Source organism: Peptoniphilus sp. BV3C26 (genome assembly GCF_000478985.1).
In the GTDB taxonomy this organism is placed as follows: Bacteria; Bacillota; Clostridia; order Tissierellales; family Peptoniphilaceae; genus Peptoniphilus_B; species Peptoniphilus_B koenoeneniae.
On the sequence record NZ_AWXB01000063.1, the window covers coordinates 1 to 57,671 of the forward strand.

Sequence of the window (57,671 nt, forward strand, 5' to 3'; positions counted from 1 at the left end):
TGGCATAATATTTATGTTTTTTTATATTTTTCTAAAAAAAGTCCTTCTTCATTAAGTTTTTCTTTAAGCCTCAAAAATTCAGCACTTAATTCCCCTAAGCCCTTTAATTTTATAGAGTTTACCATTAATCTTATGCCGGAATCTCTTTCAAAAATTGACACTGCACCTTTTACAATTACTTTATCTCCATCTTTAAAATCATAAGAAACTTGCTGAGCTTCAATAATTGGTATTAAAGCATCAATTTTTGAAACTTCATCTTTTAAAGAAAAGTAAATATTTCCATTTTTGTGTTTTACAAAATTTGATATTTCTCCTTCAACTTCAAGGCTATTTAAAAAAATAATCCATTGAAAGACTTTTTTTTATGTAGTTTATAACCTGTGAAACTTTTAATGCAGACATAACTCTCCTAAAAAATTAAATACCCAGAACTATTCTGAGTATTTAAATTTCTTTTGTAGATTTTCTATAAATAGTTCCTAAAATTCCGTTAATGAACTTCGGAGCATCAACTGTAGAATATTTCTTTGCAATTTCTATTGCTTCGTTAATAATTATTTTGTTTGGAATTTGACCTTTTAACATTTCATAAACAGCAATTCTTAAAATTTGTTTATCAACCATCGCTATTCTCTCAAAGGTCCAGCCCTTTAAATTATCTGAAATGATTTTATCAATTTCTTCTAACCTTGATATCATTTCTTCAGCTGATTCTTTTATAAATTCAGCCTCATCGACTTTCCAATCATTATTTTCAAGGCTTAAATCAATTACATTTTGACTGAAATCAGAATTCAAGTCCATTTGATATAAAAGTTGCATCAAGCCTTGTCTTGCTTTTCTTCTTCCCATTATTTATCCTTAATATGGATTCCACTAATATGAACATTAACTTCTACAACTTCAAGATCTGTCATAGTTTCAACTTTTTCCTTAACTTCTTCTTGTACCTTTTTTGCAATTTCAACTATATTGCTACCAAATTCAACATTTATATACATATCAATTATAGCTTCCTTTTCTCCAACGCTAACTTTTATACCTCTGCCGGCATTTTTAACCTTAAGAATATCAGAAACTGAATTTTTTAAATTTGATTGCAATTCAACTACGCCTTCAACTCCTTGAGCGGCGAAACTTGCAATTGATTCTATAACATCATCGGAAATATTAATATTTCCGTCTGTAACTTGAGCAACTAAAAATTTATTAGACATAATCATTACCCTCCTTTTGTAATTATACCAAATATTAAAAAGTTCTACAATTATATGCAATATAATAAAAAAAGCCCATAAAGGGCTTTTTAAATCTTAAACTTTTTATTAGTCATTTGAAGTTTCATCTGCTGATGGCAAATCTTCTTCGTCATCAAAGTCATCAAAATCATCATAGTCTTCATAGTCATCATCAAATTCATATTCATCATTATCATAAACATAGTCTTCAAGTTCTGATAAATCTTCTTCAACCATATCTACATAATTTTCAAGATCTTTATTTGAATCTTTGACTTCATCAACTATGTCCGAAAGAACATCAATAATTTCTAATAACAACTTTCCTTCTTTTGAATTTTCATCAATTTCAAATCCATCTGCCAAACCTTGTAGATAAGATACTCTTTTTAATAAATAATCCATGATAACCTCCTATACTCTTGACATATATTCACCGGTTCTGGTATCAATTCTGATAACATCACCCATGTTAACAAATAAAGGCACATTTAGTGTATAACCTGTTTCAACTTTTGCAGGTTTTGAACCTCCAGAAGATGTATCTCCTTTAACTCCTGGTTCGGTAAATGTAACCTTTAATTCAACAAAATTTTCAGGTGTTACTCTAAATGGAGATCCTTTGTAAAAATTAATAGTTGCGGAATCATTTTCTCTCATAAAATCAAGAGCATCACCAACCATAGAGCCGTCAAGAGGTATTTGCTCATAAGTTTCATTATCCATAAAATAATATAATGTTCCGTCGTTGTATAAGTATTGCATTGTTTTTGTTTCTATAACAGCCTTTTCAAATTTTTCACTTGGATTGAATGTTGTATCTTTTATTGCACCTGATAAAACTGATTTTATTTTAGCTCTAACAAAAGCTGCACCCTTGCCTGGTTTTACGTGTTGAAAATCTATAACTTCATAAACATCGCCATCATATTCAAAAGTTAAACCCTTTCTTAAATCGCCAGCTGATATCATAATTTACCTCCTAAAATTAACTATAATAATTATAACAATACAAATTAAACTTAACAAGTATTTAAAAATCCAAGTCACTTTTAGTTATTGTTTTTATATTTAAATCAATATAATTAGGTAAATTTTCCCTGTGAATTTTTATTCTGTTAAATTCATATTTTAAATTTACATTTTTCTTGTCGTAAATATCAATTAAATCTCCCCTAACTTCAACATCTGCTTGAATATCTGAACTTTTATCTTCTATAAATACTCCTACTGCCTTAATTCCATCCCCTGTAATCTTGCCGTTGTTAATAATATATCCTGTCATTTCAGCTTTATTTACAGTTTCAAGATCGGCATTTATTTTTAATGTGATAATTTCGTATGAGTACCAAACAAAATAAGGGCTTGCCTGATTTTCAAAATCTTTTTTAAAATATAATTCATTTTTTAATCCGTTACTTATTAAAACACTATCTTCAGTAATTTCAAAATTTCTAAGTTCTTTAGTTTTTATTTTAGAAATTTCTGATTCAAAAAACTCCATTTGAGACCTGTCTATATCTTTTGAGCTTACTCCATTTTCATTAAGATAAATTTTATTTACAATACTCCCTTTGGCACTGGCAGAGTCCCAAATTCCTTTATATTTTGAATTTACTTTTAATAAAAAATCTTCAACTTTGTAAGCCTTAATGTACTTAAGTTCAATTTCATATTCAGCATCAAAAAACTCTTTTAAATTTATATCATCAATGATTATTTTCTTATCTTTAGTTGCCATAATACTTTCCATTTTTTTATTGAGCTCTTCCTTATGCTCGGCAAAAAGTATATTTATTACGCTTTCAGATACATACTCAGCCTGTAATTTATCTTCTAAATTAGCAGAAATTTCAATGGAATTTGAGGTTAAATTTAAAACAAACAGTCCTATAATACTTATTATTGCAATGGTAAAAAGAGTTATAATGAGTAGAAATCCTTTTTTATTCATATGAGGACCTTCTTGCTAAAATGGAAATTATTGATTTATTATTTTTAAAATTTATTTCAATTTCAAATTCATTTTCCTTTTCCCTAAGTTTTATAGACTTTATATTTTTTGCAAGTAAATTTAAACCTACATCTTTCTGTCTATCTCTTGTCTTTATAATATTAAATTCTTCCATTTTATTTTTATTGTCGGAAGAAGCAAACCTATAAAGATTCCCATCTATTACACCAAAAGTTATATATCTATATTTTTTATAATTGTTTTTGCCTATAAGTTTTTCATTTACAATTGCAAGTCCTATATCCGCATTTGATTTTACAAAGTAATCAGAGCTTTGAAATTCATCGCAAATATAATTTTGCAAAAATGATAAGTTTTCAGCCCTATCTATGTTTTTAACTAAACTCTTCTCAGATTTTAAAGCGGAATAGAAAGTCGTCATTAGGACACTTATTATTATGCCACCTAAAGCCATTGCAAATAATAATTCAATTAAAGTGAATCCCTTTTGATATGTAGCATTTAATTTCATTGTTTTTATTGTCCTTAACAACTAATTCATAAAAATTTCCTTTATCAATAATCTTCGAATTTAAATTATCTCTTTTTCTTTCAAAATTTAATATTTTTCCGCTATATAGCTGACCTATATTTTCTTCCATAAAATTTTTTAAATTTAAACTTTCTTCTATTCTGTCATTTGCTTTTTTTGAATGACTTTGACTTATATAAAAAATAGGTAAAATACTTGCAGCTACTATAGATAAAATTGCAATAGATGCAATTACTTCCACCATTAAGAATCCTTTTTTCATTTTTCAACCTTCAAATTTATATTTCCCGTAACTGGAGCAACACTTATAATATATTTATTTTTACCATACAAAATCAAAGTTCCTTGTCCTCTATAAGACGAAGCTCCTCTTTTAGTCCAAGTAAATTTATTAAATTGAGGTTCTTTTTCTAAAGATAAAAATTTTAGATCTACATCTTTAAAGTTTTTTTCTTTAGAAAATATTTTATAATTTTTGTTTTCTATTTTAAAATTAACATAATCTCCGATTTTAATTGCCATATTTCTCGCATACTTTAAATCATCAACTAATTTTTCGGCTTCTTTTCTTTCGTTTAAGTTTGTAATACCGGTGATTTTTGGAATAGCAATTCCCAATATTATGCAAATAATAGAAATAACAATTATAAGCTCAATTAAAGTAAAACCTTTATTTCTCATATCCATATCTCTCTATGGAAAAAGAATTTGGATCTTTTTCTTCAATAGAAATTTCATAATAAAAGCCCTCTATTTCATCTTCATTTTCAAAAAGTAAACTATTTAGCTCAAAATTTTTATATTTTTCACTTATTTCATATCTTTGACCCTCTTTTATTAACCCGAATTTTCCCATCTGATTTCCTGTATAAAATTCAATAAAAAATCTTCCTCTTTGATCTTTCAAATCATTAAAAATTACATCAACATATCTGTTATCAAACATAAAATTTGGATTGTAAGAAACTATATTCATGTTATTTATGAAATCTAAATTTGTACCGTATTGAGTTACTTCAATCGGGTCTTTTTCTTTTAAAGGTTCTTCTGAAACTAAAGGAGGTTTTTTATTCTCAACAATTTCATTTGTTTTATTTTCCTCTTTTTTTACCTTATTCTTTTCTAAATCTATATTTTTATCTGATTTATTATAATTTTTTACCTTTTCTTTATTTAAATTTAAACTTGAAGCTTTTACCTTAATTTGGTTTACAGGTTTTGATTGAATTTTTGAATCTTTAAAATATATTTCTTTTAAATTTATATTTTTAGTATTTTCATCTGACAAATTTTCAGATTTTTTGTATGTATTATTAAATTTTTCATTTGTTATTATTAAAAAATTTCCTTCAAGACCAACTTTAATTGTTTTAAGGTTCACTACTCTCAGTCTATTTCCCAAATCTTCAAATAATGCAATTAATTGTTTTTCATTTCCTTTATAATTTGCAACTATTTTATTTAAGTCCCCCATATTATTTATTGATGAAATTGAAATTAAATTTCCATCAATTATATTATTTATTGGCTTATCCGATTTATAAGTTATTTTTTCTTCTTTTTCAACCTTTATCGGTTCTTCTAAAGTTTCTTTATTAATTTCAATTTGACTTTTAAAAGCTGAGATTTCATTTTCTAAAGGTTGGTATAAATTTCTAAAAATTAAAATTTCAAGTATTAAAAACCCCAAAATTAAAATTAAAAATTTTTCGCGCTTTGTAAGTTTACGTTTACATATTAATAGTTCAAATTTTTCCATAAACTTCCTCTATTTCACTTTTAAATATTTTATACAAAACTTTGTGTCCTTCCGTGTTTGGATGAATCCCATCAAAAGTTAAATTTTCTTTTAAAATAAATTTTCTATAAAAATTAATTATATTTACATTTGAATCAAATTTTGTATCTAAAATTATTTTTTCAAATTCTCTCAATTTATTAACGGTTGATTTATATGTAAAATTGTCGTAATAAGACCAAGACTCATAATTAATAACAGAAAAAGGAATTCCCAAAAAGATATTTTCAACACCTTTAATATTTTCAATTATTTTTAAATAATTTTCATATACATGGCTTAAGGATTTACCGTTTGAAAAATCATTGATGCCTGCCATGAAAAAAATATCATTTTTTAAATTTATATTTATCATGTTTTTTAACAAGCCATCTGTTTCAAGACCGTTTATTCCATAATTATTTATTTTGCAGGGCAAGGAATAATCTAAAAAAGATTTTTTTACTCCAAATCCATTTACTATTGAATCTCCATAACAATTTAAAGTTTTCATAAGAAAAGTATACTACACTTTTTATAAATTTTTATAAACAATAAAAAATTGGGATCTCTCCCAATTATTTTGTAAGTCCTTCCACATCATCTACGTTTAAAGTAAACATTATTCCTGTGTTGGCTTTTGACATATCCCCTAATATTTTTCTTACACATTTTTTTGCGATATCAATCTTCTCATCATCTAAAACTAAGAAGATTGTTTTATTATAGTTAATAGGACTTGGCATAAAAATTTTAAGATAAGTAAAATATCCTTCTTCAATATATTTATTTGTTAGATTTCCTAAGCCTTTGCTTTCTAAAATTGTGCCTCCTTTAATGTCATTTTCAGCAAACTCTTCAACTAGTTCTCTTAAATGTTCTTCGTTATTAATAACTATAAATAATATTTTCATTTCATTCACTTGTTAATAAATATAGATGCAAATAAAAATCTTTTAAATCATCCATTGAATTAAAAAATACATCTCTGAATATAACTTTGTAATTGATATTATCTTTACTTCCTTCTATGGTTAAATAATCAATGTTGATATTTGAATTTTCTTCTTTTAAAACAATTAATTTATCTTTTATTTCTTTTAAATTTATTTCAAGCAAAGGATAAAAATCTTTGCCTTTTTTATATAAAATTTTGCATTTATTATCTTCAAACTTATAGGTATATTTATCATTCTTATTTTCACTTTGATCTTGTCCTGTATCAATTTCAGTAAAAGTTTTATAGTTTGATACATCTATCTCAGATAACGATGTTGCACTTATATAAGCATTATCCATATCACTAACAGCTTTTTCATCTTCTGATGATAGATTAAGATCCCCAATATCAAATCCAAAAATTTGCTTAAAAGATTTTGTTCCATCTCCCAAATATTTTAACTGACTTTTTTGATATCTATAATTTAAATAATTTGTAATATCTAAAATTTGTTTTTTATCATCTTCTGAAAGATTTTTGTTTGGGGTTATGATTTCACCTTTTAACATTTTATTTTTATCAAGAATTTTATAAAGTCTCGCCTCTTGACTTAAAAGTGAAATGTTGTAAGCGGACTGAGGCCCTATTGTAGATATTAAAATAACAATAACTAAAATAATAGGAATGGTTATATTTGAACTATCTTTATAAAAAATATAGTATAGCATTGACAAAAGTGAAAAAATCCCGCCTGCAATAACATAATATCTGTTTGGTGTTAAACCATATTCTGATACTCTTATGCACATTGAATAAAACATAAATAATATCAATGGTAAAATTATTATAGGCATTATTTTTTTAAAGGATTTAGATATATCTGTTTCAATAATCTTATTTATAAACAATACTCCTACGCATACAAGGGAATACCATACAACAAGATTGGAAATAATATTTTGAGGAACCTCTCTTGTGAATATAATTTTTATAAAATAAATATAAAGTATTATTGCATATATACTGCATAAAGGTATTACTATAAAATCTATAAGTTTTTCAAATACACTTCCAAATTTATAATCATTTAAAGGATTTTGAATTTTAGGCAATTGAGATAAAAATATTAGAAAATTAAAGGGTATAAAAATTACTATAAAAATATAAAAATAAAATTTCGAACTTATCTTTGCGTTCAATAATAAATTTATAGTTAATATAATTGCACTTAAACCTATAAAAAGAATTATTGAATAAGAAAATGATATTATTATGTTTTTATAAATATTAACTGCATATGCAATATAATCGTTGTGGTAAAATATTTTCGATATGAAAAAAACGCAAATAAATAAAGCAAATAGCACTCCGAAGTATACATGAGCTGAATCATATTTAAACCCGTCTTTAAATAAATTTATTACAACTGACATGGCATAAACAATTGGAAGTGATATTATATAGCAAGAAATTATAAATAATTTATTTTTTTTCTTATCTGATTCATCCTTTGCAGAATATTGGATTCCTTCAGAAAATAATTTTATATTTAGGTATAAAAAAACTGAAAATATAGATATTAAGCCATAACGAATGAACTTTTCATTTAATTTTTCAGGATAAATTCCACATATAAAGAAAATTGCAGCTAATATTGATATAAATATAGGTAAAGGAAATCTTTCAAAAGATGACTTTGAATTTATTAATATTTGCTTTAGTCGATTCATTGGTTTCATCTATTTAGCCCCCTAAAGAAATTATATACTTGAGTATAATGTTCTTCCACAATTAAGTAAATTTTTAACTTAATTTTAACCTCTTTGTAAATTTTCATCCCTAATCCACTAAAATTTCGATTATTAATTATCCTTTGCCCAATCTTTTGATTTTATAGCAGCTCGGTGCCATCTATCCACTAATTCATTTCTTTTTATTTCATCCATTTGAGGTTTAAAAATTTTATAACTATTTGTTTTTTTCTTAAGATCTTCCATATTTTTATAAATTTTTACACTCAAACCGGCAAGAAAAGCAGCTCCCTTTGCTGTCGTTTCAACTATAGAAGGTCTTTCTACATCCACTCCTATTATGTCTGATTGAAATTGCATTAAAAAATTATTATTGCTTGCTCCTCCATCAACCTTTAATTTTTTAAGTTTAAATTTACAGTCTTCTTCCATTGCATTTAAAACGTCATAAGATAAAAATGCAATGGATTCAAGAGTAGCCCTGATTATATGGTATTTATTTGTTCCCCTGGTTATACCAACAATTGTTCCTCTTGCATATTGATCCCAATATGGAGCTCCAAGTCCTGTAAAAGCAGGTACAACAAAACAATCCAAAGTATCCTTTACTTTTGATGCCATGTATTCAGAATCTTGAGAGCTTTCTATTAAGTGCATCTCATCTCTCAACCACTGAATTGCAGATCCTGCAACAAATATTGATCCCTCTAATGCATAATAAACTTTTTCTTCTATAGCCCAGGCTATTGTAGTAACAAGACCGTTCTTAGAGAAAATAGGCTTTTGCCCTGTATTCATAAGTAGAAAAGCCCCTGTCCCATATGTATTTTTTGCTTCCGCTTCTTCAAAGCATAACTGTCCAAACAATGCTGATTGCTGATCTCCGATAGCAGCTGCTATAGGAATATTTCCTCCTAAAAACTTATCATCACTTAATCCATAAACCTGACAAGAAGATTTTACTTGGGGTAAAAGAGATTTAGGTATGTTCAGTAAAGTTAAGATTTCATCATCCCAGGTGAGGGTGTTTATGTTAAAAAGCATAGTTCTTGAAGCATTGGAATAATCAGTAACATGAAGTTTGTTGCCACTTAATTTATAAATAAGCCAGGTATCAATTGTTCCGAAATAAAGTTGACCCTTTTCTGCCTTCTCTCTAGCACCTTCAACATTATCCAATATCCACTTTATCTTTGTAGCTGAAAAGTATGCATCAATAACTAATCCTGTTTTCTTTCTAAAAAATTCTTCATATCCTCTATCTTTAAGGCTGTCACAAAATTCGGAGGTTCTTCTACACTGCCAAACAATGGCATTATAAATTGGTTCTCCTGTTTTTTTATCCCATATTACAGTCGTTTCTCTTTGATTTGTAATTCCTATAGCCTTTATATCACTTGGTGATATTCCGACTTTTGACATAGCTTCAACAGCTGTTCCTATTTGAGTAGACCATATTTCATTTGGATCATGCTCAACATATCCAGGTTTTGGAAAATATTGAGCAAAATTTTTTTGTGCTGAAGAAATAATATTTCCAAATTCATCAAATATTATTGTACGACTGCTTGTTGTTCCGGCATCAAATGCCATAATATATTTTTTCATTTTTCTTCATCAAACCTTATATTCATTAAATATAGACCATGGGGCGGAGCTGTAAGTCCTGCATACTTTCTTTCTTTTGCATAAAGAGCTTCTCTCATTAAATTTACATCTCTATCTGAACTTGCTATTTGAACTGCAGTGCCTACAATTATCCTAATCATATTTTTTAAAAAACTTTTTCCATAAAAATCAATATAAATAAAATTATTTTCTTTTTTCACATCAATTCTATATAAAGTCCTTATAGTGTCTTTTACAATTGCATCTCTACCCATAAAAGATTTAAAGTCATGTTCTCCTATTAAACACTCAAGGCTTTTTTTCAGCTTATCTTCATCAATTTTAAAAGGATAGTGCCAAGATCTATTATAAAAAAGTGCGTTCTTATATTTGCCGTTAAAAATTACATACCTATAATGTTTTTCAATTGAATTATACCTGCAATGAAAATCATCCTTTACAAGTTTTGCTTCTATTACCGATATTTCATTTGGCAGATGAAAATTTATAACTCGCGGCAAATTTCCAAGGTCAATTGTAGTGTTTGAATAAAAATTGACATATTGACCTAAGGCATGCACTCCTCTATCTGTTCTACCTGAGTAAAATAATTTAACCTTATGTTTAACTGTATCTTCAACAGCCTTTGTTAAAACACCTTCTACTGTTTTAAGCTTAGGTTGTTTTTGAAATCCATAAAATTTTGTTCCATCATAGGTTACTTTAAGTCTTATGTTCATTTTAAAATTTCCACAATTTAATAATACTTGTAAATATTATTAGGGCAAAAAATAATGTTGAAGTAGAAAAAACAAAATAATCTTTTCTAACTATTTTTAATTCATTTAATCTTGTTCTATTTTCTCCTCCCCTATAACATCTTGCTTCCATTGCAATTGCCAGTTCATCGGCTCTTCTGAAAGAAGAAATAAAAAGTGGTACTAAAAGAGGAACTAAATTTTTTGCTCTTTTTATAATATTTCCCGATTCAAAATCTGCTCCTCTTGCCTTTTGTGCCTTCATAATCTTATCTGTTTCTTCTATAAGAGTTGGGATAAATCTTAATGCTATTGTCATCATCATTGAAATTTCATGAGCTGGAAGTCCTATTTTAGCAAGGGGATTCATAAGTGACTCAAGACCATCTGTAAGCTCAATAGGAGAAGTTGTTAACGTTAAAAGAGATGTGCCCCAAACTAAAAGTACAATTCTTACAGAAGTCATTGAAGCAAGTTTCAAAGATTCTTTAGTAATGGATAAAGGTCCAAGTCTAAATATTTCTTCTCCTCCAACAAATAATAAATTAATTACAAATGTAACTAAAATTATCCATCTAAGAGGTTTTAAACCTTTAAAAACAGTGGAAAACTTTAAACTTGATGATAAAGTCGCCAAAATTAAAAAAATCCCAACAAAAATATATGGAGTAAATGAATCAATAAAAAATAACTGTAATATAAAAAACATTACACTAATAATTTTTAATTTAGGATTATATTTGTGAAGGACTGATTGCCCAGGATAGTATTGTCCTAAATTTATATCTTTAAGCATTCTTTCCTCCAATAATCCGTTCTATTTCTTTATAAGCTTCATCAACAGTTATGCAATTAAGCTTTACATCTATACCTTTTTCTTTTAACTTTCTCATTATTTTTGTAGATTCTGGAACTCCTAATCCAACTTTTTTTAATTCATCATAGTGCATAAAGATTTCTTCAGGTTTTCCGTCTAAAAACAGCTTTCCTTTATTCATGACAATAATTCTTGTGGCAAATTTCGCAATATCATCCATTGAGTGGCTAACTATTACAATTGTTATTTCAGTGTTTTTATATAAGCTATAAATTTCATCTAAAATTTCATCTCTACCTTTTGGATCGAGACCTGCAGTTGGCTCATCAAGAACAAGAACTTCCGGCTTCATTGCAAGTATGCCTGCTATGGCAACTCTTCTTTTTTGTCCACCAGATAAGTCAAAGGGCGATTTATCTTTTAAATCCAAAGAAAGCCCTACAGCATCCATTGAAAAATTAACTCTCCTTTCAATCTCTTCCTGACTCAAGCCCATATTTTTAGGACCATAGGAAATGTCCTTAAAAATAGTTTCTTCAAAAAGTTGATATTCCGGATATTGAAAAACCAAGCCAACTTTTTCTCTTATTTTAGACATGTCCAACTTGTCTTTAAAAAGTTCCCTTCCGTCAACAATTACCCTGCCTTCACTTGCTTTTAAAAGTCCGTTCAAATGCTGAACTAAGGTTGACTTCCCACTTCCAGTGTGTCCTATAAGGCCAATAAACTCTCCCTTATTAATTTTTATATTTATGCTATCCAAGGCTTTTTTTTCAAAAGGTGTTCCTTTGGAGTATATGTGATTAAGATTCTCTATTTTGATAATTTCCATATTTCCTCAACAAGTTCTTGGTCATTTAAAACAATTTTTATATCATGGCCTGATTTTTTTAAATTATATGAAATTTCAGTAGCAACAGGCACATCAAGGCCAATATTTTTAATCTTTTCAACATTTGAAAATACATCAAGAGGTTTACCCTGTAAAATAATATATCCTTCTTCCATAACTATTAATTCTTCTGCAAGAGCTGCCTCTTCCATGTTGTGAGTAATTAATATTACACCCTTTCCCTCATTTTTTAATTTTAACAAGGTATCTATTACTTCTTTTCTTCCTGACGGATCAAGCATTGCAGTAGGCTCATCTAAAATTACATAATCAGGCTCCATTGCAAGAATACCAGCAATGGCAACTCTTTGTTTTTGTCCTCCCGAAAGTAAATGGGGAGCACTTTTTTTATATTTTTCCATACCTACGCTTAAAAGAGCCCTATCAACTCTTTCTCTAAGCTCTTTCTGCGGAATTCCCAAATTTTCAGGTCCAAAAGCTACATCTTCTTCCACAATTGTAGCTACTATTTGATTATCAGGGTTTTGAAAAACAAGACCAGCCTTACTTCTTATATCCCATATTTTTGAGTCATCTTTAGTGTCCATGCCATCAACATAAATGCTTCCTTCATTAGGTATTAAAAGTCCATTTATAAGTTTTGCCAAAGTTGATTTTCCGCTTCCGTTATGGCCTAGTATAGCTATGAATTCTCCTTTTTTAAATTTTAAGTTTATACCATTTAAGGCATATTTTTCATCATCTTGGTATTTAAATTTTACGTCTTTAATTTCTATCATTTTACAATTTTGTCCAATAATTCAAGCATGCCCTCTGCAGGATCCAATATATTTAATTTAGAGATTTTATAAAGCTCATCTTTAATATATGGGAAATGCGTACATCCAAGGACCAATGCTTCAATGTTTCCCCCATCAATTTTTATATTTTCAAAGAACTTAAGTAAATTTTTAATGTCTAATTTTTCAATTATTTCTTTGGGCTCTTCATGGTTTTCAATTGATATAACAAGAGGCAAAATTCCTAAAGTAACAAGGTTAAGCTTTAAATTTTGTGACTTCATAACTTTTTCAATGCCATGTACAGCTTGTGAATTTGCTCCAATTACTCCGAGAGATTTGAAATTTTTTGCATACTCTTCGTAAACTTTTAATGGTGTTATAATTTTGAAATTTTTATTTTTTTCAATTTTTTTATAGTCAATTGCAGTGCTTAAAGAATTGCAGTAAATAAAAAGTGCCTTTGCATCTTTTTCTTTTCCTATATCAATAATTTCTTCAACTTTTTTTTCTAAAGTTGATTGACCTAAAAATTGAAGCCTATCTTGTTCTTCCGGGTTCTTTGCAACAGGAAAACTTAAAGCTTCATATCCATGGTCTTCAATAATTTTACAACCTAATCCAGTGTCTACCGGTGTGCCCGCAGTAACTGCTATTTTCATATTTCCTCCATAACTATAATTTCGAAACGTCCTTATTTCCTTTTATATAAAATCTGTAGAGGTAGTCTTTAGCCTCTTCAGCATAATCTATTCCAATTCTTTTTGATTTTACAATTTCAAAATCGGAAATACCTTTCTCAATATAGAGCTTATCTCCTGTCAAGTCAATACCGTTGAACTTCTTGTCAATTCCCATAGCTTTTGTTAATTTCCCCGGCCCATTTGATAAATTTTTTATTTGATATTTACTTAAGTTTTCAAAAGTTAAGCCATATCTGTTTTTATAAACAAGATTCGATGGATTTAAAATAGATACTGCCCTAATTAATACTGCGCTGGGAAGCTCAGGCGCCTCTGTGACGACGTTTAACAAGTAATGAATACCATAAGTCATATAAACATAAGCATGACCTTCCTGGCCCCACATAGTTTCATTTCTTTCAGTTCTTCTTCCTGAGAAAGTTTGACAAGCCTTGTCGTCAATTCCTGTATAAGCTTCCGTTTCGACAATTAAACCTTTAATAAGATTTTTTTCATCAATTTTATGAATTAGAATCTTGCCCAACAAATTTTTAGCTACACTTATTGGATCTTTAGAATAAAAATCCCTATTAAGCTTTTTATTCTCATTTGATATTTTTCCAAGCATTATATCTGTCAATCTCCTTTGTGATTTTTTTAATGATAAATTTCATAACATATATGTCATCTAAAAATCCTATTCCAATTAAAAAATCAGGTATTAAATCAAAAGGATTAACTAAATACAAAAGGCCGGATATTATTAAAATAATATTTTTTCTATTGTAGGCCCTATAATTTCCATTAATAAAATCTTGAGCCATACTAATCATTGTTTTTAAATTTTGCAAAGTAAATTCTGAAAGACCTAATTTGTCAAATTTTTTTAAGGCTAATTTATAAAGTTTATTTAATCTACTTGAATCTTTTAAAATTTTTTCAGAACTATTATTAAGACCTTTTAAAAGCCTTTCCGCTAATTTCATTCTTCTGTCATCCAAGATTCATCATTTGGATCTTGTTTCCACCTTTTTAATTTTTTAAGATGACTTTCTTTAATATAGTTTATTTCAAGGGCTATATCTATTAATTCGTCATAATCAGTAAGGGATGCAAAAGATAAATTATTTTTATCAAAATTTTCCTTGCAAGCTTTTAAATTGTAAGAAAAAATTGCAATTACTCCAATTACATCAAAACCTGCTTGTCTAAGAGCTATAGCAGCGTTAATGGATGAGCCACCTGTAGAAAATAAATCTTCAATTACAAGAACTTTTTTTCCTTTAAAGATTTCCCCTTCAATTTTATTTCCCTTTCCATGATCTTTGTTTCCACTTCTTACAAAACCCATGGGAAGTTTCATTTTATCTGCAATAAGAGCTGCATGAGGAATGCCTGCAGTTGCAGTTCCCATAATGTATTCAACATCTGGATATTTTTCTTTAATTAATTTAACAAGATTTTTTTCAACAATATCTCTTTCTTCAGGGTATGACAGTAAAAGTCTGTTGTCACAATAGATTGGGCTTTTAATTCCCGATGCCCATGTATATGGATTTTCCGGATTTAAACTTACAGCTTTAATATCTAATAAAATTTTTGATATCTCTTTCATTTATTCACCTACAAATTCCTTTTTTATTATTTTATAAACCTTAAGAGGATCTTCACTTTTTGTTATAGGTCTTCCTACAACAATATAATCGCTACCAAGTTCTCTTGCATATTTAGGAGTAACAACTCTTTTTTGATCTCCATTTGAAGAATCATCAAGCCTTATTCCAGGAGTAACAGTTAAAAAATCTTTTCCAACTTTTTCTTTTATTTTCGGAACTTCAAGAGCTGAACATACAATTCCGTCAAGTCCGTTTTCTTTTCCCATTTTTGCATAAGAAATTACCGTGTCCTCAAGAGAAAAATCTTTATCCACTAAAATTTCCCTGTGTAAAGTTTCTTCGTCTGTTGAAGTTAAAACAGTAACACCGATTAAAATTGAATTTTCAAAAACCTCTCTTGCAGCTTTTATCATGGCTGATCCGCCGCAAATATGAAGATTTGTCATATCAGCTCCAAGATTTTTAAGAGAATTTGCAGCACCCTTTACTGTGTTAGGTATGTCGTGAAGTTTTAAATCAAGAAAAATTTTATGACCTCTCTTTTTTATTTCATTTATAATTTGAGGTCCCTCAGAATAAAATAATTCAAGTCCTACTTTTACATACAATTTTTCATCAAACTTATCTAAAAAATTCAAACACTCTTCTTTATTTTTAAAATCCAGTGCAATTATTACATCTTTTGCCATAAGTCCCTCCTTAACAAATTATTTTATCATAAAAAAAGCCTTATCCATATAGGATAGGCTTTAAATAATATTCGCATCTTAATTTTTATTTTAATTTTATAGAAAGTTTTTCTTGACCCTTATTCATCTTCAATACAACTTTTAAAATTTTTACTTCTTTTTCGGATTTATCTAAAGGTTTGTCAGCAACAAATTTTACGTTGGATTTATCCAAAATAAATGCAGGTTCGCTGTCATCGTTATAATACAAGAATATTTTGGAATTTTCCCCCTCAAATTCAGCCTCTATTTTTTTAAAATTTAAACCCCCGTCTAAATCAAAAATCCTAACCTTTCTTTTAGTTGAATCTTGTAAATTAAAAGTTGCATTAACTTTTTCTTGAACTGTATAGTAATAAGGTGATTCTGAAGTATCACTTATATTTTCTTCTAAATTTTCTGTAACATAACCTTTATTGTAGTCAAAATCTTCTATCAGGTCAGGCTTGTTTGTTTCAAGCTCTCCATCCATATTTCTAAATGCAACAATTCCAGCTCCTATTATAAAAGTTATAGCCAAGATAAATGTGACTATTGCAGCCAATAAAATTTTATTATTCTTTTTAATATTATTTTCATTTGGCTTTTCAAAATTAAGCTCAGAACCGCATTTTGAGCAAAAAGTATTTTCTATAGAATTATAATAGCCACAGCTTTCACATTTTCTTTTTACGTTATTTCTTGCAAAAAGTAAATAGGCTATAAAGCCTAAAAGATAAGGAACAAAAATTGTGGCTAAAGTCCACAATAAAGCATCTTTATTTTTTCTTTCTTTAGCATCTTTATAAACCCAGACTCCTATTAAAATCCCTGTTGCAAGGGAAAGTATCATGGATATGAAACTAAAGATTATAAGAGTTAATTTCATAATTTTTACCTCCAAGTCCCACAATAAAAGCTAATAATACGGATAAAATTATTAATATAAAATTCATAAAAGCTATTCCGTTAATTATTAAAAAAGTAAAAATAAAATTATTTTTTAAAGACCATAAAATATTATGGGGAAATAACTTTATTAAGACTGCAAGACCTAATATGGTTAAAACAAAGGCACTTATAAATATAAGTCTTGCTACAATTTTTACATATCTATTTTCTTTTTCAAGTTTTAATAAATTCATATTTAATAATTCTGGAACTTCTTCTTCAAAATTTAAACTGTCTTTTATTAAATTATCAATTTTCAAAAAATTCACCCTCCAATTTTTCCTTTATGTATTTTTTTACACTAAACAATCTCGATTTAACTGTCCCTTCTGGTATGTTCATAATTTTTGCAATTTCACTAACGCTGAGCTCTCCATAATAAAAATATATAACCACAAGTTTAAATTTATCATCAAGTTTGTCTATTTCATTTCTTATAAAAGAATACATATCTTTGTTAATTAAATTATCTTCAATATTTTCATCAAAAGGAATCTCCTGCCCCTCTTCTAAAGACGTTTCAGGGGCTATTCTTTCTCTTCTTGCATATTTTTTCTTTTTATCTTGCCATATTCTGTTCGCTAAAGAAAATATAAAAGCTTTTACGTTTTCTTTTTCATCTAATTTATTTTGCAATCTTATAATATGCAAAAAGGTTTCTTGATAAAGATCCTCCGCTTGATATTTATTGAAAGTGATTTTTAAACAAAAGTTATAAAGGGCTTTTCCATAATCTTTTATTAACTTTTCAATCATATTTCTTGAAAGTTATTTAATTTTTACTGCCGTGCCACTTATATTAAGTAAAAGCATATTTCCTTGTCCCATTACTTCAAACTCAAATCTTATGCCAATTACTGCATCTGCTCCCATGGAAGAAGCTCTTGTTTTTAATTCTTCTAAAGCTTCATCTCTTGCACTTATTATTTCGCTTTCATACCCTTCAGCACGTCCACCGAAAATATTTCTAACTCCTGCACCGAAATCTTTTATTGCATTTATTCCGTTTACTACTTCTCCATAAACAAGTCCTAAATACTCTGTAATTTCTTTTCCTTCAATTTTTTCTGTTGTTGTTAATATCATTTTATTTGTCCTCCTAACTATTTATCTGCACAAGTTTTAAAAAAGTTCAAAAAAATCTGTTAGAAAATTTTCTAACAGATTTAAAATTTAAAATTAAAATTTAAATTCTTTTGAATTATAAGTTATGAAAGTTAAAACTAACATTAAAATAAAAATTATTAAATTAATTCCCATACCTATAAAATCAAAATTTGCACTTATAAGTCTTATTGGTTTAAATACTTCGTATGAAAATTTATTTACTACTTCAAAGAAAGTTTCGCCAAGTACTTTTCCTGCAATTACAATTAAAACTACAACTATTACAAATAATATTCCTGCTCCCTCAGCATGGGATGAACTTCTTGAAAAAGATGAAATGAAATATCCTATAGACATAAATACAAGAGCTGTAGCTAAAATACCTAAAAATATAATTACAAGATTTACTAAATTTTCTCCATTATCTATTTGTGAATATTTAAGAGCAATTACTTTTATAAAAGCAAAAGTTATGCCAAATAGACCGCATAAAAATATAAATAATGTTGTAATGTTGGAAAATAGTTTTTGTGAAACTATTTCACTTCTATTAATAGGATTTGAATAAATATATTGTATTGAACCTGTTTCTTCTTCCTTCGCAAGAGCTTGTGCTCCTATTTGGAAAGCAAAAATTGAAATCAAAACTGCAATGTATTGAAAAATAAAAGCAATATATTGACCGGGATCAGTTAAATCAATAGATTCTTCCAAACCTAAAACCATTTTTAAGTTTGGGCTGAGTTCATTTACAAATGTTTCTACAAGACTCTTCATTCTATCTTCAAGCATTAAAGGATAAAACGCTAACAAAAGACCAGTTAAAATTGCAATTACCAATAACCAGGCTATCATCTTTCCAAAAGTGGATTTAAATTCTTTAGAAAACACCATTTCACTCTTCCTCCTTTTGCTTATAGCTAAAGTTTATAGTTTGACTATTTGAATCTGTAAAATTTGAATTTTCTGAATCTTTATCAATTACTAAAGTTTCATCGTTGAAAGTTTCTGAAAAATCTCTATCCTCCCTATTTTCATAAGAGGATTCAAAAACATTATTATCTTCAGTTGTTTCTTCAACATTATCTTCTGTTGTTTCTTCAACGTCAATAGGGTTGTCAACTTCTTCTATATATGTTTGTTCATACATAGTTTGGTTTTTAAAATCAATTATTTCAGGAACTTCATCTCTTTCTCTTTCATTTTCAAATTTTGGAAGAGGTCCTTCTTTTAAAGCATTAATTTTATCTTCCAAAGTTGAATCTAAGATGCTGTAATTAATAATATCCAAATCAAATAAAATCTTACTTATTTTCCTCAAATCTCCATTGTAATAAAGCTCTTTATGATTTAATTCATCTTTAATTACCCTTGCTCCAACTTTAGTAAATTCGTTTAAATCGCCAATATTTTCTTTAATAATAATTTTTTTATCATTACTTAGTTTATCATTTGTATACTCAATATCTTTAACCGCTCCTTCTGAAATAATTGCAACTCTGTCGCAATAGCTTTGAGCTAAAGATAAGTTATCGGATAATAGAAATACTGTTAAATTTTCTTCTCTTTTTAAATCTTTTAAATAAGTAAAAAGTTTTGTCAAATCATCTTGGTTTAATTCATTTGTTGCATTATCAAAGACTACAAGTCTTGGTTTAAATAAAAGAGCGTTGATAATAGTAAAAATTCTCTTTTCTCTTTCAGTCATCTCTCCTATTCTAAGTCTTTCATTAAAGCCAAAATAATCAAGCAATTTTTCAAGTTCGTCTTTGTTCTTTAAATTGTGAGCAGATAATGTCTTATTAAATATTGAAGATGCTTTTACATTTTCTCTAAGCATAACTTCATTTGGTACAAAGCCTACAGATTCTTTTATTATTTTAGAATCTTTCACCGTATCCATATCAAAAATATAGACCTTACCTTTATTCGGTTTTAAAAAGTTAAATAGAATTCTAAAAAGAGTTGTTTTTCCTCTTTTTTCAGGAGCAAGCAGTGCAAAAAATTCTCCTTCAGGAACTTCAAGATTAAAGTCAGAAAAAAACTTTGCCTTTTCCGATTCTCTTAGAAAGTTCTTTTATTAATATAGCACTCAAAGTGTTACCTCCTTTTCATAGTTTCTAATATATTATACAATATGTTTAGTTTAAAACCAATAAGAATAGGCTTAATCTATGTTATAATAATTTAGGAAATGAGGCGATTAAATGAAACTTGGAATTGTAGGTTTACCTAATGTAGGAAAATCCACTTTATTTAATGCACTTACTGAAGCGGGAGCTGAAGCTGCAAATTATCCTTTTGCAACTATAGAACCCAATATAGGCGTTGTAAGTGTACCTGATGAGAGACTTGAAGTTCTTGCTGAAATGAGCAAATCTGAAAAAATTGTTCCAACAGCAATAGAATTTTTTGATATAGCCGGCCTTGTAAAAGGTGCAAGCAAAGGCGAAGGACTTGGCAATCAATTTTTAGCAAATATTAGAGAAGTTGATGCCATTGTAGAAGTTGTAAGATGTTTTGAAGATGACAATATTATTCATGTTGACGGTAGTGTAGATCCTATTAGAGATATTGAAAATATTAACTTGGAATTGATTTTATCAGACCTTGAAGTAATTGAAAAAAGATATTCAAAAACTCAAAAACAATTAAAGGGTGATAAAACACTTACAAAAGAATTTGAGCTTTTAGGAAAAATTAAAAGCACTCTTGAAAAAGGAGAATCTATCAGAAATTTAGATTTAAACGAAGAAGAGGAAAAATTTTTAAAAACATATCAACTTTTATCTTCAAAGCCTATTATCTATGTTGCAAATGTTTCAGATGATGATATAGAAAATGACGGGAAAAATAATAAATTAGTCGAAAGTGTAAGAAATTATGCAGAAAAAGAAGGCAATGAAGTTGTTGTAATTTCTGCTGAAACAGAAGCTGAAATTGCTACTTTGGATCCCGAAGAAAAGAAAATGTTTTTGGAAGAAATGGGATTAAAAAGCTCCGGTCTTGACAAATTAATTAAATCTTCTTATTCCCTTTTAGGATTGATTTCATTTTTGACAACAGGCCCTATGGAAACAAGAGCTTGGACAATTATAAAAGGTTCAAAAGCTCCTCAAGCTGCAGGAAAAATTCATACAGATTTTGAAAAGGGCTTTATAAGAGCGGAAACTGTATCTTATGAAGATTTAGTATCCAGTGGATCTATGGTAAAGGCAAAAGAATTAGGTCTTGTTCGATCCGAAGGAAAAGATTATGTTATGAAAGATGGGGACGTTGTTTTATTTAGATTTAACATTTAAAAATAAAAACATTAGCATAAATATTTGACATGTTTTTTTATTATTAAAAAAAATGTGAATTGAAACAACTATTTCAATCCACATTTAATCATAAATATATGGGGTGGGTAGTGGGATTCGAACCCACGACCTCAAGAGCCACAATCTTGCGCCCTAACCAACTAGGCCATACCCACCAAGTCTAAGCAACTTCTATAATGTTAACATTTAGTAAATTCTTTGTCAACATTTATATTTATAGTTTAAATATCCTTTTAAGTTTTCTATTGCTTTTGCCCTATGAGAAATTTTATTTTTTATTTCGTCTCCAAGTTCAGCAAATGTTTTGTCATATCCTTCAGGGACAAATACGGAATCGTAGCCGAATCCTCCCTCTCCTCTTCTCTCTTTTATAATAACTCCATCAATTTTTCCGCTAAATAATTTTTCACTTCCATCTTCTTCAATTAAAGCTATGCTTGTTCTGAAGTGAGCTTTTCTATTTTCTGAATCTCCTAAATTTTTAAGCAATTTATCTATATTTTTTTCATCATCGTGAGTTGAAGCATATCTTGCTGAGTGAACTCCTGGATCACCATTAAGCTCATCTACGAAAAGACCTGTGTCATCAGAAACAACATTTCTACAACCTAAGGCTTCTTTTATTGCACGAGCTTTAATAAGGGCATTTTCCTCAATACTTTCTCCATTTTCTTCAACCTCAAAATCTTTTAAGCCTTCTTGAGATTTTGTTCTTAAAGTTATTGGAAGGTCTTCCATAATTTTCTCTATTTCTAAAACTTTGTGCATGTTGTCCGTTGCTAAAACATATATATTCTCATCAGGAACTTTTTGATCTATTATTTTAAAAATTTTATCTATACCATCTTTTGCTAAGAGGATCATTTCATTCATCTCATCAATATTCATAGGATTTCTTTCAGATGTCCCCTGAATTTCAATTATGTCATGTTTTGAATTCATTACAACATTCATATCAACATCTGCAATAGAATCTTCAGAATATTCAAGATCCAACAAAATATTTCCTTGAACTTTACCTACTGAAATTGCAGAAATTTTTTCTTTTAAGGGATTTTCTTCTATTATTTTATCTAATAGCATCTTTTTAACGGCAAGTTTTAAGGCTACATAGCCTCCTGTAATACTTGCTGTTCTGGTTCCTCCGTCAGCAGATATTACATCACAATCTATCCAAATTGTTCTTTCTCCAATTTTATCTAAATCTATAGCTGCTCTTAAACTTCTACCGACAAGTCTTTGAATTTCTTGGTTTCTTCCGTCTATTTTGCCTTTAGTAATGTCTCTTTGTTTTCTTATTTTCGTTGAGCCTGGTATCATTGAATATTCAGCACTCAGCCAACCTTTGCCTGTGTTTTTCAAAAAAAATGGAACTTTATCCTCTACCATAGCTGTTACAATTATTTTTGTATTTCCCATTTCAATAAGACATGATCCTTCCGGTTCTTTTAAATAATTTGTAGTTATTTTTAAATCTCTAATTGAATTATTTTCTCTTTTTCTCATTTCTGTGTCCTATTCCACATAATTATTTACATAATCTTGTATTCCGTTAAATAGACCCTGTGCCAATAAATCAAGATATTCATCATTCATTATCGAATCCATATCTGAAGAATTTGATAAAAATCCAAGTTCTGCAAGAGCGGATACATTTTTAGTTTTATTTAGAACAATTAAGTCCGGTCTATTTTTTATTCCCCTACTTGAAGAGCCTGTAATATCAATAAGACTATTTAAAAGACATTTTGCAAAATGTTTTTGTTCAGCAGTCTTTATTATTACATTTTTTTCAGATGCATACAAAACTTCTATACCTTTTGCTGATTTATTCTCATCTGAACTATTAAAATGTATTGAAAGGAAAAGTTCTGAATTGTTTTCATTTGATAATTGAGCCCTATCCAATAATTTTATATATTCATCAGAATTTCTGGTCATAAGTACTTCATAGTCTGTTGCTTGCAGTTTTTCATAAAGTTTTTCCGCAACTTTTAAAGTCAATTCTTTTTCATTTATAGAACTTATTACAGATGAATTAGCTCCTGGGTCTTTTCCTCCATGTCCTGGATCAATTACAATTGTAAGTGGTCCTTCTTTTTTTATGGTCTTTGTTATTTTTCTCTTTCCTGGATCAATATTATATTCATCTTCACTTAATCCTGCAGCCTTATAAGCAGAGATTCTGTTGGATTTTTTAGCATTGTTCATTTCTTTTTTTTCTGAATTTGAAATATATTGATTGTTAACTAAAGATAGGTCTTTTTTTCTTTTTTTAGATTTTTTTTCTGAATTATTTTCTTTTGTTCCACTATTATCATCTGTAATTAAATCTGAATCTTTAGCTTTTTCTGTTGTTATAACTGCTAAGTTTTCTTCACTATTCCAATCAACTTTATAGCCAAGAGCCTCTGATACAAATCTTAAAGGAACCATGGTTTTAGTTTCTTCTTTTGGCTCATTATACTTTGCAAGTTTTGGAATTGAACTTTCATTTAAAATAATTTTTTTACCTGAAATATATGAAACTTTAGAATCTATTTTAAGTTTAATTTCCTTTTTCTCAAATTTTATAAGCGCACTCTTTTCAAGGTTGTCCCATTTAACTTCAGCGCCCAAACCTTCAACAAGCTCTCTAATTGGAACAAAAGTCCTCCCGCTACTTATATAGGGAGAAAAATCGCTTTTTAAAATTTTTCCATCAACTTTTACATTAGTATTTCTAACATCTATACTTTTCCCATTTATATTTACTTGACTTATTTGTTCTTCTGCAAATACAGAGCCACTCAAAAGCAAAGCTGAAAGCAAAAATCCTGTTAATATTATTTTTTTCATACAGACCTCCGTGTTTAAGTTTATTATAAGTCTTATCAACAGTCAATTTATTTAATGACTTTATATAACTCATCGGGTTTGGGCTCATCTATTTTTTCTTTTTTATCAGAAATTAAATACATCCCTTTTTCAACTATTTTGCCTATGTCGCTTATATTCAAGTTTAAAACCTTTCCACTTTCTATTATGCTTTTTGCATTTTTTTCTTCAGCTATAAAGAGCATAGAGCCGCTTGAAATTAATCTCAAAGGATCAATTTTATAATAATTGCAAATTTTTTTAGTAACTTCAGTAATAGGAACTTTATTTTTTTCAATTTCTATTCCATAGCCTGAACTGTTTGCCATCTCCCATGCAGCTCCAAGAAGACCTCCTTCAGTTATGTCATGAAGATTTTTTACTCCAACTTTTTTTGCAATTTCAGACTCTGTTTTTACGGAAATTAAATTCTTAAAAGATTTGGCAAGCTTCATTTCATCAGAAGTTAAAATATTTTTAATATTGCTAAAATCATCATGAGCTATAATTGAAGTCCCTTCAATTCCCACATACTTGGAAACTAAAATTCTATCTCCCGGTTTTATTTCATCTCTTTTAGGAATATTATTTTTAGAAACTTTTGCAATTACACTGGTTATAATTACTACTTTAGATACTGCATCAGTTATTTCAGTATGTCCTCCTACAATATCAACATTTAACTTATCTGCAGCTTTGGAAGCATCCTTTACAATATTTTCTATTTCAGCTTTACTTATATTTTTAGGAAATAAACAACACATCAAAAGTCCTACTGGCTCTGCGCATTCGCAATAAGCATCATTACAAGAAATATTAACTGCTAAATTCCCAATATTTTGTGATGCTCCCGTTATAGGATCTGTGGAAACGACAATTAAATCCTCTTTAAAATCCATAATTGAACAATCCATGCCTACCTTTGATGAGCTTACTACTTCTTTTCTTTTTATATTTAAATTTTTAAAAATTAATTTTTCTAAATCACTATTAGAAATTTTCCCTATTTCCATTATTCCTCCATACTTATTATAAAATAAACGACATCTTTTTTATCTAAGCTTATACTTGGATTAAAATTTTTTAATTTTTCTTTTAAAGAGAGCGCCTTTTCATTATCTCTTGCAAGACCTCTTATTTCAATTTTTTGATTATCCATATAATAGTCTGTTATTAATATATCATCGGATTTTTCGTCCAATAAAATATTTAGTACTTCATTAAATCTCTTAGTTAGATCTTTTTCTTCCACATCTACGACTTGAACCTTAGCTTTCGATTTGTTTTCTGAAATTTTCTCAATTAATTTTGCATTTTCTAATTTTAAATTTTGGAGCTCTCTCTTTGAATTATTATAAAAAAACAAATTTACTAAAGCAAAAATTAAAAATATAGAAGTTAAAATTTGAAGGTTTTTATTTTTTAATTTAACTTTTTTTTCGTTTTTTAGGAACTTGAGATTTGAAAACATCAAAAGGTTCAATTTGAAATTCCCTGAACAAATCTTTATATCTTTGAAAATCAAAAAATAAATCTCCACTTAAATAAATTTTTTCAAATTTATTTTCTTGTAACTTTTTAACTATTTTCATAGTTTGCTCATTTAAATAAAAATTAAACTTAAGTAAAAAATCGTCCTCGATGAAGCTGTCCTGTGGATCTTCTATAGAATTAAGAATATTTTTTACATTTTCATAGATTAAATTATTGTCTTCATACAAACTATTAAGCTTATCAGTACTATAAAAATTAAATTCTTTTAAAATCTTATCTTTTATTGCCAAAACTATTAGAGACTGTGTAATTATAACATAGGCTCCATCTTCATAAAATTTAAAAAGAGAGCTTAAATTTAAAATCTGATTTAATTTTAAATTTAATTTTTCGAAAACTTCTTCATACTTTAAACGATTTTTTTCAGGTATTGTTGAATAGGAAAAATAATTATCTTCTTGATCCTCTATGTCTATATAAACTTTATCAGAAGAATTTTCAAATTCTATTTCCAATAAATTTTCTAGATCATCTTTCTTTATGTTCTCAAATTTTTGACAATGAAATTTAAAACCTTGTAAAAAAATTAAATTAAATAAAGTGTCTTTTGCTATGTCATTTAATTCTATTTCTTTTTTCAACAAATAAAAAATATGATTAAAATCTATAATCTCGCAATCTTTTAAAACACCCTCTGGTATTAATAATTCTCGTTTTTTTCCATAAAAATATGTAATTTTTTTGTCTTCAATAAATAAATTTAATACTTGCAAAATATTACTCCAAATAAAACAACCAAAATAAAAGGTCCAAAAGCAATTTCATCTTTTCTACCTTTTTTCTTTAAAAGAATTAAAATTATTCCTACTAAAGCTCCAAGACTAAATGTGTAGGTAAAATATCTAAAAGCTTCAAATATATTTGAACTTACAAGTCCTAAGCTTGCTCCAAGTAAAATATCTCCTGACCCCATAGACTTTGTAATTATAAAAATTAAATAAAAAACTAATAGTAAAAAAATATAGGGCAAAATAAATTCTTTAAAATTTCCTTTATAAAAATTTAAAATTGCTAAAAATATGTACAAAATAAATACATCAAAATCATAAATATCTTTATAAAAAAAATCACTTAAAAATATACTTAAGCAAATGAAAAACAATAGACCTTTAATTGCTAATAAAATTAAATCTTTTGATTGGTTTTTAAATATAAAAATTAAACTAAGTCCTCCTATTAGTTCAATAAAAGGATAGATAAAAGAAATCTTTTCCTTACAATATCTGCATTTTCCCCTCAAAAATATATAGCTTATTAAGGGGATTTCCAAATACATAGGTATAATTTTTTTACAATTGTCGCATTTGCTCCTTGAAAAAATAAAATCTTCCCCAGCGTTTCTTCTTTCATTTAAGCAAAGGACAAAAGATGCAATTGAGGAGCCGAGAAAGAATATAAAAAATAAAATCATTGCGTTTCAACTATGTTATTATTTTTAATTTCAACCATTCCGGGACTTACTATAATATTTTTATTTCCATCAAGCTCTACCTTAAATGTCCCATCATTATAAGTTTTAGGCATTTTGCCACCTTCAATATAATTTAAAATATCAGCATCACTTATAGATGTTGCATTGGGATTATCAGCCAAAAATGAAGCTGCAGCATTTTTTAAAATTACTACATTTGCATTATGGGCTGCCGCCTTTGCTTTTAAATTTGAATTTTGATACTTAGGTATGGCTATTGATGCTAAAACTGCTATTATAGCTATGACAATTATTAATTCAATTAGTGTAAAACCCTTTTTCTTTTTAAATTTCATTTTTACCTCACTAAATTTACTAAATCAAACATAGGAATTGCTACTCCTAAAACTACAAAACCGACTAAAATTGACAAAAAAATAATCAAAGCAGGCTCTAACAAACTTACAAATCTCTTTAAATTTATATCCAATTCATCTTTGTAATATTTATCCAATTCTTCAAAAGCAACTTTAAAGGATGCTGATTCTTCGCTTGCTTTTAAAATTGAAATGTATATTTTAGGAAAAAGCTTAGTTTCTTCCAGAGATTTTGAAATAGATTCTCCTCCATTTATTTTTCTAACTGTATCTAACATTTTGTCTTTTATATAAAATTCAGAATTTTTAGCATAATAATTTAAAGCCTCGCTTAAATTAAAATCAGCTTTTAAAAATAAATTCATTGTACTTGTAAATTTATTTAAAAAATCCAAATTTCCAATCTTAGATTTTAAAATCATTTTCTCTAAAAATTTTCTTTTTGAAGTTAATAAATAATAAATTATCAAAAAAATTGAAATAATAAATAATGGAAAAATTATAAAAATATTATTTTTAATAAAACTTGAAATATTAATAATAAATTTAGTTAGCAAAGGAAGCTCTACTCCACTGTCTCTAAAAATATCACTAAATTTCGGCAAAACATTTATCAGCAAAAAATTAAGAACTAAAATAAAAACTGTAAAAAGTATTATGGGATATGTAAAGGCGTTAATTATTTCTTTTTTAACTAAAGCTCTTTTAAAATAATAGTTACTTATTTCATAAAAAACAGTGTTTAAATTTCCTGTGGATTCCGCACCTTTAATTAAAGAACCAGTCCATTTAGGCATATTTTTTTCTTCAAAAAAGCAGGTGCTTAAACTTTTTCCTTCTTTTAATTTTTTACATATGTTTTTTAAAAATTCGCCCTTATAATCATTAAATTCCCCTGATAAAATCTCACTTGCCATTTCAAGACTTATTCCGGAACTTAAAAGAATATAGTATTCCCTGGATAAAAGTGCAACCTCTTCATATGTCCATCTTTTTTTGCTGAGTTTAATTTCACTATTAAATTCTATGGATTTTTTAACTTCTATGGGTCTTGAATTTCTATTTTTCAGTTTTAAAATAGCATCTTGACGACTTTGCGAAATAATTTTTCCCTTTTCAATTTTTCCTTGATCGTTTAAAGCTCTGTAAGAAAAATTCATATAACCCCTCATTAATGGAAAATATTTTTATAAACTTCATCTAAAGATATAAGTCCATCTGACAAAAGTTTTTTAAAACTTTCCTTTAATTCAATCATACCGCTTTCTTTTGCAAGATTTTCAATTTCGGATAAATTTGATAAATCTTCAATCTTATCTCTTATTTTTGTAAAATCTAAAATTTCAAAAACTGCTTTTCTTCCTATATAGCCATTATCACAAAATTCACAATATCCATTTTCATAATAATCCATTTCTTGGTCAAAAATATCAACATAGGAATGTTTTCTTATTTTGCAGTGAGGACATAAAACTCTAACAAGTCTTTGAGAAATTATCCCTATTATGCCTGCTCTTATTTGGTAATTCATAATTCCCATATCCTTTAATCTTATTATTGCTTGTGCCGAATTATTTGTATGAAGAGTTGATAAAACTAAATGACCTGTTATTGATGATCTCAGGGCAATTTTTGCAGTTTCAACATTTCTAATTTCTCCAACCATTATTTTATCAGGATCTTGTCTTAAAATTGCCCTCAAGCCCTGTTCAAAATCCAATCCAGTTTTTTCATTTACTGGTATTTGATTTATTCCTTCAATTTTATATTCAACAGGATCCTCTATGGTCATAATATTAATTTCAGGATTTTTTATTTTTTCAAGAATTGAATATATTGTTGAAGTTTTTCCGCTTCCAGTAGGACCACAAACTAAAATTAATCCACTTGGTTGCTTTATTAAATTTTCAATACTTTCTCTATCGTTTGCCTTAAGACCTATGCCGTCAAAAGTTAAATTTAAATTTATCTTATCTAATATTCTAAGAACAATTTTTTCTCCAAAAACTGTGGGAACTGTAGAAACTCTTATATCAACTTTAAGATTTCGATTTTCATAGGTCATTCTTCCATCTTGAGGTAACCTTTTTTCAGAAATATCTAAACCTGATAAAATTTTTATTCTGGAAATAATTTTTAGAGTTATTTCTTTTTTTATGTTTACTAAATCTTTTAAAACACCATCTCTTCTAATTCTTATGGTGCTATATTTTTCATAGGGGTCAAAATGAATATCTGAAGCCTTTTTTTCAATAGAATACATAACTATTTTATCTATTATCTTTGCTATAGGAGAATTTAAATCATCTAAATTTTCCATAAAATTGTCCGATTCAACATTTAACTTATTTATCTCATTTTCTATTGAAAATTTATTTTTATATGTAATTTTAATTTGTCTATTTAATTTTTCTTCATCTACTTTTTGAAAAATAAGACTTTTATTTAGTAAGGCTTCAAGATTTTTTTTAACATCTAAATCTTCATTTAGGACATAAAAATATATCTTGTCCCCAAGAATTTTTACAGGGACAAGTTTATATTCATAAGCGAAATTTTTATCTATAATTTTTAAAATTTCATTAATTTCCATTTTTTTCTTCCACATATCCGCAATTTTCACATTTTAAAACTAATCCTTTTCTTGTTGTGACTTTTGAAAGATTATGTGAACATTTTGGACATTTTTTATCTACTGGTTCATTCCAAGATACAAAATCACATTTAGGATAATTTGAACATCCATAAAATTTTCTACCTTTTTTTGAGCGTTTTATAACTATTTCTCCATCATTACATTTAGGACATTTTAATCCAATTTTTTCAAGAAGAGGCTTTGAATTTCTACATTCGGGAAATCCTGGACAAGCTAAAAATTTTCCGTAACGACCCATTTTGATTACCATATGTCTTCCGCATTTTTCGCATATTTCATCAGTGACTTCATCTTCTATTTTTATTTTATCCATTTCATCTTCTGCTACTTTTAAATCTTCTTTTATGCCATCATAAAACTCTCTTAAAACTTCTTTCCACTGTAAATTTCCATCTGCAATTTTATCTAAGTCATCTTCTAATTTTGCAGTAAAGTTTTTATCTACAATTTCTTTAAAATATTTACTTAAAACTTTATTTACAGTTTCACCAAGCTCAGTAGGTATAAATTTTTTATCTTCAAGGCTTACGTAATTTCTTGATTGTAATGTGCTTATAGTAGGTGAATAAGTTGAAGGTCTGCCTATGCCTAAATCTTCAAGTAACTTTATTAAAGATGCTTCATTATATCTTGGTGGTCCTTGAGTAAAATGCTTAATAGGTTCAACTTTTTCCGTATTTAAAATTTCTCCTTCTAAAAGATCAGGTAAAAGCTTGTCTTTTTCATTTAACAAATCATATACTCTTAAAAATCCTTCGAAATTAATTTTTGAGCCCCTTGCCTTAAAAATATTATCATTAGATTTTAAATCAAGAGAAATTGTGTCATAAACTGCATCTGCCATTAAGGAAGCCAAAAATCTTTTCCAAATTAAGGTATAAAGCTTAAGCTCATCTCTTGAGAGAGCTTCTTTTATACTTGATGGACTTTTAAATACATCTGTAGGTCTTATACATTCATGGGCATCTTGTACACCTTGCTTTGCTTTTGTAGTTTTTTTATGACCTAAATAATTTTTTCCATAATTTTTTTCTATAAATTCAAAAGCTTTTGCCTGAGCTTGATCTGAAATTCTTACAGAATCCGTTCTCATATAGGTAATTAAACCTACAGATCCTTCTGAGGGCAAATTTATTCCTTCATATAAACTTTGAGCTATTCTCATTGTTTTTTTTGTAGAAAAACCTATTTTTCTTGATGCTTCTTGTTGTAAGGTTGATGTTGTAAAAGGATTAAAGGCCTGTCTTCTCTTTGTTCCCTTATCTAATTTAAATACTGAAAAATTTTTCTTATCAATTGATTTTAAAATTTCTTTCGCTTCTTTTTCATTAGATATTTTTACTTTTTCTATTTTATCTTTTATAAGTTTTCCATAAAATTCTGAAGTAAAACTTGTTTTATTTTTTTTATGTTCAGCTTCTATTGTAAAATATTCTTCAGGAATAAATTCTTCTATTTCTTTTTCTCTGTCACAAATTATTTTTAAAACAACAGACTGAACTCGTCCAGCTGACAGACCACTTTTAATTTTCTTCCACAAAAAAGGACTTATTTTATAACCTGCAAGTCTGTCAAGTAATCTTCTCGCTTGTTGAGCGTCTACCAAATACATATCTATTTCTCTTGGATTTTTTATTTGACTTTTTACAGTATCCTTTGTTATTTCATTAAAGGTAACCCTATTTTTTTCTTTAGGATCTAATTCCAAAATATGACATAAATGCCAGGAGATAGCTTCTCCTTCCCTATCGGGGTCAGTTGCCAAAAAAACATTGTCAGCTTCCTTTGCGTTTTTTTTCAATTCTTTTATTATTGAACCCTTGCCTCTTATATTTATATATTCCGGCTCAAAATCCTTTTCTATATCAATTCCTATTCTTGATTTCGGAAGATCTCTTATGTGACCTACTGAAGCAATGACATTATAATTTCTTCCAAGCATCTTTTTTATTGTTTTTGCCTTAGTCGGCGACTCTACAATCACTAAATTCTTTACCAAAACTAACTCCTATCTAATGCTAAATTCTCCCTTACCTACTTCTTCTATAAATCCCTTTAATTCTAAAACTGTAAGTATTCCGCTAACAAAAGATATATTATATTTGCTGTTAGCTGCAATTTTTTCCACGTCTTTTATTCCATTATAAATTAATTCATAAATTTCTTTTTCATCTTCTCCCAGTTCATCACTCTTAAGAGCTACCATCTTTTTATTTTGATTAAGCTCGCTTATTTTACTTAAAATGTCATCAATGGATAAAAGAGGATATGCCCCATCCCTTATAAGTAAATTTGTTCCCTCAGAAAGAGGTGAATTAATATTTCCAGGAACTGAAAAAATTTCCTTCCCCTGTTCTGCTCCAATTCTTGCTGTAATCAGAGAACCACTTTTAGTTCTTGCTTCCATAACAATAATCGCTGAGCTTAAACCTGAAATAATTCTATTTCTTTCAGGAAACCTAAAAGGTAAAGGTTGAGTTTCAAAGGGATATTCTGAAATTACTCCACCATTTTTTGAAACTTTTTCATATAAGCTCTGATTTTTATAAGGATATATAACATCAACTCCATTGCCTAAAACTCCAATAGTTTTTCCTTTATTTTCAAGACACGTTCTATGGGCAATGGAATCTATTCCATAAGCAAGACCTGAAACAATAACCGCTCCAAGATCAGTAAGTTCTCTTACAAATTTTTTTGTTACAAATTCTCCATAATCAGAATACTTTCTTGCACCTACAACTCCAATTTTTACTTCCTCAGGAATATATCCATTAAGATATAGAACTTGTGGCGGATTGTCAATATATTTCAAATTTTCAGGATAATTTTCATCAAATATACTTATTATTTTTGTATCTTTTCCCTTAAGATGATTATCTAATCTTTCAAAAAATCCCTCATCAAAATTTTTTAATCTCAATTTAGTTGCCGGTCTTAAAAAATCTAACAAATCAATAAACTCATCTATTTTTCTTATATCTTCAAAATTTAAGTTATTAGCTTCAAAATAATTTTTAATTTCAATTATCTGGTCGTTTACAATTCCTATGCCATTTAAATAAATTAAAAGATTTCTAAGTCCTTTCATTATTTGCTCCAATATTTTGTATCCATGGTTCTATATCTTATAGCCTCAAGAAGATGCATTTCTTTGATGTCAGTTGACTTATCTAAATCTGCTATGGTTCGTGAGATTTTTAAAAGTTTATTATAAGTCCTTGCTGAAAATCCATATTTTTTAAAACTTAATTCCATTATTTTTTCACAGGCTGCATTTAATTTACAATACTTGGAAATAAATTTGTCTGGCATTTCTCCATTTAGGTTGAAGAACTCTTCCTTATATCTATCCTTCTGAAGCTCTCTCGCCTCCTCTACGCGTCTTCTTATGGTTTCTGAATCTTCTCCATAGGGTTCATTTTTTAAGTCCTTATAATCCACCTCAGAGACTTCTAAGTGCATATCAATTCTATCTAAAAGAGGATGCGAAATTTTCGCCAGATATCTTTCAATTTGACTTTGGCTACAATTACATTCATGAACTTTGCTCCCGTGGTAGCCGCAGGGACATGGATTTAAAGCTCCAACTAAGATGAAATCTGCAGGGTAAGTTAAAGAAGCATTGGCTCTACTTATATGTATGGACTTTGATTCAAGAGGCTCCCTTAAAACTTCAAGAACATTTTTATTAAATTCTGGAAGTTCATCTAAAAATAAAACTCCTCTGTGAGAAAGGGAAATTTCTCCAGGCTTAGGTATTCTTCCTCCTCCTATTAAAGAGACGGCACTGGCAGTATGGTGAGGAGACCTAAATGGAGGGATAGAAATTAAAGTGCCTTCATTTAAAAGACCTGCAACAGAATAAATTTTAGAAACTTCTATTGATTCTTCAAAAGTTAACTTAGGTAAAATAGAAGGAAATCTTTTTGCTGCCATTGTTTTTCCGGAACCTGGCACTCCTACAAGAAGTAAATTTATTCTTGAAGCTGCACTTATTTCAAAAACCCTTTTTATTCTTTCTTGACCTTTTAAGTCTTTAAAATCTAATTCAAATTTTGAGTCTTCTTGTTTAAATCCATTTGAAAACTTTTCGAGTTTACCATTTCCCTGTAAGAAGTCAACAACTTCTTTTAAAGACTTTGCAGGATATATGTCAACATCTTTAATTACGCCACATTCATTTCTATTTTCATAAGGAATAATAAATTTTTTATTTCCCAAACTTCTCATGGAAATCACCATAGGAAGAACTCCTCTAACTCCCTTTAAACTTCCGTCAAGGGCAAGCTCCCCTATGAATATGTAAGAATCACAAGCTTCATTAATTTCGTCATTTGCACACATCATGGAAATTGCAATAGCAAGATCCATTTGTGAGCCATCTTTTTTTATATCTGCAGGAGCAAGATTTATTGTGATTCTTTCTCTTGGATATGAATATGATGAATTTTTTATTGCCGATCTTACTCTTTCGCCGGATTCTTTAATTGCAGTATCTGCAAGACCCACTATGGTAAGCCTGGGCATACCTAAAGAAATATCCGTTTCTACCTCTATTTCTCTTCCTTCAAGTCCTACAAGAGTACATGTTTTTATTTTTGCATACATTACAAACCCTCACAATACTGAAAAAGCATCTTTAATATGATTTATTTTTCCGCTTTTTAAATAAACTTCTATAACGTCAAACCTTACTGAAACATCAAAAAATTTTTTAGTATAAATATAATTTTTTGCTCCTGTAATTATCCTTTTAATTTTCGTATCAGTAACAGCCTCTACAGCTCTTCCATAATTTTCATTATTTCTTGTTTTTACTTCAACAAAAACCAATGTGGCCCTGTCGCGAGCGATAATATCTATTTCCGAATTAATTATTCTATAATTTCTGTCTAAGATTTCATAACCTTCATTTTTTAAAAAGTTACAAGCTATATCTTCACCTAAATTTCCATAATATTTATTCATTACCAATTATCCTTATTTTTCAAGAAAGACTGTCTGTGCAATTTACTTGATCCAAGTTCTTTAATAGCATCTCTGTGAGCTTTCGTTCCATATCCCTTGTGTTTTTCTATTCCATATCCTGGATACATCTTTTCCCACTTTTTACAAAGTCTATCTCTAAAAACTTTAGCGACAATTGAAGCACAAGCAATTGAGTAGCAGTTTGCATCCCCTTTTATGATATCAACTTGGTCAATTTTTGTTTCAATATGTTCTGCATCTATTAAGAGCAAATCCGGATAAATTCTTAAATTATCCCTTGTTCTTAAGTTTTCTACGGCAAGAAGCATAGCAAGGTGAGTTGCCATTTTTATATTAACTTTATCAATAGTAACTGAATCCATTCTTCCTATTCCCACTGCAATAGCATCTCTAAGAATTTTGTCATAAAGACTTTCTCTTTGCTTTTCAGTTAATTTTTTTGAATCATTTACACCTAAGATTCTATTTTCAGGCATAATAACCGCAGCAGCTACAACATCTCCAAAAAGACATCCTCTACCTACTTCATCAATACCAACAATATTTTTATAACCTTGGCCTAAATATTTTCCTTCATAGTCTATCATAATCTTTCAAGGCTTATTCTGCCAAGCACTCCCTTTCTAAACTCATCAAGGATGACATTTGAAACTTTAGTATAATCAATTTCATTACCCTTCATAATTGCTCCTCTTTTTTTAGCAATATTATCCATAACTTTAAGAGGATCTTCATCTAAATCAATATTATATCTCTCAATTAAAATTTCAGGTTTATAGCTTAAAATGTTCTCTACAAATTTATAGGCAAGAGTTTCAATATCTATGATTTCATCCTTTATAGCTCCAGTCCAAGCTAAATGAATGGATGTTTCTTCAGTAAATTTAGGCCAAAGAATACCTGGTGTATCCAACAATTGTAGCTCAGGATTTATTTTTATCCACTGATTTGTTTTTGTTATTCCTGGTTTATTGCCAGTTTTTGCAGATTTTTTTCCACTAACATTATTTATAAAAGTTGACTTTCCTGAATTCGGTATTCCCACAATCATAGCTCTTAAAGGTCCATGGTTTATTCCCTTTTCCTCTTTATTTTTTATAATCTCTTCCATTAGAGATTTTGATTCTTTAACAATTAAATCCCTGTTATTTTTTAAAGAATTATAAAGAATTGCTCTTTCATTATTACAATTTATCTTATCTACCCACAGGGCATTTTGCCTTGGATCTGACAAGTCTGATTTATTTAAAATAACAAGTCTTTTTTTTGAAATTATTGAATCAAAGAGTGGATTTCTACTTGATATAGGTATTCTGGAATCAATTATTTCAATTACAAAATCAACTAATTTTTGTTTTGATTTGATTTCATCAAGAGTTTTTTTCATATGACCTGGATACCAGTTTATATTCATACTCATATTAAATCCCATTCCTTTATGGTTTTTATAACTCCGCCTTCATTGTTGGTAAAAGCAGTTTCTTTTAATTTGTTTTTTAAAGTCTTTCTTGCATTTTTCATAATGTATCCGTATTTAACACTTGAAAGCATTTCCATATCATTTTCTTCATCGCCAAAAGCCATAACTTCTTCATTATTTATGTTAAATTTTTCCATAAGTCTTTTTAATGCGGTAAATTTTGAAATTCCTCCTTGAACAATTTCAAGCATATAGTATTCAGGTAAATTTGTTGGCATTAAATAAAAATTTAAATTATTTTCCACTTTTTCAATTTCTTTTGATAAGTTGTAAAGATAATTGACATCTCCTACAAAGACACAAGAAAAATACTTTTCATTTTTTTCAAATTTATCTACAAATTTTACAGGAAAATAAAATCTTTCAATGTATTTTTTCACTTCCGTACTATAATTGCCATTTAACATTAAAACATTATATTTGCTTTTATAACCATTAACGTGGGTCAAAAAATTGTCATCACTGAAATTAGAAAGTTTTAAAATAGTTTCATAATCAAAATAATTTGCATAAATTTCATTTCCCTCATAATCAAAAATTGCATTTCCACTTAGGGTTACGAAAGTTAATTTTAAATCATCTGGGAAAAAAGATTTTGCACTGAAAAAATCTCGCCCCGTTGTTACTGCAACTTTTATTCCTTTATCAATTAAATTTTTTAAATAGTCTATATCTTTAGGATTCACTTCTTTTTTATCATTTAAAAGTGTTCCGTCTAAATCTATCGCAATTAATTTTATCATTTTATCACCCCTTAAATATTAGCATAGGAGCTTTTGAGCTTGCAACTTCTTGAATCTTAACCCCTCTTGTTATATTATTACAAAAGGAGGTTTCTATATGAAAAAAATTATTACATTTTTCTTAATTGTATTACTTTTGCCAATAAATGTCTTTGCAAATTTAAGTGAAAACAATTCAGAAAATATATCTACTGCAATCACAAAAACTGAGTATACTTACAAAATTAATGAAAATAAGTCTACAAAAGTTGTAGTTCTTGTTTGTGATTTAAATAATCCTTATTTTAAAATAGATTTAATGACAGGAAAAGGAAAATACACACAAAGAGCAAGTGTTTCAGATATGGCTGATTCTACAAATGCTTTAGCTGCAACTAACGGTGATTTCTTCAACATGGCTCTTCAAGGAGTGCCCGAAGGCCCTTCAATGGAAGATGGAGTTTTATATTCTTCTCAAAGTATAATAACTGAAGTTTATTGCCTTGGAATTGACGAAAACAATAAAGGAGAAATACTTCAAATTAAATCCTCGGGATCAGTAACTGCACCTAATGGACAAACTTTTCCCATTGCTGGTTTAAACAGAAGTTATTATTGGTACGATACAACTAAAGAATATTCTCACGAAAGTAAAATTCAAGCTTACAATGATATGTGGGCTGCAAAGTCTCGTGGAGATAAAAAAAATTCGGAAATTTTAGTTGGAGCTGACGGAACTATTGAACAAATAAGTGTGGATAAAAATTTCCCTTTTGCTGTTCCTCAAGGAAAAACAATACTTCAAGTGTCAAAAAAAGCCAAAGAATTTTTTGACAAGAATACAAAAATTGGAGATAAAATTCAAATTGAAAATAATATTTCTCCAAATAAAAACTGGAAATTTTTAATAGGCGGCCACGCCCTTTTAGTTAATGATAATAAACCTGTAAAATACACAAAAGATATAAATGTTCTTGGAGGTAGACGTGCAAGAACTGCTGCTGGAGTTTCAAAAGATGGAAGCAAGTTATTCTTATTAAGTGCAGAAGGAAGGACAAGTCGTTCAGCTGGACTAACTTTAAATGATATGTCTAAAATATTTGTAGAACTCGGCTGTTATAGAGCTTTTAATTTAGATGGTGGAGGCTCTACAGCAATGGTTGTAAAAAAACTTGGGGATACTCAAAGAACAAGAATAATAAATCCTGAAAAAAATAATGCCGAAAGAAAAGTTGTAAACGGAATTGGACTTCACACTACAGCCCCTGCAACTGGAATTCTTGCAGGTTTTAAAATTGCAGGTCCTGATACTTTATATATAGGTCAATCTGCAAAGTATTCAATAAAGAGTGCTTGGGATACAAATTTAATTCCCATGGATATAAAAAATATAGGCTATTCAGTCTATGATATGAGCGGTCAAGAAACAAATTGGAATGGAGAATATTTCCTTGCAACAATTCCTGGACCTATAGATATAGCCATAACCAGTGCCGATGGTATAAGCGGTTTAAAAACCGTTAATATTAAAGATTTAAGCGACTTAAAAGATTTGCAAGTTATTCCAAGTATGGAAATTGTAGGTAATAATTCACAAGTCGATTTGCAATTTAAAGGAATTGACAATAGTAATAAAAGCTTTGATTTAAATCCGCAAATTTTTACTATTTCATCTGATGATGGAGTAATTTCAGATTTTGGAAATGGAAAAATTTTAATTAATGAAATGATAAATCCTTATATTACTTTAAATATTCAAAACGGAAATAGAAAATTTCAAACAATTTTACTTTCTAAGGATGCATCTACAATTAAAATGAAAATAAATGATCAAAATTACTTTGTAAATAATATTCCCGGTAAAATGGACGCAAAGCCTTTTGTTAAAAACTCAAGAACTCTTGTGCCTATAAGATTTATTGTTGAAGCTTTAAAGGGAGATGTAAATTGGAATTCTGAAAATAAAACTGTTGAAGTAAAAATTGCAGATAAAAATATTTTAATTCCTATTAATTCAGAATCTGTAAGTGTTAACGGACAAAATGAAAAAATTGATTCCCCTGCCCTTATAAAAGAAAATAGGACTTATGTTCCCATAAGATTTATTTCAGAAACAATAGGAATGAAGGTTTTATATAATGATAAAAATAGAGAAATAACTATTGTAGATACAAGCAAGTCAGTAAATAAAAATACTGTACCTAATTCTGAAAATAAGGAAAATATAAATTCCAATAATAAGCAAAATAAGAACGTGCAACAAAATAATAATAATAATTCAAAAGATTTAACTAATAATTAAAAATAATTTATGGTAAGAAAAAACTCGCCCTATTTTGGACGAGTTTTCTTATTATTAAAAAGTTATAGTTTGTTTAAATAAATCTCCGTCAATGGAAATATTAAATTTTCCTCCTTGGGCTTCGACAAAAGATTTTGCTATAGATAAACCTATACCAGAGCCTTCTGAATTTCTTGCACTATCTGCTCTTGTAAATCTTTCAAAAAGGCTTTGACTATCTATGTTAAGCTCATAATTTGCAATATTTTTTATTATTAAATACAATTTCACATCTTTTATTAAATCAATGTAAACTCTCGTCCCCTTTAGAGCATACTTATAAATATTACTCATAATATTATCAAGAACTCTTTGAGTTTTATTTGCATCTAAATACAATATAGTTGGTTGATCAGATAAATTTAGCTTTATTTCTAAATGTTTTTCATCAAATTTATCCTGCCATTCCCCAAGGACTTGATAAAGCATTTCCTTTAAATCTATCCTCTCAGGTTTTATTTCTATAACTCCTGAAGAAATTTTTGAAATTTCAAAAAGATCTTCAATTAAATTTTTTATTCTTATACTTTTTTCAAATATTATTTCAGAGTATTTTTTTATATCTTCCTCTTTTAAATCATTGTTTTTCAAAAGTTCTGAATAATTAATTATAGAAGTAAGCGGAGTTTTTAAATCGTGAGAAACATTTGTAATAAGCTCAGATTTTAACTTTTCGCTTTTTATAGCATCATTAACTGCATTTTGAAGGTTAGAATTAATATTATTTAAATTGTCTGAAAGCTTATCAAAGCCTCTTACATTTTTAATTTTGTCATCAAAGTTTCCATCTTTCATTTTTTCAGTCTTTGCAATAATATTTTTAAACTCTTTTAAATTTTTATAAATGAACAGAAAAACAAAGACTAAAAATATAAGCCAACAAATTATTAAGATTTCTCTGTAGTAATCAATTCCAAATACGCTCGCCGCAAAGACACCAAGTAAAAATAAAAATACAAAAATAATAATAAGCTTGATTCCGTTTAAGTTCCCCAAACCGAATACTGATTGAATAGCATTTATAAGACGCAAGCCAGCAGAATTTTCTATAACTTTTGAATTTGTTCTATTTATCCACAAATCTTTTATTAAAAATACAAGTAAAAATAATAAAAGACTTAAAATCACTTTTGATAATAAGTAAATGTTGAAATTTTTATTAAATACTCTTATAAAACTTTCATTGTATAAAATAACATTATCTAAAACTTTCCACGATACTCTAAAAGTAATGGCTAATAGAAGTAAAAAGAATAAAATATAAATTTCCAAAGGAATTTTAAATAATATTTCTTTAAATTTTCCTTCCAGTTTTGAGTTTTTAAAAGAAAAGGCAAATATTATAAGACCTAAAGCATAAATATTTAAAAATATTTTAGTTATAGGGACTGTATAAGCTAAAGAATTTAAAGTATTTATAAAGTTTGAAAATTCCTTGGATTTATAATTTACAGCATAATAAAAATTTAGGGATTTTATGTCCTTGCTATTAATATTTTTATAAATGTCATATAAATTTCTTTTAAAATCCTTAACAAAATCTTCTCCCATATAATTTTTTGAAAGTTCAAATTCTCCAAAAGTTCCTTTTAACTTTTCATAATTATCCTTTATCTTTACCTCTCCGTCCCTGCAAACTCCCTTTACAACATAATCTTCATTTAAATTTTCAATATCCTGTGGGTCTTCTTGATCATAAGTATCCATATTAGATAAATATCTTGTAGAAAATTTGTTTGCTTTTGCGTTATATTCTTTAATTACTTTTTCTTCGTCATAACTTCCTTGAGGACCTTCAAATACAAGATTATCATATCTGTCAGTTACTACGATTCTATCGTCTGTTGCCGTTACATAAAGGGAAGATTGGTCTATAGGTTTAATTTTTTTATAAGATCTTATGGCAAATTTTATAATCGAACTTCTATTGTCTTCTCTCTTATATAAAGTACCACCTAAAAAATCTTTTAAATAAAAATTTATACTTGTTCCAAAATCATTTTTTATAGAATAAATTTTATTATGAGAAAAAATAAATATAAAAGAAAAAATTATGAAAGTCCAAATAAGCAAAAATTTTACCATATATTTTTGATTTTCAAAATATTTTTTCAAAATATCAACTCCTTGAAGGATCTACAAATTTATATCCCAGACCCCATTGAACTTTTAAATAAACAGGCTTTTTAGGATCAACTTCAATTTTCTCTCTTATTCTTCTAATGTGAACAGTTACTGTCTTTGAATCTATGGCAGGTTCATTCCAAATCCTTTCATATATTTCATCTATACTGAAAACTCTATTGGGATTTGTCATTAAAAGTTCCAAAATTTTATATTCAAGAAAAGTTAAGTCGATTTTTTTATTTTGCAAATAAATTGTTTTTTCAGATTTATTTAATCGAACACTGCCTATTATAATCTCATCTTTTTTTTCATTGTCCTTATAGTTGTTATACCTTCTTAAAGTTGCATTTACCCTTGCCATTAGCTCTAAAGGGTTAAAAGGCTTGGTTATATAATCATCAGCACCTATATTTAAACCTATAACCTTATCATAATCTTCACTTTTTGCAGATAAAATAATAATCGGCACATAAGAATCTTCCCTAATTTTAATTATAGCTTCTTCCCCATTCATTACAGGCATCATTAAATCCATAATTATTAGGTCCGGTTTTTCTTCTTTATATTTTTTTACAGCTTCTTTTCCATCTGATGCAAAAATTACATTATACTTTTCGTTATTTAAATAAATTCCAATTAAATCTCTTATTTCTTTTTCATCTTCCGCTACAAGTATTTTATAAGTATCCATTTTTACCTCCACAATTATAATAACAAGATTATATAAAATTAAAGTTTAATATTTCTTACATTTTTATTAATTTCTTTATTTTTATCTTAATTATAACATCAGAGCGATTTCTGTTATAATTTTTATGAGGTGATGAAATGGCATTTGATGGAATTGTCATGATGGCTCTTGTTGATGAATTAAGAGAAAAAATATTAAATTTAAAAATAGAAAAAATTTACCAACCAAATAAAAATGAAATTCTTATTGCCCTTAGGGGAAAAGAAAAATTTAAACTTTTTATTTCCGTTGCAAATAATCCGAGGATTAATTTAACGGAAAAAAACTTTGAAAACCCTGTGCAAGCTCCTACCTTTTGTATGGTTTTGAGAAAACATCTTCAAGGAGGACTTGTAAAAGATATAAGACAATTTAAAACTGACAGAATTTTTTATTTGGATGTTTTAAGTAAAAATGAATTGGGAGATGAAGTTTTAAAAACTTTAATAGTTGAAATTATGGGAAAATATTCAAACATAATTTTGACTGAAAATAACAAAATAATTGATTCTATAAAAAGAATCCCCCTTTCCCTTTCAAGAGTAAGACAAATTCTTCCAGGACTTATATATTCTGAAGATCCTATAAGTACAAAACTTGATCCTCGCACAATAAGTAAAGAAGATTTTAAAATTTTATTTGAAAAGGACGAAACTTCAAAAGCTTTTAAAAAATTTTTTATGAATAATTTTACTGGCATAAGTCCTCTTATTGCAAGAGAACTTTGCCTTATTTTAAAAGTTGATGAAGATGCTCCAAAAAATGCAATTTCTTATGATGATAATTTTTATGATGCATTTATAAATTTTTATAAAAATTTAAAGCCCTTTAAGGCAAGAGAAATTTACGTTGATAAAAAACTTTTTGATTATGCAGCTTTTGAACCCTTATCCTATCAAGGGCAGGAAATGGTTGCTTTTAATAGCATTTCAAATTTAATTGAAGAATTTTCAGATAAGAAATATGAAAATTCTATTTCAAATGAACTGGAAAATGAATTAAAAAAACTTGTGGAAAAAAATTTAAATAGGCAAGTTTCTAAACTTGAAAAGTTGAATTTTGAAATGGAAGAAGCTAAAAATCGTGATATTTATAAAGTTTATGGAGATTTAATTTCTTCAAATTTTTATAGAATTGAAAACAACATCAAGGAAATATCTCTTGAAAATTTTTATGACAATATGAAACTTATAAAAATTCCCCTTGATCAGAAGTTAAATCCCCAACTAAACGCTCAAAAATATTACAAAAAATTTCAAAAACTTAAAAATAGAGAAATGTTTTTAAAAGATCAAATTGAAAATACGAAATCATCTATTGAATATTTAAAAAGCGTCCTTTTAAATATAAGCTTATGCGAAAATTCTTCCGAACTTAAAGAAATTCATGAAGAATTAAAAGAAACTGGTTATATAAACAAAAAAGCTAATAAAAAAATTAAAAAATCATCAATTATGGAATTTAAAACTGATGACGGTTTTACAATTTTAGTTGGAAAAAATAACAGACAAAATGAAGAACTTACTTTCAAAATTGCTACAAGGGACAGTCTTTGGTTTCACGTTCAAGCTTCCACCGGATCTCATGTCCTTATTAAATATGACGGCAGAAATTATTCTGTTAACGCTATTGAAAAAGCTGCACAACTTGCAAAAAAATTTTCTTCAGAAAAATTTTCAAATAACGTCCCTGTTGATTACACTTTAAAAAAATTTGTAAAAAGGCATCCTGCCAAAATTCCAGGACTTGTATTATACACTGACTTTAAAACCATTATAGTAAAATAAGAGCCTAAATAGGCTCCTATTTTTTTCTTATTTAATTTTTATTATGTAAATTAATTTTTTCTTTTTAGAATTTTTACAAAATAACAGAGCTTGTGCCCTGCTATTTCTAATTTGGTTTTTTCTTTGAAAAATCTATTCCTAATCTTTCTAAAACTAATTTATATCCGTCACTTCCGTAATTAAGTGATCTGTTAATTCTTGATATTGTTGCTGTGCTTGCTCCTGTCTCATCTTCAATTTCATGATATGTTTTATTTTCAACTAAAAGTTTTACTACTTCAAGTCTTTGAGATATTGCTTGAATTTCTTTTACGGTACAGATATCATCAAAAAATCTATAACATTCTTCTAAATCTTTTAATTGTAAAATGGCTTCAAAAAGTCCATCCGTTTGCTTGCTTTTAATTTTTGAATTGTACATTTTTACCTCCTAACCCATTTATGCGTAACTATATTAACAGTTTTGCACACTAAAGTCAAGAAAATTATATTTTTTTCTAAATTATTTATTATTATTTTATATTTTATGTAAAAAAAGCCCCTAAGGGCTTTTAATTAATTTTTTATTAATATTCAACGAATTTTGAAGATTTTGTTCCGCAAATTGGGCAAGTTTCTTCACTTGCATCGAATGTTATATATCCACAAATTGGGCAAAGGAAAATTTTATCAGCTTGAAGATCTTTTCCATTGTCAACGTCTTCTTTTGCTTTTAAAAATCTTACTTCATGAACTTTTTCAGCTTCTATTGCAAATCTCATTGCTTTTACTGCTTCTTTTTCTCCTTGCATTTCAGCTACTGCTATATATGCTGGATACATTTGTGTAAATTCAAATCTTTCTCCATTTGCAGCACCTTGTAAATTTTCTGAAGTTTCTCCAATTCCAAATCCTGCACCTGATACAACTGTAAAGTCTCCCTTTACATCTTTAAGGGCATTGAAGTGTAATTTTGCATGAACTCTTTCTGCTTCACTTGTTGCATCAAAAAGTCTTTTTACATTTTTAAAACCGTCTTTTTCTGCTTTTTCTCCCCAAATTCCATATCTCATGTGAGCTTGGCTTTCTCCACCGAATGCAGATCTTAAATTTTCACTTGTCATTTGATTCATTATTTTTTCCTCCCAAATTTCATTATATTAATTAACCACTAATATTATTATACAAAATGTACTAAAATTAAGCAATTTAAATGAAAATAACGTGATTATTAATTAACCACGTTATTATAAAAATTATTTAAATTTTTAATTTAATTCTTTATCCATATTTTCAATTTTTTTTGCTTGTGAATATTGAGTAAGTGCATCTATTAATTCATCAAGTTCTCCGTCATTTATTGCATCTATTTTATGACTTGTAAGCCCTATTCTATGGTCTGTTACTCTTCCTTGGGGATAATTGTATGTCCTTATTCTTTCAGACCTATCTCCTGTTCCTATCTGGTTTTTCTTTTCTGCTGATAATTCTTTATTTTGCTCTTGTATTTTCATGTCATAGAGTTTTGTTTTTAATATTTTCATAGCTTTTTCTTTGTTTCTAAGTTGACTTTTCTCATCTTGCATTGAAATAACTATGCCTGTTGGAATATGGGTAAGCCTTACTGCTGAGTCTGTGGTGTTTACACATTGTCCACCATTTCCTGAAGCTCTGAAAACGTCGATTTGAATGTCCTGCGGATTTATTTCCACTTCTACATCTTCTGCTTCTGGTAGGACTGCTACTGTTGCTGTTGATGTATGAATTCTTCCTCCGCTTTCGGTTTCAGGTACTCTTTGAACTCTATGAACTCCTGATTCAAATTTTAGTTTTGAATAGGCTCCTTTACCTTCAATCATAAATACAACTTCTTTATAACCACCAATTCCTATTTCATTTGTGGACATTACATCTACTTTCCAGCCGTTTCTTTCTGCATATCTTGTGTATTGTCTAAATAAAACTCCGGCAAAAAGTGCAGCTTCATCTCCGCCGACGCCTGCTCTTATTTCAACTATAACATTTCTGTTGTCATTAGGATCTTTTGGCACTAAAAGTATTTTCAATTCTTCTTCTATTTCTGAGACTTTATCTTCATCTTCTTTTAATTCTTCTTTAACGAGTTCTTTCATTTCATCGTCAAGTTTTTCTTGAAGCATTTTCTTTAAGTCTTCTATATTTTCTTTTGTGCTTTTATATTCTTTATATTTCTCAACTATAGGTCCTAAATTGGCATACTCTATAGATACTTTTTGGAATAATTCTGAATTGTTTATAACATTAACATCAATAAGTTGTTTTTCCAGTTCCTTATATTTTTCTTGAAACACTTCTAAATTTTCAAACATTAACTCACCTCAATAACTGCGACTCTATCTTTACCGCTTAAATCTTTAAATATTTTTGCATCTGCAAGTTTTTTTATATCTTCTCCCTGATCATAACCTATTTCAAAAATAAGAAAACCCTTTGGATTAATATAGTTTTTATACTCTTTTATAATTTTTTTATAAAATTTTAAACCGTCTTCTCCTCCATCAAGAGCAAGTTTAGGTTCATAATCTTTTACTTCCTTTTGTAAATTTAATATGTCACTTGTCTTTATATATGGAGGATTTGAATAAATTATATCAAATTTTCCATTTACATTAGAAAATAAATCACTTTTAAAAATATCTGCATTTTTTATTTTTAAATTTTCTTTGTTTTTATTTGCAACTTCTATAGCTTTTTCAGAAATATCAACTCCAGTAAAATTTTTTTCCCTATAGATTTTCGCGAGGCTTAAAATTACAGCTCCACTTCCAACTCCAATTTCCAAAAAAGTTTTTTTATCTTTTAAATATGTTTTTATAATTTCAACGCTTGTTTCTGTATCAAATCTTGGAATTAAAACTGATGGATTCACATAAAATCTATCATCATAAAAATCTGCAAAGCCTAAAATATATTGCAAGGGCTCTCCCTTTAATCTTCTATCAACAATTGACTTTAATTTTTCAAATATATCCTTATGAATTTCTTGGTCCCCATGACCTATTAAATAGGCCCTGTTAACTTTTAAAAGCTCTTCTAAGATAGTTTTACTTTCATTGTATGGGTTTGTATAGCTTATTGCTTTTAGTCTCTTTACAGCGTATTCTAAAGCTTCATTTATTTCCATAAATCGCTTTCTCCCTCTTTAGGCAAAACCTCTTTTAAAGATGAAATTGCAACTTCAACCATATCATCTGTTGGCTCTTTTACTGTAAAGTATTTTTGTATTGCTAAACCTGGAATTGATAGAACTTTTGCAATTCTTGAATCAGATTTTCCTATAAAACGATTGATTTCATAGGATATACCTGCTATAAGGGGAAATGCTAAAATTCTGGTAAAAAATCTTAAAATTAGATTTGGCCAACCGAAAAATGATAATACCAAAATAGAAATTATCATTACCATAAATAAGAAGCTTGTTCCGCACCTTGGGTGAACTATTGGAAAAGATTGAACATTTTCCACAGTTAATTCTTTTTTCGCTTCATAGCAATGGATTGTTCTGTGCTCGCTCCCGTGATACATAAATACTCTTTTTATATCTTCAAGTTTAGAAATAAAAAATAAGTAAGTAAAAAATATTATAAGCCTTATAAGCCCCTCAATTAAATTTAATATAACTGAGTTATTAATAAATTTTTTAAAAAATCCAGCTAATGTAGATGGTAAAATCATAAAAAATAAAATTGCAATTACTAATGAAAAAATTACTGATCCTACTTCTTGCAATTTATTTGATTTTTTATTTTCCTCTTCATCATAAAATGAAGCTGAATAATTTAATGCCCTTACTCCTATTACCATGGCATCTATTAATCTATATGCCCCTCTTATAATAGGTAATTTTAATATTTTATATTTTTTAGATAAATCTCTATTATTTTCAGTTTTTATTTGAATTTGTCCGTCCGGTTTTCTAACAACCATGGCTGTTTTTGACGGCCCTTTCATCATTACACCTTCGATTAAGGCTTGACCACCTATTGTGGTTTTAAATGAGTTTTTATTGTATATTTTTTCCATATTTTTAATTTTTATAAAATAAAATGGGAAGTTGTTTACAACCTCCCAAAACATTACTTTCTTCCGAATTTTTTGTTGAATTTTTCAATACGTCCACCGTGATCGCTGAACTTTTGTCTTCCTGTGTAGAAAGGATGACATTCTGAGCAAACTTCAACTTTTAATGTATCTTTTACTGAACCTGTTTTAAAAGTATTTCCACAAGCGCAAGTAACTGTAGCTTCTTTATATTCCGGGTGTATTCCTTGTTTCATCATTATCCTCCTTTACAATCTCAATTATGTGATTTTATCACATTTTTTTTATTTATACAAGTAAAAAGCTGTATCATAGATACAGCATTTAAAATCCTTTAAATTATTTGTTAACTGATTCTTTTAGTGCTTTACCTGCTCTAAATACTGGTGCTTTAGATGCTGGAATTTTAATTACTTCTTCTGGGTTTCTAGGATTTCTTCCTTCTCTTGCTTTTCTTTCTCTAACTTCAAAAGTTCCGAATCCAACAAGTTGAACTTTTTCTCCCTTTGCTAAAGCTTCTTCTACTGAGTTTAAAAATCCGTTCAAAGCCATTTCAGCGTCTTTTTTAGTTAAATTGCTCTTTTCAGCAATACTTGCAACTAATTCTGATTTGTTCATAATTATCCTCCTAATATTAATTAAAGTGCTTAAACACTATAGATGCCATGCACCTGATTAATTTAATTATACAATATGTTAACTATATTTACCATAGTTTTTTTAATAAATCACGTTAATTTAGGCATTTTATCAATGTTTTTTAAAATTTCATCAAAAGTCCAATAACCTTTTCTAATTCCTGACCTTATTTTTGTAAATACAGATAAAAATTCTTGAGAAACTTCATCTAAATTTTCATTAACTTCTATATTTGCTAATCTCTTGTCTAAATCATTAATTGTAAAATCATAAGTTTTTGGAATAAAAATACAAGAACGATGGTTTACTTCTTTTCTGTCAAGAAGATAAATAGGTGTATGTTCAAAAATTTCCGACTCAAGGCCTGCATCTGTAATTAAATATACTTTATACTCATCTCCATAGATGTCTGAAAGTATGAGTTTCATTTCAGATAAGATTCTCTTATTGTAAACTTGAGTGATTATTATATCCATTTTCTTATTAATATCAAGGTCTGTCATATCAAGGGCATCAAGCAAAATAAAACCCTTTGAGATATCTCTTTTAACTATGTTTAAAACAGGTTCTATAAAAGATATTCCCGATACTAAGTTTATTTCTATACCACTTTCTATTAAAAGTTTTACTGTTTTTTCAGCAACAAGGGGATGACCTGGCACAAAATAATTACAATCTTTTTCATCTATTAATTTTTTTACTATTTTTAAATAAACTTCATCAAAAGAATTTTCTTCTTCATAAAATTTATCAAAACTTTCAAAATCTATTTTATTTTCTTTAAAATATTGAACGGCTTCTACTTTATCTGTACGCAAAAAATTTTTCAGACCATTTTTCATAATTTTTATTGCCTGCAAAGTAAGCTCCTCTGAAGAGCCTGCGCCGAGACCTACTATGTTAATCAAGTTCTTTCCACGCTTTCTCTATATCTTTTCTTTTTTTATCCGGAGCTTTTAAAGTATTTGAATAACCCATAGCTATAAGTAATCTTATTCTGCCTTTTGCTCCTAAAATATTTTTTATTTTTTCTTCATCAAACATACCTATTATACAAGTTGCAAGTCCTAATTCCTGTGCTGCTAAAGTTATATAAGAAGACAAAATCCCAATATCAACACTTCTATAATCTTGATCTTTTAATTTCGACCCAACTTTTGCAGTTAAATTATATCCTTCTTCTTCAATTACAAAAATAGTATCCGCTTTTTCTATAAATCCGTTCATATTTAAGCTTCTTGCTTGACTTATTTTTTTTGCAGTTTCTTTTCTTGTTACATATATTTTATAGGGCTGTGAATTACAAGCTGATGGGGCAAGATTTGAAAGCTCAATTATTTTTTCTACTTTTTCTTTTTCTACTTGTTTGTCGGAAAAATTTCTACAACTAAATCTTTTATTTACTAATTCTTCAAAATTCATAATAGTTTTTTCTCCTTTAATTTATTTACAACATTTATAATGGCTATTTTTATGTGTTCATACGTTAAGCCACCTTGAAAATATACAAAATAAGGTTCTCTCATAGGTCCATCTGCCGAAAGTTCAATGGATGAACCTTCGATAAAATCTCCTGCCGCCATTATAACTTGTTCTTCATATCCAGGCATATCCCAAGGCATAGGAGTGAACTGCGAATCTACTGGACTTGTTTCCTGAATGGCTTTGCAAAATTCTTCAACTTTTTCTTTTGTCTTTAATTCTATTGCTTCAATAATATCGCTTCTTTTATCTGATGAAGTCGGAATGCATCTGTAGGAAAATTTTTCAAATATAGCTGCAAGTAAAATTGAGCCTTTTATTGCATCTTCAACAACTTTCGGTGCAATAAACAAACCTTGTAAAATTTGCCTTGTCATTCCGAAAGTAAGTCCACATTCCTTTCCTATTCCAGGTGCAGTAAGTCTATTGGCGCATTTATTTATAAACTCACTTTTTCCAACAATATAACCTCCACTATAAGCAAGACCCCCACCAGGGTTTTTTATTAAAGAGCCTGCCATAATATCAGCTCCCACTTCACTTGGTTCTTTAAACTCAGTGAACTCCCCATAACAATTATCTACAAAAATAATTGCATCTGGAAGTAACTCCTTTACAATTTTAATTCCCTCTTCAATTTCTTCAATTGTTAAAGCCCTTCTGTCGGAATATCCTGTTGATCTTTGAATTGCAACTACTTTTGTATTTTTTCTAATTGCTTTTTCTATGTTTTCCCGACAAATTTTATTTTCTTTAAGCTCGCAATAAGAAAAATCAATTCCCATTTCTTTCATGGAAAGAGCTTCATTTCCACTATATCCTATTACTTTTAAAAGAGTGTCGTAGGGTTTGCCGCTTATATATAATAAATGATCTTTATTTTTTAAAATTGAAAAAAGTGCAAGGCTTATGGCATGAGTCCCAGAAACAATATTTGGTCTTACTAAGGCATCTTCAGTTTTAAAAACATCTGCATAAATGCTTTCAACTTTTTCTCTACCTATATCTCCATAGCCATATCCAGTTGTCCAATTAAAATCAGTAGCAGTAAGCTTATTTTTTTGCATAGCTTTTAAAATTTTAAGCTGATTATAAAGTGCTATCTCTTTTCTTTCTTCAAATCTATCATTTAGTTTTGATTCAACAGAGTCTACTAATTCTAAAACTTCTCTATTTACTTCAAACTCTTTTTCCATTAAATCATAAAAATTTTTCATCTATTTTTTCAAATAACCTTTCTTCTTTATCTTTAAAAGGATCAAACCAAAATATTCTTTCATCTCTTCTAAACCATGTAAGCTGCCTTTTTGCATAATTTCTTGAAAATTGCTTCATTTTTTCTTTTGCTTCGTCCAAACTTATATTACCCTTTAGAAAATCTATAACTTCCCTATAGCCTATTGCTTTCATTGAAGTTAAATTCTCATCAAAGCCTTCTTTTAAAAGTTCCCTTACTTCATCTATGAAGCCCATTTCAAACATCTTATCCACTCTTTTATTTATTCTTTCATATAAAATTTCTCTGTCCGTATTAAGGCCTATCATAAATAAATTGTAAGAATCATTTTTCTTTCTAAAATTTTCAGTTTCTTTTTTACCCTGAAACTCAAAAATTTCAAGAGCTCTTATAATTCTCTGTTTGTTATTTGGATGTATTTTTAATGCAGCACCCTTATCTTTACAATAAAGCTCCTTATAAATTTTTTCCAAACCTTCATTTTTTATTCTATACTCAAGATTTTTTCTGAAATCTTCATTTTTTTCTGTTTTTTGCATAGAAAAATCATAGACAATGGAATTAATATAAAGTCCTGTACCTCCAACAATAATTGGCAATTTATTTTTATTATTTATATAAGAAATTTTTTCCTTTGCAAGTTTTTTAAAATCATCTACGGAAAAATCTTCATCTGGATTTACAAAATCTATTAAATAATGATCTATTCCTTCCATTTCATCTTTTTTAATTTTTCCTGTTCCTATATCCATTTTTTTATAAATTTGCATAGAATCAGCGGAAATTATTTGTCCCTTATATTTCTTTGCAATTTTTATTGATAAGTCAGTCTTTCCTATTCCTGTAGGCCCTGTTATGACAAGTAAGTTTTCTTTCATTCTCTTAAAAATAATCTTTCTATTCTACTTTTAGTAATTTCTATTACAGTTGGTCTTCCGTGAGGACAAGTATATGGAGTTTGACACTTAATTAAACTTTTAATTAAACCATCAACTTCTAGGGAGCTTATTTTATCTCCTGCCTTTATTGATGCCTTGCAGGCTTTTCTCATTATTCTATAGGGGTCCACTTTGTATAAATTATCATGAGGATCTCTTAAAAGATCATGAATAAAGTTTTCTCCTTCAGGCTCTTTAAAAAGAACAGGTATCTCTCTTAAAATAAGACTGTTTTCTCCAAATTCTTCCATTTCAAAACCTAATTTATTTAAGGTTTCTTTACTATTTATAAAAACTCTTCTTTCACTTTCATCTATGTTTATAATTATGGGTTTTAAAAGTAACTGAGTGATCACTTCTGATTTTTCATATTGATTCTTAAATTTTTCATAATTTATTCTTTCATGAGCAGCATGCTGGTCTATTAAAAAGAATTTATCAGAGTTTAAAGACTCCATAATTATAAAAGTATTAAATAAAACCCCGACAAAATCAGATTTTAGAAGTTTATAAGTTAAATCATTTTGCTTATATAACTTTTCATTTAGATCTTCACTTTTTTTATCTTCTTCATCATCTGTAAAATATTCTTCTTTTTCATCTTCAACTTTAAAATTTTTATTAAAGTCTTCCACAAAAATATTTATTTCATGAATTTCATTTTCTCTTGGTGTATTTTCTTGATTTTCCTCTTTTTTTTCAAACTTTTCGATTTCTAAATCAGAGTCTTCCTCGTCGTTTATATTAAGATCAAAAATAGTTTTTTCTTCCTCTGTCTTCTCATTTGTATAATCAACTGAAATTACAGATCTGTTGCTAAAAAGTTTATCCTCAACTATCTCAGATAAAATTGTTGTTAAATGATTTTCCTTAGATAATTTTATTTCGTGTTTTTTAGGATGTATATTTACATCAACCATATCCGGTGGAATTTCAATGTATAAAATAAAAACAGGAAATCTATTTAAGGGTATGAGAGATTTATAATTTTTTTCAACGCTTCGTGCTATTTCTAAATTTTTTATATATCTCCCATTCATAAAGACATATTCATTGTTTCTTGAAGATCTATAAAGTTTATTATTTGATATAAAACCTGATATTTTATATTTTTCACTTTCATAATCAATTTTTATTAAATTTTCCGCTATATCTCGTCCTAAAATAGAAAAAATATGATTTTTATAATTATCAGTAGCATTTGTATTTAAAATAACTTTATTGTCACTTACAAGTTTAAAAGCTATCTCTGGCTTTGAAAGAGCAATTTTACTTACAACTTCATAAATGTAACTTAATTCTATTTTATTTTCTTTTAAGTATTTTTTCCTTACCGGTGTATTATAAAAAATATCTTTTACAAAAATTGTAGTTCCCCTTGAAACTCCAACATTATAATTTTTTATAATTTCTCCATTATTTAGAACAATTCCACTACCAACTTTATCATTTTCGCTTTTACTTATGGCTTCCACTTTTGCAATATGGGCAATACTTGCAAGGGCTTCTCCTCTAAAACCTAAAGAATGAATCTTATTTAAGTCCTCTGCTGTTTTTAATTTTGAAGTTGTATGTCTTAAAAAAGCAAGATTCAAATCACTTTTATTCATTCCCAGACCATCATCAGAAATTCTTATATAGTCTGTGGCTTCTTTTTTTAATTCTATAAATATATTCTTTGCTTCTGCATCTATGGAATTTTCAATTAATTCTTTTACAATTGAAGCCGGATTCTCTATTATCTCTCCTGCTGCAATTTTTGATATGGTTTTTTCATCTAATATATTTATCATTTTAATTCCTTTGAGTCTTTTACAATTTCATATAACAAGTTAATCGCTTCTTTAGGTGAAAAATCATCAGGATTAATATTTTGTAATTTTTCTAAAAAAGAATCTTTTCTAATGTCAAAAATTGACTTTTGGCTTACTGCTTTTTGATGTTTTTTTATGTTTACATTAAATTTATCATTTTCTTTTTGAGTTATTACCTTTAAAATTTCTTGAGCTCTATTTAAAATTTCCTCGTCTATTCCAGCAAGTCTTGCAACATCAATCCCATAAGAATTATCCGTCCAACCTGGTATTACTTTTCTTAAAAAGATAATATTGTCCTTTTCTTTTTCAACTTCCATGGTTAAATTGGAAATTTCTTTATATTGTTTTTCAAGTTTTGAAAGCTCATGGTAATGAGTTGCAAATAGAGTTTTTGCACCTATATTATTTACAATAAATTCTATTAATGCCCAAGCTATGGATAGACCGTCATAAGTTGATGTTCCTCTTCCTACTTCATCAAGAATTACTAAAGATTTTGAACTTGCATAATTAACAATGTTTGCAACTTCTTTCATTTCAACCATAAAAGTTGAGTCACCTTTTGCTAAATTATCACTTGCTCCTATTCTTGTCCAAATTCTATCTACAATGGAAATCTCTGCAAATTCGCAGGGAACAAAAGAACCTATTTGTGCCATTATTACAATTAAGGCAACTTGTCTCATATAGGTTGATTTTCCAGCCATATTAGGGCCTGTTATAATATGAAGCATATTATTTTCTTGATCAAGTAAAGTATCGTTTTCAATGAAAACATCAGACCTGTTGTTGTATTCTACAATTGGATGTCTTCCGCCTTTAATTTCTATTTTTCCAACTTCATTTATCTTAGGTCTTTTATATTTATTTTCTACGGCACTTTTTGCCAAAGAATATAAAGAATCCACCATGGCAATAACAAGAGAAAGGTTCTGTAGTTCAAATATTTTTCCAATAGTAAAATTTTTTAATTCATCAAAAATTTTAGCTTGAAGACTTAGTGCATCATCATGGGCTGATAAAATTTTTGACTCCATTTCTTTAAGCTCAACTGTAAAATATCTTTCAGAACCTACTAAAGTTTGTTTTCTTATATAATAGTCAGGCACATTATCTATATAGGACTTAGTAACTTCTATAAAGTATCCTAAAATTTTATTATACTTGACCCTTAACTTACTGATTCCAGTTCTTGCTTTTTCTTTTTCTTCAAGATCTAATAAAAATTGTCTCCCATTATTTGAAAGTTTAAATAATTTATCTAATTCTTCATTGTATCCATCTTTTATAAATTTAGTTTCTTCAAATTTTAAAGGTGCTTCATCTACAATTATGTTCTCTATTTTTTCTATTAATTCATCAATAGGATCAATGAATTTTGCAAGATCATTAAAAATTTTTTCACCGGAATTTTCAAATAAGACTTTTAATTCTTTGCTCTTTATTAAAGATTCTTTTAAAGATATAAAATTTCTGGGATTTACATTTTTTAAAGAAATTTTTCCGCAAAGCCTTTCAATATCAATTAAAGATTTTAAAATTTCTTTGGTTTTATCCATAAAAATAAAATCATTTATAAAGGCGTCAATAAAATCTTGCCTTTTAATAATTTTTTCTCTACTAATAAGGGGTTCGCTTACCCACTTTTTCAAAAGTCTTGCTCCCATTGAAGTGTTTGTATAATCTAAAGCTTCTAAAAGTGATCCCTTTTTACTATTTGTATTTAATCCCTTAATAACTTCTAAATTTCTAAGAGAACTTTCATCTAAAATTAAATAATCGTAAGCCTTAAATAGTTGAATTGAGTTAATATGGTTTAACTTTCTCATGCTCATATTAATGAGATAGTCAAACAACATTAAAATAGATTTATTTTCAAAAAGATCATTCTTTTTTAAATCTTTTTTAAGATTTTCATTTAAATTGTCTTTTATTTTATTTAAATTAATTTCTCTTATTTTATCTTCTGAATAATAATTTACCAGCCTATATTTAATAAAGTTTAAATCTTCATTTTCATTTACTATTACTTCTTCTGGATTTAATTTTTCAAATTCAAGTTCTGCAAATTTCAAAAGTTCCTTTTTGTTCAAAAAAACTTTATCTGTTACACTAAGCTCTCCTGTAGAATAATCTACATATGAAATATATATGGACAAATTTTTTATATAAATACTTAATAAATAATTATTTTCATCATTTTTTAAGTATTCTTCATCAGTAAAAGTCCCAGGAGTTATAACACGAGTTACCTGTCTTTTAACTATACCTTTTGCAAGTTTTGGATCTTCCATTTGATCACAAACAGCAACCTTATAACCTTTTGCAATTAATTTTGAAATGTATTGATTTACAACATGATGGGGAATTCCACACATGGGAATTTTTTCATCAAGCCCTCCCCCTCTACCTGTTAAAGCAAGATCCAGTTCTTTAGATGCAATAAGTGCATCGTCAAAAAACATTTCGTAAAAATCTCCAAGCCTATAAAAAAGTAGAGCCTCTTTATATTTTTCTTTTGTTGCAACATATTGTTGCATCATGGGAGTAAGTTTTTCTGTTTTCAAATTATCTCACCTGTTAATGAAAATGTGTTTGCATCCGTAATCTTTAAAGGAATTATTTTTCCTATTAAATCTCCACTTCCCTTAAAGTTTACAAGTTTAAATTCTTCCGTTCTTCCGCTTAAGGCCTCTTTATTTGTTTTACTTACATCTTCAACTAAAACTTTCTTTACCTTTCCTATTTCAGCCTTGTTCTTTCTTAATTGAATAGGATATAAAAGATCAAGAAGTCTGTTAAATCTTTGATGTTTTATAGCTTCATCAATTTGCTCTTTATTTGCTGCTATTGTCCCTTCTCTCATGGAATATATAAAAGTAAAAGATGAATCATATTCAACTTTCTTGCATAAATCTATAGTTTCAAGAAAATCTTCTTCTGTTTCACCAGGAAAGCCAACCATAATATCAGTTGATAATGCTATATCAGGAACAATTTCTTTTATTTTATAGATTTTTTCTAAATATTGCTCTTTTGTATAATGTC

At 28.0% G+C, this 57,671-nt stretch carries 64 protein-coding genes and 1 tRNA gene (1 of these 65 running past the window's edge); 3 read left to right on the forward strand and 62 right to left on the reverse strand.

What is annotated here, in order from left to right; all coding sequences use genetic code 11:
• Positions 1-11: 11 nt before the first annotated feature.
• The 29 genes from HMPREF1253_RS10635 to HMPREF1253_RS07820 all read right to left on the reverse strand — a co-directional run bounded on the left by HMPREF1253_RS10635 (position 12) and on the right by HMPREF1253_RS07820 (position 20,091).
• Positions 12-347, reverse strand: coding sequence for an exodeoxyribonuclease VII large subunit (locus HMPREF1253_RS10635; protein ID WP_081696620.1), 336 nt, complete (start codon positions 345-347; stop codon positions 12-14).
• Between the two features lie 100 nt (positions 348-447).
• Complete coding sequence (gene nusB, locus HMPREF1253_RS07685) at positions 448-855, reverse strand: transcription antitermination factor NusB (RefSeq protein WP_023056271.1); 408 nt, start codon at positions 853-855, stop codon at positions 448-450.
• Positions 855-1,220: an Asp23/Gls24 family envelope stress response protein gene (locus HMPREF1253_RS07690; protein ID WP_023056215.1), complete on the reverse strand. Its 366-nt coding sequence runs from the start codon at positions 1,218-1,220 to the stop codon at positions 855-857. The genes nusB and HMPREF1253_RS07690 overlap by 1 nt, the downstream gene beginning before the upstream one ends.
• A gap of 108 nt (positions 1,221-1,328) precedes the next feature.
• Positions 1,329-1,646, reverse strand: a complete 318-nt coding sequence (locus HMPREF1253_RS07695) for a CD1247 N-terminal domain-containing protein (RefSeq protein WP_023056214.1) — start codon at positions 1,644-1,646, stop codon at positions 1,329-1,331.
• A 9-nt stretch (positions 1,647-1,655) separates the two neighbouring features.
• Positions 1,656-2,213 carry an elongation factor P gene (gene efp / locus HMPREF1253_RS07700; RefSeq protein WP_023056268.1) on the reverse strand — a complete coding sequence of 186 codons (558 nt, stop codon included), beginning with the start codon at positions 2,211-2,213 and terminating at the stop codon, positions 1,656-1,658.
• 61 nt (positions 2,214-2,274) lie between these two features.
• Entirely contained in the window at positions 2,275-3,195 is a 921-nt protein-coding gene (locus HMPREF1253_RS07705; protein ID WP_023056251.1) for a pilus assembly PilX N-terminal domain-containing protein, read from the reverse strand.
• Positions 3,188-3,727: a type II secretion system protein gene (locus tag HMPREF1253_RS09735; protein WP_023056286.1), complete on the reverse strand. Its 540-nt coding sequence runs from the start codon at positions 3,725-3,727 to the stop codon at positions 3,188-3,190. The genes HMPREF1253_RS07705 and HMPREF1253_RS09735 overlap by 8 nt, the downstream gene beginning before the upstream one ends.
• Positions 3,684-4,010 carry a type II secretion system protein gene (locus HMPREF1253_RS07715; RefSeq protein ID WP_023056282.1) on the reverse strand — a complete coding sequence of 109 codons (327 nt, stop codon included), beginning with the start codon at positions 4,008-4,010 and terminating at the stop codon, positions 3,684-3,686. Before HMPREF1253_RS07715 ends, HMPREF1253_RS09735 begins: the two co-directional genes overlap by 44 nt.
• On the reverse strand, positions 4,007-4,429 hold the full coding sequence (locus tag HMPREF1253_RS07720) for a prepilin-type N-terminal cleavage/methylation domain-containing protein (RefSeq protein WP_023056290.1): 423 nt from the start codon (positions 4,427-4,429) through the stop codon (positions 4,007-4,009). The genes HMPREF1253_RS07715 and HMPREF1253_RS07720 overlap by 4 nt, the downstream gene beginning before the upstream one ends.
• Positions 4,419-5,507 (reverse strand): hypothetical protein, encoded by a 1,089-nt coding sequence (locus tag HMPREF1253_RS07725; RefSeq protein ID WP_023056223.1) that lies wholly within the window; start codon positions 5,505-5,507, stop codon positions 4,419-4,421. The genes HMPREF1253_RS07720 and HMPREF1253_RS07725 overlap by 11 nt, the downstream gene beginning before the upstream one ends.
• Positions 5,494-6,039 carry an SGNH/GDSL hydrolase family protein gene (locus HMPREF1253_RS07730; protein ID WP_023056244.1) on the reverse strand — a complete coding sequence of 182 codons (546 nt, stop codon included), beginning with the start codon at positions 6,037-6,039 and terminating at the stop codon, positions 5,494-5,496. Before HMPREF1253_RS07730 ends, HMPREF1253_RS07725 begins: the two co-directional genes overlap by 14 nt.
• Positions 6,040-6,103: 64 nt before the next feature.
• Positions 6,104-6,439, reverse strand: coding sequence for a hypothetical protein (locus HMPREF1253_RS07735; protein WP_023056295.1), 336 nt, complete (start codon positions 6,437-6,439; stop codon positions 6,104-6,106).
• A gap of 1 nt (position 6,440) precedes the next feature.
• On the reverse strand, positions 6,441-8,204 hold the full coding sequence (locus HMPREF1253_RS07740) for a DUF4153 domain-containing protein (protein ID WP_023056258.1): 1,764 nt from the start codon (positions 8,202-8,204) through the stop codon (positions 6,441-6,443).
• 123 nt (positions 8,205-8,327) lie between these two features.
• The gene (gene glpK / locus HMPREF1253_RS07745; protein ID WP_023056293.1) at positions 8,328-9,824 is read right to left on the reverse strand and encodes a glycerol kinase GlpK; all 1,497 of its coding nucleotides are present in this window, start codon (positions 9,822-9,824) and stop codon (positions 8,328-8,330) included.
• Entirely contained in the window at positions 9,821-10,564 is a 744-nt protein-coding gene (gene truA, locus HMPREF1253_RS07750) for a tRNA pseudouridine(38-40) synthase TruA (protein WP_023056285.1), read from the reverse strand. The genes glpK and truA overlap by 4 nt, the downstream gene beginning before the upstream one ends.
• A 1-nt stretch (position 10,565) precedes the next feature.
• On the reverse strand, positions 10,566-11,378 hold the full coding sequence (locus HMPREF1253_RS07755) for an energy-coupling factor transporter transmembrane protein EcfT (RefSeq protein WP_023056256.1): 813 nt from the start codon (positions 11,376-11,378) through the stop codon (positions 10,566-10,568).
• Complete coding sequence (locus tag HMPREF1253_RS07760; protein WP_023056252.1) at positions 11,371-12,231, reverse strand: energy-coupling factor transporter ATPase; 861 nt, start codon at positions 12,229-12,231, stop codon at positions 11,371-11,373. The genes HMPREF1253_RS07755 and HMPREF1253_RS07760 overlap by 8 nt, the downstream gene beginning before the upstream one ends.
• A complete protein-coding gene (locus HMPREF1253_RS07765; RefSeq protein ID WP_023056222.1) occupies positions 12,213-13,031 on the reverse strand; it encodes an energy-coupling factor transporter ATPase in 819 nt (272 codons plus the stop codon). The genes HMPREF1253_RS07760 and HMPREF1253_RS07765 overlap by 19 nt, the downstream gene beginning before the upstream one ends.
• A complete protein-coding gene (locus HMPREF1253_RS07770; RefSeq protein ID WP_023056233.1) occupies positions 13,028-13,693 on the reverse strand; it encodes an aspartate/glutamate racemase family protein in 666 nt (221 codons plus the stop codon). Before HMPREF1253_RS07770 ends, HMPREF1253_RS07765 begins: the two co-directional genes overlap by 4 nt.
• A 13-nt stretch (positions 13,694-13,706) precedes the next feature.
• Positions 13,707-14,342 carry a DNA-3-methyladenine glycosylase gene (locus tag HMPREF1253_RS07775; RefSeq protein WP_023056235.1) on the reverse strand — a complete coding sequence of 212 codons (636 nt, stop codon included), beginning with the start codon at positions 14,340-14,342 and terminating at the stop codon, positions 13,707-13,709.
• Entirely contained in the window at positions 14,320-14,700 is a 381-nt protein-coding gene (locus HMPREF1253_RS09740) for a YkvA family protein (RefSeq protein WP_023056267.1), read from the reverse strand. Before HMPREF1253_RS09740 ends, HMPREF1253_RS07775 begins: the two co-directional genes overlap by 23 nt.
• Positions 14,697-15,329: an orotate phosphoribosyltransferase gene (pyrE, locus tag HMPREF1253_RS07785; RefSeq protein WP_023056257.1), complete on the reverse strand. Its 633-nt coding sequence runs from the start codon at positions 15,327-15,329 to the stop codon at positions 14,697-14,699. Before pyrE ends, HMPREF1253_RS09740 begins: the two co-directional genes overlap by 4 nt.
• Positions 15,330-16,019 carry an orotidine-5'-phosphate decarboxylase gene (gene pyrF, locus HMPREF1253_RS07790; protein WP_023056227.1) on the reverse strand — a complete coding sequence of 230 codons (690 nt, stop codon included), beginning with the start codon at positions 16,017-16,019 and terminating at the stop codon, positions 15,330-15,332. It lies immediately after the preceding gene.
• Between the two features lie 85 nt (positions 16,020-16,104).
• Positions 16,105-16,926, reverse strand: coding sequence for a zinc ribbon domain-containing protein (locus tag HMPREF1253_RS07795; protein ID WP_023056220.1), 822 nt, complete (start codon positions 16,924-16,926; stop codon positions 16,105-16,107).
• Positions 16,901-17,248 carry a hypothetical protein gene (locus HMPREF1253_RS07800; RefSeq protein ID WP_023056231.1) on the reverse strand — a complete coding sequence of 116 codons (348 nt, stop codon included), beginning with the start codon at positions 17,246-17,248 and terminating at the stop codon, positions 16,901-16,903. The genes HMPREF1253_RS07795 and HMPREF1253_RS07800 overlap by 26 nt, the downstream gene beginning before the upstream one ends.
• A complete protein-coding gene (locus tag HMPREF1253_RS07805) occupies positions 17,238-17,744 on the reverse strand; it encodes an RNA polymerase sigma factor (RefSeq protein WP_023056238.1) in 507 nt (168 codons plus the stop codon). Before HMPREF1253_RS07805 ends, HMPREF1253_RS07800 begins: the two co-directional genes overlap by 11 nt.
• 12 nt (positions 17,745-17,756) lie before the next feature.
• The gene (locus tag HMPREF1253_RS07810) at positions 17,757-18,074 is read right to left on the reverse strand and encodes a YbjQ family protein (RefSeq protein ID WP_023056281.1); all 318 of its coding nucleotides are present in this window, start codon (positions 18,072-18,074) and stop codon (positions 17,757-17,759) included.
• A gap of 93 nt (positions 18,075-18,167) precedes the next feature.
• A complete protein-coding gene (locus HMPREF1253_RS07815; protein ID WP_023056278.1) occupies positions 18,168-18,989 on the reverse strand; it encodes an ABC transporter permease subunit in 822 nt (273 codons plus the stop codon).
• Between the two features lies 1 nt (position 18,990).
• Positions 18,991-20,091, reverse strand: a complete 1,101-nt coding sequence (locus tag HMPREF1253_RS07820) for an ATP-binding cassette domain-containing protein (RefSeq protein ID WP_081696622.1) — start codon at positions 20,089-20,091, stop codon at positions 18,991-18,993.
• Positions 20,092-20,302: 211 nt separating this feature from the next.
• On the opposite strand from HMPREF1253_RS07820, the gene ychF reads away from it, so the two are divergent.
• The gene (ychF, locus tag HMPREF1253_RS07825) at positions 20,303-21,397 is read left to right on the forward strand and encodes a redox-regulated ATPase YchF (protein ID WP_023056270.1); all 1,095 of its coding nucleotides are present in this window, start codon (positions 20,303-20,305) and stop codon (positions 21,395-21,397) included.
• A 99-nt stretch (positions 21,398-21,496) separates the two neighbouring features.
• On the opposite strand, the gene HMPREF1253_RS07830 is transcribed toward ychF, so the two are convergent.
• The 17 genes from HMPREF1253_RS07830 to HMPREF1253_RS09745 all read right to left on the reverse strand — a co-directional run bounded on the left by HMPREF1253_RS07830 (position 21,497) and on the right by HMPREF1253_RS09745 (position 37,487).
• A tRNA-His gene (locus HMPREF1253_RS07830) sits at positions 21,497-21,573 on the reverse strand.
• A 46-nt stretch (positions 21,574-21,619) separates the two neighbouring features.
• Positions 21,620-22,924 (reverse strand): ribonuclease PH, encoded by a 1,305-nt coding sequence (gene rph / locus HMPREF1253_RS10650; protein WP_023056259.1) that lies wholly within the window; start codon positions 22,922-22,924, stop codon positions 21,620-21,622.
• Between the two features lie 9 nt (positions 22,925-22,933).
• Entirely contained in the window at positions 22,934-24,256 is a 1,323-nt protein-coding gene (locus HMPREF1253_RS07840) for an N-acetylmuramoyl-L-alanine amidase (protein WP_023056218.1), read from the reverse strand.
• A gap of 47 nt (positions 24,257-24,303) precedes the next feature.
• Positions 24,304-25,287, reverse strand: a complete 984-nt coding sequence (locus HMPREF1253_RS07845) for an AIR synthase family protein (RefSeq protein WP_023056245.1) — start codon at positions 25,285-25,287, stop codon at positions 24,304-24,306.
• Entirely contained in the window at positions 25,287-25,640 is a 354-nt protein-coding gene (locus HMPREF1253_RS07850; protein ID WP_155803761.1) for a hypothetical protein, read from the reverse strand. Before HMPREF1253_RS07850 ends, HMPREF1253_RS07845 begins: the two co-directional genes overlap by 1 nt.
• Before the next feature lie 61 nt (positions 25,641-25,701).
• A complete protein-coding gene (locus HMPREF1253_RS07855) occupies positions 25,702-26,541 on the reverse strand; it encodes a hypothetical protein (RefSeq protein ID WP_023056276.1) in 840 nt (279 codons plus the stop codon).
• Positions 26,529-27,239 (reverse strand): A24 family peptidase, encoded by a 711-nt coding sequence (locus HMPREF1253_RS07860; protein WP_023056226.1) that lies wholly within the window; start codon positions 27,237-27,239, stop codon positions 26,529-26,531. The genes HMPREF1253_RS07855 and HMPREF1253_RS07860 overlap by 13 nt, the downstream gene beginning before the upstream one ends.
• A complete protein-coding gene (locus HMPREF1253_RS10655) occupies positions 27,236-27,595 on the reverse strand; it encodes a prepilin-type N-terminal cleavage/methylation domain-containing protein (RefSeq protein ID WP_023056229.1) in 360 nt (119 codons plus the stop codon). The genes HMPREF1253_RS07860 and HMPREF1253_RS10655 overlap by 4 nt, the downstream gene beginning before the upstream one ends.
• Positions 27,596-27,597: 2 nt before the next feature.
• Positions 27,598-28,776 carry a type II secretion system F family protein gene (locus HMPREF1253_RS07870; protein ID WP_023056253.1) on the reverse strand — a complete coding sequence of 393 codons (1,179 nt, stop codon included), beginning with the start codon at positions 28,774-28,776 and terminating at the stop codon, positions 27,598-27,600.
• A gap of 11 nt (positions 28,777-28,787) precedes the next feature.
• Entirely contained in the window at positions 28,788-30,209 is a 1,422-nt protein-coding gene (locus tag HMPREF1253_RS07875; RefSeq protein ID WP_023056228.1) for a GspE/PulE family protein, read from the reverse strand.
• A complete protein-coding gene (gene topA, locus HMPREF1253_RS07880) occupies positions 30,199-32,271 on the reverse strand; it encodes a type I DNA topoisomerase (RefSeq protein WP_023056255.1) in 2,073 nt (690 codons plus the stop codon). Before topA ends, HMPREF1253_RS07875 begins: the two co-directional genes overlap by 11 nt.
• 9 nt (positions 32,272-32,280) lie before the next feature.
• A complete protein-coding gene (gene dprA / locus HMPREF1253_RS07885) occupies positions 32,281-33,363 on the reverse strand; it encodes a DNA-processing protein DprA (protein WP_023056237.1) in 1,083 nt (360 codons plus the stop codon).
• Complete coding sequence (locus HMPREF1253_RS07890; RefSeq protein ID WP_023056279.1) at positions 33,363-34,883, reverse strand: YifB family Mg chelatase-like AAA ATPase; 1,521 nt, start codon at positions 34,881-34,883, stop codon at positions 33,363-33,365. Before HMPREF1253_RS07890 ends, dprA begins: the two co-directional genes overlap by 1 nt.
• Positions 34,884-34,892: 9 nt before the next feature.
• Positions 34,893-35,243 (reverse strand): YraN family protein, encoded by a 351-nt coding sequence (locus tag HMPREF1253_RS07895; RefSeq protein ID WP_023056217.1) that lies wholly within the window; start codon positions 35,241-35,243, stop codon positions 34,893-34,895.
• The gene (locus HMPREF1253_RS07900; RefSeq protein WP_023056292.1) at positions 35,243-35,851 is read right to left on the reverse strand and encodes a ribonuclease HII; all 609 of its coding nucleotides are present in this window, start codon (positions 35,849-35,851) and stop codon (positions 35,243-35,245) included. The genes HMPREF1253_RS07895 and HMPREF1253_RS07900 overlap by 1 nt, the downstream gene beginning before the upstream one ends.
• A complete protein-coding gene (gene ylqF, locus HMPREF1253_RS07905) occupies positions 35,848-36,678 on the reverse strand; it encodes a ribosome biogenesis GTPase YlqF (RefSeq protein ID WP_036739890.1) in 831 nt (276 codons plus the stop codon). Before ylqF ends, HMPREF1253_RS07900 begins: the two co-directional genes overlap by 4 nt.
• A gap of 2 nt (positions 36,679-36,680) precedes the next feature.
• The gene (locus HMPREF1253_RS09745) at positions 36,681-37,487 is read right to left on the reverse strand and encodes an HAD family hydrolase (RefSeq protein WP_023056287.1); all 807 of its coding nucleotides are present in this window, start codon (positions 37,485-37,487) and stop codon (positions 36,681-36,683) included.
• A 97-nt stretch (positions 37,488-37,584) separates the two neighbouring features.
• On the opposite strand from HMPREF1253_RS09745, the gene HMPREF1253_RS07915 reads away from it, so the two are divergent.
• Entirely contained in the window at positions 37,585-39,768 is a 2,184-nt protein-coding gene (locus HMPREF1253_RS07915) for a stalk domain-containing protein (protein WP_023056288.1), read from the forward strand.
• A gap of 54 nt (positions 39,769-39,822) precedes the next feature.
• Here HMPREF1253_RS07915 and HMPREF1253_RS07920 read toward each other — a convergent pair whose 3' ends face one another.
• On the reverse strand, positions 39,823-41,922 hold the full coding sequence (locus tag HMPREF1253_RS07920; protein WP_023056249.1) for a sensor histidine kinase KdpD: 2,100 nt from the start codon (positions 41,920-41,922) through the stop codon (positions 39,823-39,825).
• 4 nt (positions 41,923-41,926) lie between these two features.
• The gene (locus HMPREF1253_RS07925; protein ID WP_023056269.1) at positions 41,927-42,625 is read right to left on the reverse strand and encodes a response regulator transcription factor; all 699 of its coding nucleotides are present in this window, start codon (positions 42,623-42,625) and stop codon (positions 41,927-41,929) included.
• Between the two features lie 137 nt (positions 42,626-42,762).
• Here HMPREF1253_RS07925 and HMPREF1253_RS07930 point away from each other — a divergent pair, with 137 nt between their 5' ends.
• On the forward strand, positions 42,763-44,451 hold the full coding sequence (locus HMPREF1253_RS07930) for an NFACT family protein (RefSeq protein WP_023056225.1): 1,689 nt from the start codon (positions 42,763-42,765) through the stop codon (positions 44,449-44,451).
• Between the two features lie 106 nt (positions 44,452-44,557).
• On the opposite strand, the gene HMPREF1253_RS07935 is transcribed toward HMPREF1253_RS07930, so the two are convergent.
• The 14 genes from HMPREF1253_RS07935 to miaB all read right to left on the reverse strand — a co-directional run.
• Positions 44,558-44,872 carry a YerC/YecD family TrpR-related protein gene (locus HMPREF1253_RS07935; protein ID WP_023056294.1) on the reverse strand — a complete coding sequence of 105 codons (315 nt, stop codon included), beginning with the start codon at positions 44,870-44,872 and terminating at the stop codon, positions 44,558-44,560.
• A gap of 145 nt (positions 44,873-45,017) precedes the next feature.
• Complete coding sequence (locus HMPREF1253_RS07940) at positions 45,018-45,563, reverse strand: rubrerythrin family protein (protein ID WP_023056273.1); 546 nt, start codon at positions 45,561-45,563, stop codon at positions 45,018-45,020.
• Positions 45,564-45,698: 135 nt separating this feature from the next.
• Positions 45,699-46,778: a peptide chain release factor 1 gene (gene prfA / locus HMPREF1253_RS07945; protein WP_023056263.1), complete on the reverse strand. Its 1,080-nt coding sequence runs from the start codon at positions 46,776-46,778 to the stop codon at positions 45,699-45,701.
• Complete coding sequence (gene prmC / locus HMPREF1253_RS07950; protein WP_023056254.1) at positions 46,778-47,593, reverse strand: peptide chain release factor N(5)-glutamine methyltransferase; 816 nt, start codon at positions 47,591-47,593, stop codon at positions 46,778-46,780. The genes prfA and prmC overlap by 1 nt, the downstream gene beginning before the upstream one ends.
• Positions 47,584-48,492 carry a DUF1385 domain-containing protein gene (locus HMPREF1253_RS07955; RefSeq protein ID WP_036739895.1) on the reverse strand — a complete coding sequence of 303 codons (909 nt, stop codon included), beginning with the start codon at positions 48,490-48,492 and terminating at the stop codon, positions 47,584-47,586. The genes prmC and HMPREF1253_RS07955 overlap by 10 nt, the downstream gene beginning before the upstream one ends.
• 53 nt (positions 48,493-48,545) lie before the next feature.
• Positions 48,546-48,746 (reverse strand): 50S ribosomal protein L31, encoded by a 201-nt coding sequence (rpmE, locus tag HMPREF1253_RS07960; RefSeq protein ID WP_023056242.1) that lies wholly within the window; start codon positions 48,744-48,746, stop codon positions 48,546-48,548.
• Positions 48,747-48,849: 103 nt separating this feature from the next.
• Positions 48,850-49,128, reverse strand: a complete 279-nt coding sequence (locus tag HMPREF1253_RS07965; RefSeq protein WP_023056250.1) for an HU family DNA-binding protein — start codon at positions 49,126-49,128, stop codon at positions 48,850-48,852.
• 110 nt (positions 49,129-49,238) lie between these two features.
• Positions 49,239-50,057: an SAM-dependent methyltransferase gene (locus HMPREF1253_RS07970; RefSeq protein ID WP_023056219.1), complete on the reverse strand. Its 819-nt coding sequence runs from the start codon at positions 50,055-50,057 to the stop codon at positions 49,239-49,241.
• Positions 50,050-50,571: a nitroreductase family protein gene (locus HMPREF1253_RS07975; protein ID WP_023056280.1), complete on the reverse strand. Its 522-nt coding sequence runs from the start codon at positions 50,569-50,571 to the stop codon at positions 50,050-50,052. Before HMPREF1253_RS07975 ends, HMPREF1253_RS07970 begins: the two co-directional genes overlap by 8 nt.
• On the reverse strand, positions 50,568-51,848 hold the full coding sequence (locus HMPREF1253_RS07980; protein ID WP_023056266.1) for a methionine gamma-lyase family protein: 1,281 nt from the start codon (positions 51,846-51,848) through the stop codon (positions 50,568-50,570). The genes HMPREF1253_RS07975 and HMPREF1253_RS07980 overlap by 4 nt, the downstream gene beginning before the upstream one ends.
• Complete coding sequence (gene miaA, locus HMPREF1253_RS07985) at positions 51,832-52,746, reverse strand: tRNA (adenosine(37)-N6)-dimethylallyltransferase MiaA (protein WP_023056261.1); 915 nt, start codon at positions 52,744-52,746, stop codon at positions 51,832-51,834. Before miaA ends, HMPREF1253_RS07980 begins: the two co-directional genes overlap by 17 nt.
• Positions 52,743-54,599, reverse strand: a complete 1,857-nt coding sequence (gene mutL, locus HMPREF1253_RS07990; RefSeq protein ID WP_023056243.1) for a DNA mismatch repair endonuclease MutL — start codon at positions 54,597-54,599, stop codon at positions 52,743-52,745. Before mutL ends, miaA begins: the two co-directional genes overlap by 4 nt.
• Entirely contained in the window at positions 54,596-57,190 is a 2,595-nt protein-coding gene (mutS, locus tag HMPREF1253_RS07995; RefSeq protein WP_023056246.1) for a DNA mismatch repair protein MutS, read from the reverse strand. Before mutS ends, mutL begins: the two co-directional genes overlap by 4 nt.
• A protein-coding gene (gene miaB / locus HMPREF1253_RS08000) for a tRNA (N6-isopentenyl adenosine(37)-C2)-methylthiotransferase MiaB (RefSeq protein WP_023056264.1) crosses the window boundary here: on the reverse strand, positions 57,187-57,671 show its end. The gene runs 907 nt beyond the window's last position; 485 of the gene's 1,392 nt are visible here — the last part of the coding sequence; the start codon falls outside the window, past its right edge — the gene reads right to left on this strand; the stop codon is at positions 57,187-57,189. Before miaB ends, mutS begins: the two co-directional genes overlap by 4 nt.

Coding starts and splice junctions, on each gene's coding strand:
- HMPREF1253_RS07875 (WP_023056228.1), bottom strand. CDS start 30,209: ATGGAAATTAATGAAATTTTAAAAATTATAGATAAAAATTTCGCTTAT.
- HMPREF1253_RS09740 (WP_023056267.1), bottom strand. CDS start 14,700: ATGAAATTAGCGGAAAGGCTTTTAAAAGGTCTTAATAATAGTTCTGAA.
- HMPREF1253_RS07930 (WP_023056225.1), top strand. CDS start 42,763: ATGGCATTTGATGGAATTGTCATGATGGCTCTTGTTGATGAATTAAGA.
- HMPREF1253_RS07770 (WP_023056233.1), bottom strand. CDS start 13,693: ATGAAAATAGCAGTTACTGCGGGCACACCGGTAGACACTGGATTAGGT.
- HMPREF1253_RS07775 (WP_023056235.1), bottom strand. CDS start 14,342: ATGCTTGGAAAAATATCAAATGAGAATAAAAAGCTTAATAGGGATTTT.
- HMPREF1253_RS07730 (WP_023056244.1), bottom strand. CDS start 6,039: ATGAAAACTTTAAATTGTTATGGAGATTCAATAGTAAATGGATTTGGA.
- ychF (WP_023056270.1), top strand. CDS start 20,303: ATGAAACTTGGAATTGTAGGTTTACCTAATGTAGGAAAATCCACTTTA.
- HMPREF1253_RS07735 (WP_023056295.1), bottom strand. CDS start 6,439: ATGAAAATATTATTTATAGTTATTAATAACGAAGAACATTTAAGAGAA.
- HMPREF1253_RS07810 (WP_023056281.1), bottom strand. CDS start 18,074: ATGATATTAACAACAACAGAAAAAATTGAAGGAAAAGAAATTACAGAG.
- HMPREF1253_RS07690 (WP_023056215.1), bottom strand. CDS start 1,220: ATGTCTAATAAATTTTTAGTTGCTCAAGTTACAGACGGAAATATTAAT.
- HMPREF1253_RS07870 (WP_023056253.1), bottom strand. CDS start 28,776: ATGAATTTTTCTTACAGAGCTTTAAACGATCAAGGAAAAATTGAAAAG.
- HMPREF1253_RS07795 (WP_023056220.1), bottom strand. CDS start 16,926: ATGAAATTAACTCTTATAATCTTTAGTTTCATATCCATGATACTTTCC.
- HMPREF1253_RS07705 (WP_023056251.1), bottom strand. CDS start 3,195: ATGAATAAAAAAGGATTTCTACTCATTATAACTCTTTTTACCATTGCA.
- HMPREF1253_RS07695 (WP_023056214.1), bottom strand. CDS start 1,646: ATGGATTATTTATTAAAAAGAGTATCTTATCTACAAGGTTTGGCAGAT.
- efp (WP_023056268.1), bottom strand. CDS start 2,213: ATGATATCAGCTGGCGATTTAAGAAAGGGTTTAACTTTTGAATATGAT.
- HMPREF1253_RS07760 (WP_023056252.1), bottom strand. CDS start 12,231: ATGGAAATTATCAAAATAGAGAATCTTAATCACATATACTCCAAAGGA.
- HMPREF1253_RS10655 (WP_023056229.1), bottom strand. CDS start 27,595: ATGAAATTTAAAAAGAAAAAGGGTTTTACACTAATTGAATTAATAATT.
- HMPREF1253_RS07815 (WP_023056278.1), bottom strand. CDS start 18,989: ATGGTGTTTTCTAAAGAATTTAAATCCACTTTTGGAAAGATGATAGCC.
- HMPREF1253_RS07935 (WP_023056294.1), bottom strand. CDS start 44,872: ATGTACAATTCAAAAATTAAAAGCAAGCAAACGGATGGACTTTTTGAA.
- HMPREF1253_RS07965 (WP_023056250.1), bottom strand. CDS start 49,128: ATGAACAAATCAGAATTAGTTGCAAGTATTGCTGAAAAGAGCAATTTA.
- prfA (WP_023056263.1), bottom strand. CDS start 46,778: ATGTTTGAAAATTTAGAAGTGTTTCAAGAAAAATATAAGGAACTGGAA.
- dprA (WP_023056237.1), bottom strand. CDS start 33,363: ATGAAAGGACTTAGAAATCTTTTAATTTATTTAAATGGCATAGGAATT.
- HMPREF1253_RS07860 (WP_023056226.1), bottom strand. CDS start 27,239: ATGATTTTATTTTTTATATTCTTTCTCGGCTCCTCAATTGCATCTTTT.
- HMPREF1253_RS07755 (WP_023056256.1), bottom strand. CDS start 11,378: ATGCTTAAAGATATAAATTTAGGACAATACTATCCTGGGCAATCAGTC.
- HMPREF1253_RS07725 (WP_023056223.1), bottom strand. CDS start 5,507: ATGGAAAAATTTGAACTATTAATATGTAAACGTAAACTTACAAAGCGC.
- HMPREF1253_RS07765 (WP_023056222.1), bottom strand. CDS start 13,031: ATGATAGAAATTAAAGACGTAAAATTTAAATACCAAGATGATGAAAAA.
- HMPREF1253_RS07720 (WP_023056290.1), bottom strand. CDS start 4,429: ATGAGAAATAAAGGTTTTACTTTAATTGAGCTTATAATTGTTATTTCT.
- HMPREF1253_RS09745 (WP_023056287.1), bottom strand. CDS start 37,487: ATGATAAAATTAATTGCGATAGATTTAGACGGAACACTTTTAAATGAT.
- glpK (WP_023056293.1), bottom strand. CDS start 9,824: ATGAAAAAATATATTATGGCATTTGATGCCGGAACAACAAGCAGTCGT.
- HMPREF1253_RS07915 (WP_023056288.1), top strand. CDS start 37,585: ATGAAAAAAATTATTACATTTTTCTTAATTGTATTACTTTTGCCAATA.
- truA (WP_023056285.1), bottom strand. CDS start 10,564: ATGAACATAAGACTTAAAGTAACCTATGATGGAACAAAATTTTATGGA.
- HMPREF1253_RS09735 (WP_023056286.1), bottom strand. CDS start 3,727: ATGAAATTAAATGCTACATATCAAAAGGGATTCACTTTAATTGAATTA.
- HMPREF1253_RS07840 (WP_023056218.1), bottom strand. CDS start 24,256: ATGAAAAAAATAATATTAACAGGATTTTTGCTTTCAGCTTTGCTTTTG.
- mutL (WP_023056243.1), bottom strand. CDS start 54,599: ATGATAAATATATTAGATGAAAAAACCATATCAAAAATTGCAGCAGGA.
- HMPREF1253_RS07940 (WP_023056273.1), bottom strand. CDS start 45,563: ATGAATCAAATGACAAGTGAAAATTTAAGATCTGCATTCGGTGGAGAA.
- HMPREF1253_RS07975 (WP_023056280.1), bottom strand. CDS start 50,571: ATGAATTTTGAAGAATTAGTAAATAAAAGATTTAGTTGTAGAAATTTT.
- HMPREF1253_RS07980 (WP_023056266.1), bottom strand. CDS start 51,848: ATGAAAAATTTTTATGATTTAATGGAAAAAGAGTTTGAAGTAAATAGA.
- HMPREF1253_RS07900 (WP_023056292.1), bottom strand. CDS start 35,851: ATGATAGACTATGAAGGAAAATATTTAGGCCAAGGTTATAAAAATATT.
- pyrF (WP_023056227.1), bottom strand. CDS start 16,019: ATGGCAAAAGATGTAATAATTGCACTGGATTTTAAAAATAAAGAAGAG.
- nusB (WP_023056271.1), bottom strand. CDS start 855: ATGGGAAGAAGAAAAGCAAGACAAGGCTTGATGCAACTTTTATATCAA.
- HMPREF1253_RS07895 (WP_023056217.1), bottom strand. CDS start 35,243: ATGAATAAATATTATGGAAATTTAGGTGAAGATATAGCTTGTAACTTT.
- HMPREF1253_RS07715 (WP_023056282.1), bottom strand. CDS start 4,010: ATGAAAAAAGGATTCTTAATGGTGGAAGTAATTGCATCTATTGCAATT.
- miaA (WP_023056261.1), bottom strand. CDS start 52,746: ATGAAAGAAAACTTACTTGTCATAACAGGGCCTACAGGAATAGGAAAG.
- HMPREF1253_RS07740 (WP_023056258.1), bottom strand. CDS start 8,204: ATGAAACCAATGAATCGACTAAAGCAAATATTAATAAATTCAAAGTCA.
- HMPREF1253_RS07925 (WP_023056269.1), bottom strand. CDS start 42,625: ATGGATACTTATAAAATACTTGTAGCGGAAGATGAAAAAGAAATAAGA.
- rpmE (WP_023056242.1), bottom strand. CDS start 48,746: ATGAAACAAGGAATACACCCGGAATATAAAGAAGCTACAGTTACTTGC.
- HMPREF1253_RS07805 (WP_023056238.1), bottom strand. CDS start 17,744: ATGATTGAAAAGTTAATAAAAGATTATGGAAAAGCCCTTTATAACTTT.
- ylqF (WP_036739890.1), bottom strand. CDS start 36,678: ATGAATATAAACTGGTATCCAGGTCATATGAAAAAAACTCTTGATGAA.
- prmC (WP_023056254.1), bottom strand. CDS start 47,593: ATGGAAATAAATGAAGCTTTAGAATACGCTGTAAAGAGACTAAAAGCA.
- rph (WP_023056259.1), bottom strand. CDS start 22,924: ATGAGAAAAAGAGAAAATAATTCAATTAGAGATTTAAAAATAACTACA.
- HMPREF1253_RS07955 (WP_036739895.1), bottom strand. CDS start 48,492: ATGGAAAAAATATACAATAAAAACTCATTTAAAACCACAATAGGTGGT.
- HMPREF1253_RS07890 (WP_023056279.1), bottom strand. CDS start 34,883: ATGTATGCAAAAATAAAAACATGTACTCTTGTAGGACTTGAAGGAAGA.
- pyrE (WP_023056257.1), bottom strand. CDS start 15,329: ATGAAAGAGATATCAAAAATTTTATTAGATATTAAAGCTGTAAGTTTA.
- HMPREF1253_RS07845 (WP_023056245.1), bottom strand. CDS start 25,287: ATGGAAATAGGGAAAATTTCTAATAGTGATTTAGAAAAATTAATTTTT.